The organism is Paracholeplasma vituli (assembly GCF_025446935.1).
GTDB classification, from domain to species: domain Bacteria; phylum Bacillota_I; class Bacilli_A; order Acholeplasmatales; family UBA5453; genus Paracholeplasma; species Paracholeplasma vituli.
In genome coordinates this window covers 1-57,671 of sequence record NZ_JAOEGN010000005.1, presented here as the reverse complement: position 1 = coordinate 57,671, position 57,671 = coordinate 1, and the positions used below count along the sequence as shown (strand labels likewise).

The 57,671-nt window shown below is 38.5% G+C and carries 60 protein-coding genes and 2 tRNA genes (1 of these 62 running past the window's edge); 50 read left to right on the top strand and 12 right to left on the bottom strand.

What is annotated here, in order from left to right; genetic code table 11:
• From N7603_RS03620 to N7603_RS03585, 8 genes are all read left to right on the top strand, one after another.
• A protein-coding gene (locus N7603_RS03620; RefSeq protein WP_262095984.1) for a DUF4956 domain-containing protein crosses the window boundary here: on the top strand, positions 1–596 show its 3' portion. It extends 85 nt beyond the left edge of the window; the window shows 596 of its 681 coding nt (coding positions 86–681); its start codon lies beyond the left edge, outside the window; it ends in the stop codon at positions 594–596.
• 2 nt (positions 597–598) lie between these two features.
• Positions 599–1,030 carry an SRPBCC family protein gene (locus N7603_RS03615; protein WP_262095983.1) on the top strand — a complete coding sequence of 144 codons (432 nt, stop codon included), beginning with the start codon at positions 599–601 and terminating at the stop codon, positions 1,028–1,030.
• Positions 1,027–1,518 (top strand): GNAT family N-acetyltransferase, encoded by a 492-nt coding sequence (locus tag N7603_RS03610; RefSeq protein WP_262095982.1) that lies wholly within the window; start codon positions 1,027–1,029, stop codon positions 1,516–1,518. The genes N7603_RS03615 and N7603_RS03610 overlap by 4 nt, the downstream gene beginning before the upstream one ends.
• Positions 1,519–1,566: 48 nt before the next feature.
• A tRNA-Val gene (locus tag N7603_RS03605) sits at positions 1,567–1,641 on the top strand.
• A gap of 130 nt (positions 1,642–1,771) precedes the next feature.
• Positions 1,772–2,020 carry a helix-turn-helix transcriptional regulator gene (locus N7603_RS03600; protein WP_262095981.1) on the top strand — a complete coding sequence of 83 codons (249 nt, stop codon included), beginning with the start codon at positions 1,772–1,774 and terminating at the stop codon, positions 2,018–2,020.
• Between the two features lie 24 nt (positions 2,021–2,044).
• Complete coding sequence (locus N7603_RS03595; RefSeq protein ID WP_262095980.1) at positions 2,045–2,182, top strand: hypothetical protein; 138 nt, start codon at positions 2,045–2,047, stop codon at positions 2,180–2,182.
• A complete protein-coding gene (locus N7603_RS03590) occupies positions 2,179–2,598 on the top strand; it encodes a hypothetical protein (protein WP_262095979.1) in 420 nt (139 codons plus the stop codon). Before N7603_RS03595 ends, N7603_RS03590 begins: the two co-directional genes overlap by 4 nt.
• Before the next feature lie 15 nt (positions 2,599–2,613).
• Complete coding sequence (locus N7603_RS03585) at positions 2,614–2,895, top strand: hypothetical protein (RefSeq protein WP_262095978.1); 282 nt, start codon at positions 2,614–2,616, stop codon at positions 2,893–2,895.
• A 25-nt stretch (positions 2,896–2,920) separates the two neighbouring features.
• Here the strand turns inward: N7603_RS03585 and N7603_RS03580 are convergent, their stop codons facing one another.
• From N7603_RS03580 to N7603_RS03525, 12 genes are all read right to left on the bottom strand, one after another.
• The gene (locus N7603_RS03580) at positions 2,921–3,790 is read right to left on the bottom strand and encodes a tyrosine-type recombinase/integrase (protein ID WP_262095977.1); all 870 of its coding nucleotides are present in this window, start codon (positions 3,788–3,790) and stop codon (positions 2,921–2,923) included.
• Between the two features lie 404 nt (positions 3,791–4,194).
• Complete coding sequence (locus N7603_RS03575; RefSeq protein ID WP_262095976.1) at positions 4,195–4,596, bottom strand: hypothetical protein; 402 nt, start codon at positions 4,594–4,596, stop codon at positions 4,195–4,197.
• An 87-nt stretch (positions 4,597–4,683) separates the two neighbouring features.
• Positions 4,684–5,094, bottom strand: a complete 411-nt coding sequence (locus N7603_RS03570) for a hypothetical protein (protein WP_262095975.1) — start codon at positions 5,092–5,094, stop codon at positions 4,684–4,686.
• Between the two features lies 1 nt (position 5,095).
• Positions 5,096–6,181 (bottom strand): hypothetical protein, encoded by a 1,086-nt coding sequence (locus tag N7603_RS03565; protein WP_262095974.1) that lies wholly within the window; start codon positions 6,179–6,181, stop codon positions 5,096–5,098.
• A 3-nt stretch (positions 6,182–6,184) separates the two neighbouring features.
• On the bottom strand, positions 6,185–6,427 hold the full coding sequence (locus N7603_RS03560) for a hypothetical protein (protein WP_262095972.1): 243 nt from the start codon (positions 6,425–6,427) through the stop codon (positions 6,185–6,187).
• Complete coding sequence (locus N7603_RS03555) at positions 6,424–8,538, bottom strand: hypothetical protein (RefSeq protein ID WP_262095971.1); 2,115 nt, start codon at positions 8,536–8,538, stop codon at positions 6,424–6,426. The genes N7603_RS03560 and N7603_RS03555 overlap by 4 nt, the downstream gene beginning before the upstream one ends.
• A gap of 21 nt (positions 8,539–8,559) precedes the next feature.
• Positions 8,560–10,182 (bottom strand): DUF5011/hyalin repeat domain-containing protein, encoded by a 1,623-nt coding sequence (locus N7603_RS03550; RefSeq protein WP_262095970.1) that lies wholly within the window; start codon positions 10,180–10,182, stop codon positions 8,560–8,562.
• Between the two features lie 21 nt (positions 10,183–10,203).
• Positions 10,204–10,503 carry a hypothetical protein gene (locus tag N7603_RS03545; RefSeq protein ID WP_262095969.1) on the bottom strand — a complete coding sequence of 100 codons (300 nt, stop codon included), beginning with the start codon at positions 10,501–10,503 and terminating at the stop codon, positions 10,204–10,206.
• Positions 10,504–11,269: 766 nt separating this feature from the next.
• Complete coding sequence (locus N7603_RS03540) at positions 11,270–12,079, bottom strand: hypothetical protein (RefSeq protein ID WP_262095968.1); 810 nt, start codon at positions 12,077–12,079, stop codon at positions 11,270–11,272.
• Between the two features lie 22 nt (positions 12,080–12,101).
• Positions 12,102–12,560 carry a hypothetical protein gene (locus N7603_RS03535; RefSeq protein ID WP_262095967.1) on the bottom strand — a complete coding sequence of 153 codons (459 nt, stop codon included), beginning with the start codon at positions 12,558–12,560 and terminating at the stop codon, positions 12,102–12,104.
• Between the two features lie 345 nt (positions 12,561–12,905).
• The gene (locus N7603_RS03530) at positions 12,906–13,190 is read right to left on the bottom strand and encodes a hypothetical protein (protein ID WP_262095966.1); all 285 of its coding nucleotides are present in this window, start codon (positions 13,188–13,190) and stop codon (positions 12,906–12,908) included.
• Between the two features lie 163 nt (positions 13,191–13,353).
• Complete coding sequence (locus tag N7603_RS03525; RefSeq protein WP_262095965.1) at positions 13,354–14,121, bottom strand: hypothetical protein; 768 nt, start codon at positions 14,119–14,121, stop codon at positions 13,354–13,356.
• A 650-nt stretch (positions 14,122–14,771) separates the two neighbouring features.
• Here N7603_RS03525 and pnuC point away from each other — a divergent pair.
• From pnuC to N7603_RS03315, 42 genes are all read left to right on the top strand, one after another.
• Positions 14,772–15,470 carry a nicotinamide riboside transporter PnuC gene (gene pnuC, locus N7603_RS03520; RefSeq protein ID WP_262095964.1) on the top strand — a complete coding sequence of 233 codons (699 nt, stop codon included), beginning with the start codon at positions 14,772–14,774 and terminating at the stop codon, positions 15,468–15,470.
• Between the two features lie 178 nt (positions 15,471–15,648).
• Entirely contained in the window at positions 15,649–15,882 is a 234-nt protein-coding gene (locus N7603_RS03515) for a cytochrome b5 domain-containing protein (RefSeq protein WP_373425357.1), read from the top strand.
• Between the two features lie 434 nt (positions 15,883–16,316).
• On the top strand, positions 16,317–16,766 hold the full coding sequence (gene accB, locus N7603_RS03510) for an acetyl-CoA carboxylase biotin carboxyl carrier protein (RefSeq protein ID WP_262095961.1): 450 nt from the start codon (positions 16,317–16,319) through the stop codon (positions 16,764–16,766).
• The gene (accC, locus tag N7603_RS03505) at positions 16,756–18,120 is read left to right on the top strand and encodes an acetyl-CoA carboxylase biotin carboxylase subunit (protein ID WP_262095960.1); all 1,365 of its coding nucleotides are present in this window, start codon (positions 16,756–16,758) and stop codon (positions 18,118–18,120) included. The genes accB and accC overlap by 11 nt, the downstream gene beginning before the upstream one ends.
• Positions 18,113–18,985: an acetyl-CoA carboxylase, carboxyltransferase subunit beta gene (gene accD, locus N7603_RS03500; protein WP_262095959.1), complete on the top strand. Its 873-nt coding sequence runs from the start codon at positions 18,113–18,115 to the stop codon at positions 18,983–18,985. The genes accC and accD overlap by 8 nt, the downstream gene beginning before the upstream one ends.
• A complete protein-coding gene (locus tag N7603_RS03495; protein WP_262095958.1) occupies positions 18,978–19,799 on the top strand; it encodes an acetyl-CoA carboxylase carboxyltransferase subunit alpha in 822 nt (273 codons plus the stop codon). The genes accD and N7603_RS03495 overlap by 8 nt, the downstream gene beginning before the upstream one ends.
• A complete protein-coding gene (locus N7603_RS03490; protein WP_262095957.1) occupies positions 19,777–20,700 on the top strand; it encodes a beta-ketoacyl-ACP synthase III in 924 nt (307 codons plus the stop codon). The genes N7603_RS03495 and N7603_RS03490 overlap by 23 nt, the downstream gene beginning before the upstream one ends.
• A gap of 1 nt (position 20,701) precedes the next feature.
• Positions 20,702–21,634, top strand: coding sequence for an enoyl-[acyl-carrier-protein] reductase FabK (fabK, locus tag N7603_RS03485; protein WP_262095956.1), 933 nt, complete (start codon positions 20,702–20,704; stop codon positions 21,632–21,634).
• Positions 21,634–22,560 (top strand): ACP S-malonyltransferase, encoded by a 927-nt coding sequence (locus N7603_RS03480; protein ID WP_262095955.1) that lies wholly within the window; start codon positions 21,634–21,636, stop codon positions 22,558–22,560. The genes fabK and N7603_RS03480 overlap by 1 nt, the downstream gene beginning before the upstream one ends.
• Positions 22,544–23,287: a 3-oxoacyl-[acyl-carrier-protein] reductase gene (gene fabG, locus N7603_RS03475; RefSeq protein WP_262095954.1), complete on the top strand. Its 744-nt coding sequence runs from the start codon at positions 22,544–22,546 to the stop codon at positions 23,285–23,287. The genes N7603_RS03480 and fabG overlap by 17 nt, the downstream gene beginning before the upstream one ends.
• Positions 23,288–24,532, top strand: coding sequence for a beta-ketoacyl-ACP synthase II (fabF, locus tag N7603_RS03470; protein WP_262095953.1), 1,245 nt, complete (start codon positions 23,288–23,290; stop codon positions 24,530–24,532). It begins immediately after the preceding gene.
• The gene (gene fabZ / locus N7603_RS03465; protein ID WP_262095952.1) at positions 24,525–24,950 is read left to right on the top strand and encodes a 3-hydroxyacyl-ACP dehydratase FabZ; all 426 of its coding nucleotides are present in this window, start codon (positions 24,525–24,527) and stop codon (positions 24,948–24,950) included. The genes fabF and fabZ overlap by 8 nt, the downstream gene beginning before the upstream one ends.
• Positions 24,950–25,468 (top strand): biotin--[acetyl-CoA-carboxylase] ligase, encoded by a 519-nt coding sequence (locus N7603_RS03460; RefSeq protein WP_262095951.1) that lies wholly within the window; start codon positions 24,950–24,952, stop codon positions 25,466–25,468. Before fabZ ends, N7603_RS03460 begins: the two co-directional genes overlap by 1 nt.
• Positions 25,468–26,004, top strand: a complete 537-nt coding sequence (locus tag N7603_RS03455; protein WP_262095950.1) for a biotin transporter BioY — start codon at positions 25,468–25,470, stop codon at positions 26,002–26,004. The genes N7603_RS03460 and N7603_RS03455 overlap by 1 nt, the downstream gene beginning before the upstream one ends.
• A gap of 24 nt (positions 26,005–26,028) precedes the next feature.
• On the top strand, positions 26,029–27,444 hold the full coding sequence (locus N7603_RS03450; RefSeq protein WP_262095949.1) for a nitronate monooxygenase: 1,416 nt from the start codon (positions 26,029–26,031) through the stop codon (positions 27,442–27,444).
• A gap of 204 nt (positions 27,445–27,648) precedes the next feature.
• Positions 27,649–29,103, top strand: coding sequence for a glycoside hydrolase family 30 protein (locus N7603_RS03445; RefSeq protein WP_262095948.1), 1,455 nt, complete (start codon positions 27,649–27,651; stop codon positions 29,101–29,103).
• A 183-nt stretch (positions 29,104–29,286) separates the two neighbouring features.
• Positions 29,287–30,939 carry a type 2 periplasmic-binding domain-containing protein gene (locus N7603_RS03440; protein ID WP_262095947.1) on the top strand — a complete coding sequence of 551 codons (1,653 nt, stop codon included), beginning with the start codon at positions 29,287–29,289 and terminating at the stop codon, positions 30,937–30,939.
• A gap of 84 nt (positions 30,940–31,023) precedes the next feature.
• Positions 31,024–34,011, top strand: a complete 2,988-nt coding sequence (locus N7603_RS03435) for an extracellular solute-binding protein (protein WP_262095946.1) — start codon at positions 31,024–31,026, stop codon at positions 34,009–34,011.
• A gap of 25 nt (positions 34,012–34,036) precedes the next feature.
• Positions 34,037–34,924: a carbohydrate ABC transporter permease gene (locus N7603_RS03430; protein ID WP_373425356.1), complete on the top strand. Its 888-nt coding sequence runs from the start codon at positions 34,037–34,039 to the stop codon at positions 34,922–34,924.
• Between the two features lie 13 nt (positions 34,925–34,937).
• On the top strand, positions 34,938–35,813 hold the full coding sequence (locus N7603_RS03425) for a carbohydrate ABC transporter permease (protein ID WP_262095944.1): 876 nt from the start codon (positions 34,938–34,940) through the stop codon (positions 35,811–35,813).
• 9 nt (positions 35,814–35,822) lie between these two features.
• A complete protein-coding gene (locus N7603_RS03420) occupies positions 35,823–37,895 on the top strand; it encodes a YIP1 family protein (RefSeq protein WP_262095943.1) in 2,073 nt (690 codons plus the stop codon).
• Positions 37,882–40,350: a DUF5696 domain-containing protein gene (locus N7603_RS03415; protein WP_262095942.1), complete on the top strand. Its 2,469-nt coding sequence runs from the start codon at positions 37,882–37,884 to the stop codon at positions 40,348–40,350. Before N7603_RS03420 ends, N7603_RS03415 begins: the two co-directional genes overlap by 14 nt.
• Before the next feature lie 12 nt (positions 40,351–40,362).
• Complete coding sequence (locus tag N7603_RS03410; protein WP_262095941.1) at positions 40,363–41,373, top strand: carbohydrate ABC transporter permease; 1,011 nt, start codon at positions 40,363–40,365, stop codon at positions 41,371–41,373.
• Positions 41,363–42,517: an ABC transporter permease subunit gene (locus tag N7603_RS03405; protein ID WP_262095940.1), complete on the top strand. Its 1,155-nt coding sequence runs from the start codon at positions 41,363–41,365 to the stop codon at positions 42,515–42,517. The genes N7603_RS03410 and N7603_RS03405 overlap by 11 nt, the downstream gene beginning before the upstream one ends.
• A 1-nt stretch (position 42,518) precedes the next feature.
• Positions 42,519–43,433 carry a glycoside hydrolase family 16 protein gene (locus tag N7603_RS03400; RefSeq protein WP_262095939.1) on the top strand — a complete coding sequence of 305 codons (915 nt, stop codon included), beginning with the start codon at positions 42,519–42,521 and terminating at the stop codon, positions 43,431–43,433.
• 13 nt (positions 43,434–43,446) lie between these two features.
• The gene (locus N7603_RS03395; RefSeq protein WP_262095938.1) at positions 43,447–45,279 is read left to right on the top strand and encodes a glycoside hydrolase family 3 protein; all 1,833 of its coding nucleotides are present in this window, start codon (positions 43,447–43,449) and stop codon (positions 45,277–45,279) included.
• A 65-nt stretch (positions 45,280–45,344) separates the two neighbouring features.
• Complete coding sequence (locus N7603_RS03390; protein ID WP_262095937.1) at positions 45,345–46,349, top strand: LacI family DNA-binding transcriptional regulator; 1,005 nt, start codon at positions 45,345–45,347, stop codon at positions 46,347–46,349.
• Positions 46,350–46,551: 202 nt separating this feature from the next.
• Positions 46,552–47,046: an NADH-quinone oxidoreductase subunit NuoE family protein gene (locus N7603_RS03385; RefSeq protein ID WP_262095936.1), complete on the top strand. Its 495-nt coding sequence runs from the start codon at positions 46,552–46,554 to the stop codon at positions 47,044–47,046.
• Positions 47,033–47,416, top strand: coding sequence for a hypothetical protein (locus N7603_RS03380; protein ID WP_262095935.1), 384 nt, complete (start codon positions 47,033–47,035; stop codon positions 47,414–47,416). The genes N7603_RS03385 and N7603_RS03380 overlap by 14 nt, the downstream gene beginning before the upstream one ends.
• A complete protein-coding gene (locus N7603_RS03375) occupies positions 47,410–47,856 on the top strand; it encodes an ATP-binding protein (RefSeq protein ID WP_262095934.1) in 447 nt (148 codons plus the stop codon). Before N7603_RS03380 ends, N7603_RS03375 begins: the two co-directional genes overlap by 7 nt.
• Positions 47,828–48,160, top strand: a complete 333-nt coding sequence (locus tag N7603_RS03370) for a DRTGG domain-containing protein (protein ID WP_262095933.1) — start codon at positions 47,828–47,830, stop codon at positions 48,158–48,160. Before N7603_RS03375 ends, N7603_RS03370 begins: the two co-directional genes overlap by 29 nt.
• Positions 48,157–48,834, top strand: a complete 678-nt coding sequence (locus N7603_RS03365) for a PHP domain-containing protein (RefSeq protein WP_262095932.1) — start codon at positions 48,157–48,159, stop codon at positions 48,832–48,834. Before N7603_RS03370 ends, N7603_RS03365 begins: the two co-directional genes overlap by 4 nt.
• Positions 48,827–49,351 carry an ATP-binding protein gene (locus N7603_RS03360; RefSeq protein ID WP_262095931.1) on the top strand — a complete coding sequence of 175 codons (525 nt, stop codon included), beginning with the start codon at positions 48,827–48,829 and terminating at the stop codon, positions 49,349–49,351. The genes N7603_RS03365 and N7603_RS03360 overlap by 8 nt, the downstream gene beginning before the upstream one ends.
• Complete coding sequence (locus tag N7603_RS03355) at positions 49,335–49,706, top strand: (2Fe-2S) ferredoxin domain-containing protein (RefSeq protein ID WP_262095930.1); 372 nt, start codon at positions 49,335–49,337, stop codon at positions 49,704–49,706. The genes N7603_RS03360 and N7603_RS03355 overlap by 17 nt, the downstream gene beginning before the upstream one ends.
• A 2-nt stretch (positions 49,707–49,708) precedes the next feature.
• Complete coding sequence (locus tag N7603_RS03350; RefSeq protein WP_262095929.1) at positions 49,709–51,520, top strand: NADH-quinone oxidoreductase subunit NuoF; 1,812 nt, start codon at positions 49,709–49,711, stop codon at positions 51,518–51,520.
• Positions 51,517–53,277: an NADH-dependent [FeFe] hydrogenase, group A6 gene (locus N7603_RS03345; protein ID WP_262095928.1), complete on the top strand. Its 1,761-nt coding sequence runs from the start codon at positions 51,517–51,519 to the stop codon at positions 53,275–53,277. Before N7603_RS03350 ends, N7603_RS03345 begins: the two co-directional genes overlap by 4 nt.
• Complete coding sequence (locus N7603_RS03340; RefSeq protein ID WP_262095927.1) at positions 53,261–54,157, top strand: hypothetical protein; 897 nt, start codon at positions 53,261–53,263, stop codon at positions 54,155–54,157. The genes N7603_RS03345 and N7603_RS03340 overlap by 17 nt, the downstream gene beginning before the upstream one ends.
• Positions 54,158–54,160: 3 nt before the next feature.
• Positions 54,161–54,892 carry an ABC transporter permease gene (locus N7603_RS03335; protein ID WP_262095926.1) on the top strand — a complete coding sequence of 244 codons (732 nt, stop codon included), beginning with the start codon at positions 54,161–54,163 and terminating at the stop codon, positions 54,890–54,892.
• 82 nt (positions 54,893–54,974) lie between these two features.
• Complete coding sequence (locus tag N7603_RS03330; protein WP_262095925.1) at positions 54,975–55,835, top strand: ABC transporter ATP-binding protein; 861 nt, start codon at positions 54,975–54,977, stop codon at positions 55,833–55,835.
• Positions 55,825–56,562, top strand: a complete 738-nt coding sequence (locus N7603_RS03325; RefSeq protein ID WP_262095924.1) for an ABC transporter permease — start codon at positions 55,825–55,827, stop codon at positions 56,560–56,562. Before N7603_RS03330 ends, N7603_RS03325 begins: the two co-directional genes overlap by 11 nt.
• Before the next feature lie 2 nt (positions 56,563–56,564).
• On the top strand, positions 56,565–57,275 hold the full coding sequence (locus N7603_RS03320; protein WP_262095923.1) for an Rv2686c family ABC transporter permease subunit: 711 nt from the start codon (positions 56,565–56,567) through the stop codon (positions 57,273–57,275).
• A 78-nt stretch (positions 57,276–57,353) separates the two neighbouring features.
• Positions 57,354–57,446: transfer RNA gene (locus N7603_RS03315), tRNA-Ser, on the top strand.
• Positions 57,447–57,671 lie beyond the last annotated feature (225 nt).

Sequence of the window (57,671 nt, the reverse complement as noted above, 5' to 3'; positions counted from 1 at the left end):
TGTTATTATCCTTAGCGCTCGCATTTATTAGACGAAAAGAAGGGTATGATCGCTCTTTTGTTGTTACGTTGATGTTATTACCTTTAATCATATCGATCATTATTATGCTCGTATCAGATAATGTCGCAAGAGCCTTTAGTTTGGCAGGCGTATTCACCCTAGTTCGCTTTAGAACCACGGTCAGTGACACCAAAGATATTACTTTTGTCTTTTCTACGGTTGCGATTGGTTTATCCACGGGGATGGGGTATATCGGATACGCAATGATTATTACAGCCTTTATCATTGCAGTATTATTAGTCATTCATGCATTGAAACTCGATGAGATTAAAGATAACCATGCGAAACTAAAAATCGTTGTTCCAGAAAGCCTCAATTATGTCGGTGCGTTTGAACCGGTATTAACATCGTATTGTACTTTTTCAAAGCTTAAGAAAGTTAAAACAACAGACTTTGGTACTACATTTGAATTAACCTATTTAGTCAATATGAAATCGGGTATCAGCCAAAAGGCATTCATTGATGATTTACGTGTAATCAATGGCAACCTAAATATCATTCTTACACAGGAATATATTGAAAGAAGTCTCGATTAAAGATGAAGGCATTTCAATATCGAATCTCAGTAGAAATTGAGGTCCCTCGTCAAAAAGTAATAGAAACATTGTTTGATTATGAACAGTTTAAGAATTATCAAGAACCACCTCTAAAACGCTATGAACTCAAGCAGGGAGAATGGCTGAAAAAAGGCGCGGTTGTCGATTTGGTATATGCTTATAAGAAAACAGAATTACACATGGCAGAAATAACAGTCGAAGTCGATTTGCCTGATTCGATTCACCAATTATATATTTTAGGTGAAGTAAAGAATAAGTGCATATCGACATTTACAGATACCAAAAAAGGCACACTTTGGAGTATGGATGTCACTTTTCAGTTTGAAACAGATAGTAATCAAAATAAACTAGAGTATATGAAAAAAACCGAAGAAGATATGGTCACTTTTAAACATTATGCGGAGCACTTATGATTCGATTAGCAACTAATAATGATATAAAATTCATTCAAGAAGTATATAAAGACGGTCGTGAACTGATTGCTTCCTATGGGTCACCTCAGTGGCAAAACAATTACCCATCGATTGAAGTTACACAGTCAGATATTGATAATAAGGCTTTGTACGTATATGAAGATTTAGAAATATTGGGTGTGATGACTGTATTTGATTATGAACCTACATATGAGTTTAGTGAAGGTGCTTGGATATCATCAAAACCCTACAAAGTGATTCACCGGATTGCGACTAGAAAAGGGCATTATGGAAAAGGTATATCTGCTAAAATGATTGATTTTGTTTTTAGAGACTTACATGCAAAAAGTATTCGAATTGATACCCATGAACTCAATCTACCTATGCAAAATCTATTAAAAAAACTAGGATTTACGTATTGTGGAAAGATATATTTGAATCAAGCAACTGATCGCATGCGCTTGGCTTATCAAAAAGATACTTTTTGAAAAAAGTCTTTGACAAATGAATGTTATTCATTATAATAGAATATGGCTGGAGGCTTAGCTCAGCGGGAGAGCACTTGCTTGACGTGCAAGGGGTCATGGGTTCAATCCCCTTAGCCTCCACCATTCATAATTTAAGCATCATTTTCTTGACTTTATAATATCTCTGCAAAGATATTTTTTACCACATAGAGTGGTTAATCCTTAATTACAATTTACTTCATATCGTGGTAAAAGTCAAGGAGGAAATTAAGAAATGAATAGATTAAAAGAAATTCGCATCGGAAAAGGTATTACTCAGGCTGAACTTGCTAGAGCATTAAAAGTAAGCCAACAGGCCATTTCATCCTATGAAAGTGGCACAAGGGCGATGGATTATAACTTCATTATTCGAGCATCTCTTTATCTCGAAGTTACTCCTAATGATCTTCTCGATTTCAAAGAAGAGTATAAAAATTATACAGAATATCTCATATCATTAAAGAATGAGAAGTCTATTTCTTGAATTTTATGAAAGGTTGATAGCAAAATGAACAATCAAAATCCTACTGATAAAAATACAGTTATATCTGAAACTAAAATTGATATTCGGGATAGCGCTAAAAATTTAATCGAGGCTATAAAAGAGGCTGAAAAAAACACTCCAAAAGCACCGGTGAAGAAATGAATACCCCAACAGAGTGGATTTCAGCTTTGGCTGCGTTATTATCTGTATTTACAGCTTTAGTATCTTTTTTTAGTTTCATTAGATTTTCTAAATCGCATAATGAAATTGAAATTATGAAAATTTTACTGGAACAAAGAAATAATTATTTTGATGTTGTTAAAGATAAAAGCATTGATAAAAAATCAAATATATATAATGCAGCAGTTGAAAATTTTCTTAATGCTTTTGAATATGCTGTAAGATTTTATGATTTAAAAAAAATCAATCAAAAATGGTTCATCTTAACATTTAAAGATGATATTAAATTGTATCTTACAGAAAATATAGATGTCAAGAAGATTTTCGAAGATAATAAGACTGATTTTAAAGCCCTAAATAAGTTCTTAAATACGGTCATATTAAATCCTAATAAGTAGAAAGTTGGTAGATAAATGGATAATTTTGGTTTTTTAACTCTTGGATTCATAATTCTTCTTTTAGTAATAGCACTTGTTTTTACAAAATATCCAATAGAAGAAATCAAGGATGGAAACGGCAAGATTATCATCCTAATTTATCAAACTAGAATAACCCAATTCTTAGTTATAGATAAGTTAATTAATAGAAAAATAAATTTTTCAACTTTTAGAGATGCTGAAGCTTATATTTATCGTAGATTAAATAGGTGGGAAATGCATCCTGTTTTAAGTGGTGAAGATAATAATTTAGATTAGAGAGAGCCTTTTTTGGCTCTCTTTTTTATGCTATTTTCCAATTATTGTAATTTTGATATTCTTCAAATGCTTTATCTTTATCATGTTCGATGTAAATCATGGTTGTCGTTACTCTTGAATGGTCTAACATCTTTTGAATATGTTGAATGGCCATACCGTTTTCAGCCAATAACGAGCCAAATGTTTTTCTGAATCTATGGGAATGTAAGCGATCCATTTGAGTCCATCTTTTCAATCTTCTATAAAAATTCTTCATATCTGATTTTGTCAAGGGTCTATTTTGTAAAAAGTTCCAAAAAAGAAATGGACTATGATTATTCATTCTAATTATTTCTATAATGGATTCACGACTAAATTCAGAGAACGGAGCATACCGAACCTTGCCATTTTTTGTTGTTTCAAGATAAATTCTCATCAAATCAAAATCAATGTTTCTTATCTTGATATCAAGAAGTTCACTGATTCTAACCCCAGAATCGAGTAAGAGCAGTATAGCTGTTCTGTATACGATACTATTTTTGCTATATTCCATTTGAAGTAAGTACTGGATGATTAGTTTTAAGTCTTCATGGAAAAGTCTTTTAAATGGTTTTGTATCGCTTGGTAACAGTTTGAACTTCTGAAAGGAAGTATTAACCTCATAATGTTTCATAACACTTTTAAGAAAACGAATATTCTTGTTAATGCTATTGTTGTGGTTCTTGGTGTTTTTCCTATACCAATCGACTATATGATATCCAGTGTTAATTGTAATTTGATTTAACTTCTTGATTTTTAAGTCTTTTAAACAGTGTGTTAAATGCTTAACGTAGTATTCTTGAATGAAAATACTACTAGGTTTTAATGTAGCTGAAGTAAGTAAATGGTACTCTAATAATGCCTTTGATACATTCATGTTAATCTCCCTTGTAATTGTCCCAAGTAGCGTATTCCTAACGAATAGAATAACATAATTACGAAAGAATTAAACTATAGGCATGAAGCATTAATGTGAGTAAAACTATACCATTAACAAAAGTTGAATGCACTTTAATAATTTTTTATTTGACAAATGTAACAATATGGAATAATATTAAGTTGCCTTAGGTAAGTGAGATATCACTAGGCCTAGTACCTAATTTATCAATGTTATGGCACCTAATCGGTGTTAAAAGTCACTATTCCATGGTGGCTTTTTATTTTGTTTGACATTCTAAATTGGTTATTATATAATCACGTTGTAAGCGGATTAACTGCTACAATCCAACTTAGTGTTAAGCAATTAGCACTATACTGAAAGCCACGGAACGTGGCTTTTGTTTATTTATAGCGTTTCTTTCGAGATAATTCATATTCGGCTATATCCCTATTATCAACTTTTATTTTACTTTTATTGACTAATGGGGGTTCACCGACTTTAAAGTGTTTTCTAGTCAACTCACTTTTTGATTTTGTTGAACTATCCACATAACTTTTTTGTTTTAATTTTGTGTTTTTCAACGGAACCATCATTTTTTTGTTAATTTCAGCTTTTGTTGCTTTTGTAGAAATGTCTGAGATTTGAACTTTCTTACTAGACTTTTCTATGCCAACCATTACTGGTCTTTTATTAGATGACTTTGATCCTTTAATCTCTGTATATTTTTGTAATCTATTCTTCTCGATCACATGTGATGGATCAATAAAATAGATATCCCCAACATAACCCTTTTTTTTCTTCAAATCAGATTACACTCCTTTTAAAAATATATCTACATAAATAGGATATATATTCTATATATCCTATTATGTCATATCAAATATGACATCCTATTTTTCCTTATCGGCTTTCTTAGCTTTCTTTTCAAGCTCTTTAGTTTGTTCAAGAAGCTCTTTTTCTTTCTTCTTCAATTGAAGTTCTTGATATAGTAACTTGTCTTCGGCCATAGACTGCTGAAGCTTTTTATTTTCCATTTCAAGTTTCTTATTCTCAAGCGATATTTCTTTAAACTTTTCCTCATAATCGGAATTGATTTCAATAAGACTAGCTTTCTTGATTTCAATAGCGTAGAGTTCTCTTTCAGCTTGAGCCTTTTCAATGTTGAATCTATATCGTTTGTAGACTGGAATAAAAATAATATTCCATATTTGCCACATGATATAAAGACCAATTGTAATCGTTAAAGCTAAGATTACAAAGCTTAACAATACCCATAGAAGAATCACGACAATATTGGGCATGTTATCCCACCTTTCTAATATTCATTTTGTCTTTTGGAAGATTTGCAAATATATGTGCTTGGTTAAGTGAGTTGAATCTATCGAACTCCATGGAGAACTTAGGCTTAAACCATTCTTTAACCAAGGTTTTTTCAATACCTTTTTTACCTCGTTTGAACGCATATGTGTAGACATTCCACCCGATAATATCTTTTTCAAATAACCCGTCTTTTATCCATTTTCTAACTGGGATATCCCGGACGATTTCCACTTCATGAATGAACTTAAAGAATGACATAACTTGTGTATCTGTAGTATCAATTTGTGAAGCGATATAAACGTATGGGATAGAAGCGTGTCGCATTCTAGCAAAGAATGTAATCATTGGGATTACTTTATTGTTGTAGTCATTGGTTTTATTTTGTCTGTGATTATTGTTGGCCAACCACTCATCCATGACAATCGTGTTAAAGTGTTCTGTGTCAAATGATTTTAACTGTGTGGCCAAGTACTTATCCTTTTGAGAATCGTATTCAATACCGAAAAACTCCTCGACTTCAAATAGCCTGCGATTCACTGTATAAGCTAAGCGTTGTTGATCCAAATAGGGTATTTCCATTTCTACGTTTACATAGGCAGATTTACCCGTTTTAAATCGTATTTCATCAGTGATATCATAGATGATTGAAGATTTACCACCACCCGGTAAAGCTACAATATAATGAATACCTGGTATTAAGAATAAGTTATCCTCAAAGGAGTTCATTCGTTTGTAATACCATAACCAAAGACGTGTGAATGGCGTTGATTTTCTAGCTAGTCCATATAATGGCATTGCTAAATCAACCGCTTTGTTTATGATGAATTGATTAATGTTTGCTAAAAAGTCTATGGAGTAAACTAACAATGAAGTCGATTTTAGAACACCTTGGTTGCTAATCGCTATCAGATGGTCATTAAATCTTTCAATCTTGGTGAAAAATGACTCGTATTTGATGATTACTGAAGATACCTTATTGTCATATGAATCGAAGTCAAATGTTAAACCAAGGTCAACGGAATTAATCGGATTACTATGAATATTTTCATTTTTATGGAGTTCAATCATATGTTAGAACCTTAATACAAAACGTAAGTAAAACCATGAACCAAGGAGTATCAATACTAACAACAACCAAAATAACACCCCACCAATTGTACCAGTTATCATTTTTGTATCTTCAATTACCCTTTTATACGTTTTGATTCCAAGAGCCGCACCGAATATTGAAATGATGATTAACGCACTGGGTACTATCCAGTCCAGTGCGTTTTTAAGTTCATCACCAAGTTTTAATAAATCTAGCATACTCATATGCTACTCACTCCCATAAGTATTAACACGATTAATATAATCGTTCCGGTTATCACAATCCCCATGGGCGTGAATACTGTTTTAGTTGCCGTAGTTACAAGCGCTACCGCTTTAATCACATACGATAAGACAACAAGAAGAACTGAAGCGATAATAATGATGACAACCCATGTAACCCAAGAGTTCCAGTCAATGTTTTTGAAATCGATAAGTTTAAAGAAATCAAATGGGTTATCAATCGGCGTATCAAACTCGATTCCACCCTCAAACTTTGGCATATCTGGTATAACAATTTTCGGATAAGGCTTACTGAACTCAACACCATTCTCAATGTACCGAATGTTAACGATAACCACATCTTTAGCTCTTACGTTTACCGCCGGGAATTCACTGTAACTTCCCATGAAAATTTCATAGACGTTATACCCACCAATGAAAATATCTGTAGACTTATAAAGCTTTAAATCAGAAGCCGGTTTATTTTGGTTGATGTAGTTCACGAATGTGGATTTGTAAGAATCCGTTGGATTACTTATTGGACTAATGACGTCTTCTAAAAATAGGTTTGGTTCACTGTTTTTGATTAAACCGTTATAAATACCAAATCCACTGCCCCACCATGGTAAGGTTTGAATCACTTCATCCCCCTTGGTAAAAGTTTTGTTTTTAACTTCACGCCACGAAGATGTACCAACTGGCCATTGGTATTGATACTTATAGCTCATGATGACAGATACTAAATCATCCACACCATAAGGTATAACCAAGTCAACGTACATGTTATAGTTCGATTTGACGTGTGGCATTCCAAAAATGGAAACATCAGAGGTTCTAATCCACTCACCAGTATTAACGTTATAGATTACCCACGCATTAGCTGCGATATGATAGCTAGTTGGTTTTAATGCTGAAGTAAGAATAAACCATATAAACTTATCTTCGCCCTGGGTGTAATAATAAGCCTTGGCTGGGTCTTCACCTAGGAATGAGAATGAAATATCTTGAGCGAGGTAGTTCACCCCTTGGTAGAGAATATTTGTGTTATAGTTACCGTTGCTGAGTTTGGTAAAAGTAACATGTCCAACTCGACTATTAAAATCACTCTTATCGATATCAGCTACAGTTCCAATGGTCTTAGGTAAATCGTTCCATCCCTCAATAATATTTCCATCAAAAATGTACTTGACTTTATAGACTGTATCGACATAAATTTTGTTGATCGATTTATCCCAAACATTCTGGTCTAAAGTATAACCGTTGGGTGGATTAGGGATTGTAGTTGGAGCGACCGGAGTACCCCCAATATTGACATAATGAACCTTTAGAACTTTATCATCAGAACCCACGAAGTAAGCTATGACGGTATTACTTGGTTTATAGAATCGATCGATTTCCATATCAGAAATAGCTCGAACTGTTGTATTTTCGGTATTGGTTGTTAAGAAACCATTGATTGCAGTCTTGGAATATGAATACGTTGAAGTATCGTACCCAGGGAACACAATTGGATCATTGTAGTTCATGGTCAAAGTAGATGAATCATTAATGGTGTTACTGTAATACAACCTCGTTGTTACATTAACCGAATTTTTGTAGAAATATAGTGATGTTGAGGAGTTATAAGTAAAGCGATAAATGGCCACATTTTGAGTTTGGCCAACTTTTTTTAACATGACATAAAAACCCTCACCGTAGTTCTCAAAATGAATATAATCGAACGCTGTAGTTTGGATTTCATGTTTTCTAGTGATCGTACCAGTCGGTGATTTAGAGTCAATTATGAAAGATGTATACTCCATGGATGGAATACCAATATCATAATTAAAATATGGGTCATTACCCACGTCTGGCATATTGAAGTAATAATTATTATCGGTATGTACGATTGTCTTGTAGTTACCATGACCCTCTTCAGATACCCAATCAAACATAGGTACTGACATTTTGATGAATACCTTGTTATCTTTCATCTCATGGTAAAGATTAGCTTGGTAGTTTGAAGCGTCCGGGTTGGATGTTTTAAACCCAACCCAAACACTCGCTTGTAATGAGATTGTGGATAGAAGAATACCGGTAAGTAGTAAAACGAATGTTGTGATTAACTTTTTCATTTGCTACCCCTTTCTTGAAGACTATCTGTAACGTCTTCTATTTCGCTTTGAAGCTTTTACTTGTGCTTTGTAAAAGGCTACTAATCCGAAGATTGAAATCATAAGGACTAATGCGCCACCAACGTAATAAATTTCAGTTTGGTACTTCTCGAAGAAACTACCATTTGGATCTTCAATAACGATTGTATCTTCGCCCTCATCTGCTTCTAAAACAACTAAAGCAAATGAATGAACGTCCTCATTACCGGCCGTATCACGAAGCATTAATGACATGGCGTAAACACCCGGTGTTTCTTCATTGCCCGTGTACTCGTCATGAACGAAGTTAAATGACGTTTGAGATGTAATATTGATTTGGCCAGTTGCGATTAACAAATCGATCATTTGTTGTCTTGTTAATGTTGCTGGTGGCACAAGCTTAATCGATACACCATCTTGGATATACCAGACTGCGCCAAGTTTATCGGATACATTAACGGTTACTGTGTGTGTCGCTGTGTTGCCTTTGGAATCGGCTACTTCAAAAATAATAGTATATGAACCGACCTTGTGACCATTACCAGTGAAGTTATCTTGCTTAACTACAATTTGTGGAGTTTTATTACCCTCTTTAGCGTCCGTAGCTGTTAGTTGAGCTTTAATCTCTGATACAGATAAATTGGCGTTATTATTCTTTATTAATGTTGCTGGACCACTAAAAACAGGTGCTATATCATCAATGACTTCAATTTGCTTGGTGAACGTTCCTTTATTGCTTGAACCATCTGTTACAGCAAAGACGATATTGTATGTTCCGAGATTTGTTTTATTTGATGTGTAAGCGTCTGATTCAATGACGATATTCGAGTTGTTTAAAGTATAGTAGTTGTCACTTACTGTTAAAGTCGATTTAAACGAAGAGATATTATAAGTTTGGGTATAACTGATTTGAACTTTCGACGAGTTCCCATTAATGACTGGTTGAGTAAAATCACCAACTGTAACCCAAACTTCAAGTGTGGATTCATTTTGAGCGGCGTCTTTTACGCCAAACACGATATTATAGCGACCTAAAACGGTTTTGTTAGTCGTATAGTTATCGGTTTTCACATAAATATTTGCGGTAATGTCACCATCTGTTTCGTCAATTGCTTTTAATGTCGATTTAAAATAATTAACATCTTTTGGAGCGTCTACTGAAGTAACGAATTCTTCTTGACCACTAATCGCAGGGCGGTAGTTATCGATATTTGGGGCTTCAACCTCTAATTTATAACTTGCGTTCTTAGAGTATTCATAGCTACTAGAAACGTTGTAGTCAAAATAGAGTAAGAAGTTTGACCCTACAAAATCGATTTGAACATAAGTGTCACCACCCGGAACAGCGACATAATCGGCTACTAAATCTTGTAACAATGTACCATTGGATTGATAAAGTTTCATTGAAGTCCAACCCTGAGGTAACTGAACAATCGTACCAGAATACTCTGGTGGCAGTAGATTAGGGTTAAAAGTACCATTAGCCGAGCTACTAATATCTAGATAGTATTTATTATTCATGAAATACCATCCCGGAACATTAGCCGCATTAATTCTTGGTGTGATAGCAAGAATTGATAAGACTGAAACAAAAATGGTTAAGACTAAAGTTAATAATTTTTTCATTGTGTCCTCGCTTTCTAAAGACTATTTTTTCTTTGGATACTTCGAACCATTTCGTGTATCTTTTTTATAACCAATTTTTTTCGGCACTAAGTTCGTAACTGCAATTCCAATGATTACGAATAATAGAACAAGAAGAACCAGTAAAAATTCGAAGTTTGAAGTGATGAACTCATATTGATCTAAAAAGAACTTATGACCATCCACTAAAAGCTTTGGTTCTACGGGTGCTGACAATTGGCCAACCACGAAAATGGTTAATACGTAAGCGAATAAAATGGTTGCTAGTGTTAGCAATACTGCGATGAGTGTTTTCTTTTTCATTTGATAATCCTTTCTGCCACCATGGCTATGAAATAAACACTTGTAGCACATACTTTTGATTGGTGGAGCGATAACCACTTGCTACAGTTCCTTTTTATCATTTGTCAATGATATTTGATTTTTAGACCGACAGTAAAAATGATTTTGAACCTCGATATTAGCCAGAATACCAAATTAAAAAAGTACCCTATCAAAAATCCGTTTTAAGCGGTTTTTAGTCTATGACGATAAAATACTCAATCCACATAAACGAATTGAATCTAGCCTATAAACCATATCGAATTAAATCGGACTGCAAGGGGCGTAAGCGACCTTGCTCCTTTTAACCTCCGACCCCGAAAGGGGGCGACCATATAACGCTAATTATCTAGTGATTGATTTAATCCATACCCAATCGACCCTTTAGCTTTTTTAAAGGGGCGTTTTTCTATTGGCTAGGATACATTTAATTGCCGTGGCACGTTGTTAGGCCTATCTCATAGTTGCAATGCGGCCATTTATTAGTCCGCTGTAGAAGTCAATCTTTATAAAATAAAGATTTCTTCATTCTAAAGAGGACTATAGTTTGTATGTCGACTTTTGTTTTTAGGTATGTCGACTTTCATGACTAGGATTAAAGGGGTATGTCTACTTATCTATTTTTAAAGCAAAAAAAATGACTACTGGAGTCGAGTAGTCATGTGGATGTGAGTTAAAACGTTGATTTTATTGTTTTGAGCTATATATATAAAAGCCAAAATAACGACAATGTCGTTTACTTTAGTATTTATGAAGCAAGAGTCATTAACTCTGGTGGAATCAAATCGCCTTGAACAAGCTTGTATAAAGCTCCCAAGAGGTTTCCAGAGTCATCATATGAACTAACAATTTCCTCAACATCTGAAACAACGAAATAGTTGTAAACGTCGAGTTGCTTCTCTAAATATTGGTTAAACATGTTTCTATTCTTTTTAGCGTTTATATCGTTGACTTGAGTAGAAGTAGCTTGATTGCTTAAGTGGTCAACCAAGGATAAAGGACGTCTATAAATGAGACGTCTTTCTCGGCTTCTATCATCTTGTTGGTTAAAAAACTCATCCCCTGGTATAGCTCTTAAGAACTCTTTAGAACGTTTAAGGTTTAGAATTATTCTTCTATTTGTTAAGCCTTGTACGCCATCTTTAAGAGAATAACGATCACCTTTAGCAAGGTAGATTCGATCTTCAATAACACCCATTTTTGTTAGGTATCTTAATGCTTTTTGAACTGTAGATGGTGATTTTTTATTGCCTTTTTTTGGATTAGATATAACGTTGCATAGTTCCATTAATTTAGTGTTTTGGATATTAATACGTTCTTCCGGTGAAATATCACGGTTGGATTCTAAAGTGAATAGATTTAATAAAACAAAGAAAACCTTTTGAGTAACGTCCACTTTTGGGTTACTGAACCAAGATTGAATAGCGATATCCCCATGAAAGAAAACCGATTGGCCATCGATTTGCATTTTCTTAAACTCTCTTAGCTTAACTCTAAGTTCATTTGACTTTCTAGCTGTTCTAGCTTTTTTCATAATTTCTTTTTTGTAGTCGCTCATGGGGATCTCCTTTCATGGATTATTATTGTTTGGATTGTCTTAATTGTTCCAACTTATTCCGGGTGTCTTGAACGATATCTTTAGTAACATCAAACACTTCAGATACATCGGGATTGATAACATTATCGTAGTACGATTTACGTTTTTCTTGTTTCTCATTTTTCTTCTTCAATAAGTACTCTTTGCGCTTGATTATGAAGTCTAGTATATCTTCAGCATTATCAAGCCTATGTTCTTCTTGAAACGATTTAAGCGTCATTTTCAAGTATCTATCATTCGGTAATTTACCCTTGTGTGTCATGAGTAGAAACACAATAATGCCGTTGATAACGACTTTACTTGTCTTCGGGTGCATTAATCGGAATCTCATCACCCTATCGACTTGTGAGTCAAGTTGATCGTCATTATAGGATGATATATTTGTAATTATTAATTCCGGTGTTAACTGTTCTAAAGCTTTGATATAATCGCTACGTTGCATTTCGTTACCGCCTTATTTTTGATTGATGGATGTTCATGGATTTGCACCATGATAAACTATTACATCCAAATGCCAGGGCATTCCCCATTGCCCTGGGAGGGAGATTAACTCTGATTCAATGGCATAGATTCAAAGGTTCATAGGCCTATCTCATCAGTACCAGGGGGCTAATCACTGGTATACCGGGAGTGGAGTTCCCGGTTTCGATTTTGACCTAAGGAGTAAAGGTCATTAGATGTATTTTTAAGTTTAAGGTAATTGTTCTAAGTTTTTTCTTTAGATAATTGTTCCAACTTTTATTCGAATATTTGTTCTAACATTTACCACGTTTGATTGTTCTAACTTTTAAAGCTTAAGTTGGCCGTTCTCATCCAACGGAATCTTAACAAACACATGTGTGAAGTTCGAGTAATTATTATGTGGATCATAATCATTGTTAGGTTTAAATCTTAATGCGGCTCTATGCTTATCTGTGTATCCACAATAAGCACTAGCTTTGTAATCCCACGCCTTGATTTTAAGTTCATGAGCGAGTGCAAATTCTAACCCTCTATCTAAAGAACTGAAGAAGCCGATATGTATTTTCTTTTGTAAGTCATAGACGCTATAGATATATTTTGTTCTAACCATTTTTTGATACCTCTTTATTATGGATTCTTTTCAGTATCAGCTTGACTTCATTATCATTTTTGTAGTTATGAAGTTCATGGATGACATCCAGCAAATAAATGATGAATAGCAATGAGATAAGCAAAGATATTATCAATCCAGAGATTATGAATATCATTAGCAATCACCAATCAAATCGTTCATTATTTACACGTTCACTGATATATTCGATAAACTCCGATATATCATATTCACCCAGTTCATTTGCCTTAATCACTATTTCTTTAGTATCGCCATTTGTACGGTCGTGTATCAACCAGTAATCAAAAGCTCTATCTTCGTTAGGTTCAATACTTACCAATCGTGGCATTTCATCACCTTGGTTTAAGTCATCTAGTCGCCATTGAATATGTAAATCCGGATAAGTACTTCCATTTACTTTGGGTTTATTACTGTCTTTAGTTTGTTCTTGATAAAATGCCACTATTGTTTTAATAAAATTGAAGTGAGTCAAATTTTCTCTGTTGTGAGCTATGGTAATTTCGAGTGTATCGTTTTGTAATCTCTCTTGGAAGATTCTAATAAAATCATCAAGTCTTTTTTGTAAGTAATTAAAATCAACTTTTTCATGTGTCCAAGGATTGATTCCAATCTGCATTATTTCTACATCAGTCATTTCGGTTACATCTTCATTCTCGATAGAATCAGCTTGTAACTCAATTTCTTTTAAATCGATTTCTAGTTCATCATCGTTATCTGTGGGTGTGAAAATGACTTCTTCATAATGTAGACCATTAATAATCGCGAAATTATGTTCTATAGTCCTTTCGCTAACACATGCTGATCCAGTATCTAAGAGTTCTTGATAAAACTCGAATTTGTCATCATCTGACATATGTGATGTAACCATTTGTAAAACTTTTTTAAATTCATCATAACTCATCTTGTTCATGTTCGCCGTTCCCTTTCACGCCTTAGTAGGCTAGGTGAGATACTAATGACAACGGCGATGGAATCATTAGTACCCCACCTAGAATACTAAAACTATTTAGATACAGTTTAGTTTTCTTTGGTATCTCTTTCTTTCATATTGAATAAAGGTTTTAATTCTGCGTATTTCTGAATCAGTGTATCCACCAGATGAACTTAGCATAAACATATCAGCTAATAACTCATCACCATTACAGTGCTTTAGAACCCGTTTGTATAACCTAACATCACCAACGGGTTTATCGTACATTTGTATTGAAGTTACTATCTTCTGGTATACTTGCATATTAATGTACCTCAATTAATAAAAAAATCGCCAATGCGATCAACTTGAATATTTCAATGGATGTGAAAGTTATCGCCGTTCTCTCATACCCAAGGACGCTTTAATTGACGTGCAAGGGGTCATGGGTTCAATCCCCTTAGCCTCCACCATTCATTAATTAATGGCTTTGTTAAGCCATCACAGAATAATAAAGACTAGTTTAGGACTAGATTTATCTTAAAGTAGTAAAAAATACTCAATTTAATTACACTGCCACCGGGTAGAACAAAACATCGTTAGGTCTTTGAAGATGATTTTGTACCGGTGGCTTTTATTTTGGAGGAATTATGACATTTTTATTCGCACACTTTAATAAAAAAGAGATCACTGCTTGGGTATCATCATTAAGCCTTATCGTGCTCAGTCAAATGCTTTTAGGTAGTAAAGAGTGGGTCTTTATGGTTGTTTCTATGATAGGCATATCGGCTTTGATTTACACAGCTAAAGGACACTTGATGGGGCCTGTGATTATGGTCGTATTCAGTATCACTTATAGCTTGATATCGCTATCTTTTGATTACTACGGTGAAGCGATTACCTATGGTGGAATGACTTTACCAATGTCCGTTTTGGCGATAATCGCTTGGATTAAGCATCCATCTAGTCAAAAGAACCAGGTTGAAACTGCCGAGTTATCTATTAAGGAATGGGTGATTGGTGCCACTTATGCGATTTTAGTGACAATAGCTCTAGGGGTCATTCTATATCTATTTGATACCCCTAACTTAGTCTTGAGTACAATTTCTGTAACGACGAGTTTTGTCGCTGTGTATTTGACTTACAAGCGTAGTCAGTATTACGCACTCGCCTATGCATTTAATGACATTATCTTGATTGGATTGTGGATTTATGCAAGTCTAGCACATCGTGAATACTTACCATTGGTGGTTTGTTTTAGTCTATTCCTGATTTATGATATTTACGGTTTTATCGCATGGAATAAGATGTCAAGAAAACAAAAAATGATTGTTATGATTGAAGAATAAATACAAATATGTGCATCTACCGCATGTTCATAGATGCAAACCTTTTGATATATAAGGTTATATCTACTAAACTTACCTGTATAGTGGTGGTATTGTGAAACGAATTATCGTTCTACTAGGTTTATTATTCACGATTATAGGTTTAGTTGGATGTAGTGAATCTACACCGGATAACGACATCGTATTTACGCTTGAACAACTAGCAAATTACGATGGTCAAGGTGGACGTCAAGCTTATGTGGCTGTTGATGGTATAGTATACGATGTTACGAACGCTGAAAACTGGAATAATGGCGAGCATAATGGTCAAAGACTTGCTGGAACCGATGCTTCAGCTGTTATCTTGAGTAGTCCACATGGGAAATCCGTATTATCTGGGCTTCCGATTGTAGGGCGTTTGGAAAAAGAGTAAACTAATTTAGGTTGTCCTGAGGCTAGGCTCATATTAGACTTATTTGAAATAAATCTATTTAATTACATATTCAACGGTTTTTCGCACCTGTATGCAATTATACGGTGCTTTTTTTTGTCTTTTTTTGTAATATACTTTGAAATTCAAGATATTTAAAACGCTTACAAAGTATAGGGGGTTTACAAGGGTATGTCTTGGTGCTAAAATAGGTGCATGCACGTATATTTTGAACATCAAAACAAATTATGCGTTAACGAGGGAGATGGTAACCATTCTACCGCGGATCATTTTAAACCTTCAAACACTAAACACCTATCCCGCTAGAATACCAGACTGAAATTGCTTCACCACAGCCTCGACCACTTATCTTGGGCAAGTCTCATTTTAATGTTGGATCGCGTCTGTGTAAATCACTACAGAAAGAGAAGAGAACGATGACAATAAAAGAATTACAAGCTATCATCAAAGATATTGAGAATTCACCTTTGATGACTTTAGAACTTGAAATGGATGATTTCAAACTCAAATTATCTAAAAACAAATTTGAACCAGCTCCGGTTCCACTTCAAAACACACCGGTTGCACAACCGAAAGTAGAAATTCCAGTTACCGAAGTAAAACCTGTTCATTCCGCACCTAAAAATCTAATAAAATCCCCGCTCGTTGGGACTTTTTACGCATCCGCAACCATTAATGGCAACCCTTATGTTGAAGTCGGACAACCTGTAAAAAAAGGCCAAGTTGTCTGCATCATCGAAGCGATGAAAATCATGAATGAAATCACCTCACCTTATGATGGTGTGATCAAAGAGATTTTTGTCAGAAACGGTGAGGTTGTGGGCTATGACCACGACTTGATGGTTGTTTCTGAACATGAAAAATAAAATTTTAATTGCGAACCGTGGCGAGATTGCTGTCAGAATCATCAGAGCAGCTAAAGAACTCGGCATCGAAACGGTCGCTGTATACTCTTTAGCAGACAAAGATGCTTTACATGTTAAACTTGCTGATGAAGCGGTTTGTATCGGTAAAGAAAAGTCTAAGGAGTCATACCTAAATATGAATGCGGTCTTATCCGCAGCTGTAGCCACTGGATGTAATGCCATTCATCCGGGTTATGGTTTTTTATCCGAAAATGCAAAGTTTGTGGAAATGGTGGAATCCATCCAAATTAAATTCATTGGTCCAAACTCGAAAACCATCGAAATGATTGGCGACAAAGCAAGCGCTCGTACGATTGCGAAAGCCAATGGTGTTCCGGTAGTAGAGGGGTCAGATGGGATTATTGAAGATGTTCATGAAGCTATAAAGATAGCGAAAAAAATTGGATACCCAGTGATGATCAAAGCGACCTCTGGTGGTGGTGGTAAAGGGATTAGTATTGCACGCTCAGACGACGAACTGATGAGTGCTTTTGAACGTACGCAATTGGAGGCTTTATCCTCTTTTGGTGATAAGTCACTGTATATTGAAAAGTTCATTGAATCTCCAAAACACATCGAAATCCAAGTTATGGGGGATGCGTTTGGTAATGTGGTACATCTATTTGAACGTGACTGTTCTACCCAAAGACGTAATCAAAAAATGATAGAAGAAGCGCCATCACCTGTATTAAATGACATATTAAGAAAGAAAATAGGACAATCGGCTGTTAAGTTAGCTAAAGCCATTAATTATGAAAATGCCGGAACGATGGAGTTCTTAGTGGATCCTAAAGGTAACTATTATTTCATTGAAATGAATACCAGAATTCAAGTTGAACACCCAGTAACTGAGTGGATTACGGGGATCGATTTAGTTAAAGAACAAATCAAAGTAGCCTATGGTAAAGAATTATCATTTAAACAAAAAGATATTCAAATCTTAGGTCACGCGATTGAATGTCGTATCAATGCCGAAGACCCAAGCAAGGGGTTTATTCCAACTCCGGGTAAAATTCAGAATGTCTTATTCCCTGGTGGCAACGGTGTAAGAGTGGATACACACATCTACCCTGGTTATTCTGTACCACCTTTCTACGATTCGATGCTAGCGAAACTCATTGTCTTCGCACCGAATCGCAAAGAGGCGATCAAGAAGATGCGTGTTGCCTTAGAACAGTTTGTTGTCGAAGGCATTCAAACGAATATCGAATACCAATACTTAATTATGCATGACCTTGAATTCATTAAAGGTCAATACGATACCGGCTTTATTGCGAAATTCAATGCGAGATACGAGGCGAAACGCAATGAGTGACTTCATCAACGAACGCAAAAAGCGTATACAAGAGTTTAAAGCTCGTTTTTTTAGTAAAGGTAAAAATAAACCCATCGATATTCCCGATGGGCTCTTCGTTAAATGTGACGAGTGTGGTACTGCTCTTTATGAGAAAGAACTGGAACAAAAACTTTCGGTTTGTCCAAATTGTGGTCACCACTTTCGCATTGGTGCTCGTAAACGCATCACAATCACCGTCGATCCAAACTCTTTTTGCGAGATGGATTCAGATTTATCGTCCTTAAACCCTCTTGAAATGCCGGATTATGAGGTCAAACTTGAAAGTGCCAAAAAACTCACCCATCAATCCGATGCGTTTGTCTGTGGTAAAGCAACCATCCAAGGGTATCCATGCTTTATTGGCGTTTTGGATAGTTACTTCATGATGGGTTCAATGGGTAGTGTCGTTGGTGAAAAAGTCACTCGCTTGATAGAGGCAGCAACCGAAGCACGTACCCCTTTAATTATCTTTTCAGCCTCTGGTGGAGCTCGTATGCAAGAAGGTATCTTATCCCTCATGCAAATGGCGAAAACCGCTGGCGCTTTATATTATCTTAATGAAGCAGGTGTTCTGTTCATCAGTATCTTAACCAATCCAACCACTGGAGGGGTCGCAGCGAGTTTTGCTTCTCTAGGTGACATCAACATTGCTGAAAAATCATCAACGATTGGATTCGCCGGAGCGCGTGTCATTAAGCAAACCATTAAACAAGACTTACCCCCTCATTTTCAAACCGCTCAATTTCAATTAGAACACGGTCAAGTTGATTTGGTATTATCTCGTCATGAGATAAAAGCGACTTTGGCTAAATTGTTGTTATTCCATGGAGGTGAACATGTCTAACACCGCCTGGCAACACGTCTTGCTAGCAAGACACCCAAAACGGCCTACAAGTCGAGTCTTAATCGAAACCCTATTTGATGATTTCATCGAATTACACGGAGACCGTGCATTCAGTGATGATAAATCCATCATTGGTGGATTAGCCACACTCAATGGGGTGACAGTCACGATTATTGCTGAAGAAAAAGGCACTTCAACACAGGATAAAATTGCTCATAATTTTGGGATGCCGCATCCAGAAGGCTATCGGAAAGCGCTCCGATTGATGAAACAAGCCGAAAAGTTCAAAAGACCAATTGTAACGATCATCGATACCCCCGGTGCATATCCAGGATTAGGCGCAGAAGAACGGGGACAAGCACAAGCCATTGCTTTTAACCTACAAGAGATGATGGGACTCAAAGTACCCGTATTGGTCATCGTATTATCCGAAGGTGGTTCGGGTGGTGCGCTTGCAATAGGTGTAGGTGATCATGTCATGATGTTCGAACATGCCATCTACTCGATTTTATCACCTGAAGGGTTCGCATCGATTTTATTCAAAGATGCTAAGCAAGCTGAGCATGCCGCCTCCTTAATGAAACTAACCGCTACCGATTTATATAACTTTAAGATTATTGATGAAATCATACCTGAAGGGCCTGGTCTTCATGAATCTAAAGAAGGTTTATTTAACTTAAAGAGTGCTTTAAGTCGTAACCTTACCCAATTATTAACCGAAAAAATTGGTATTATTACCCAAAAAAGATATCAAAAGTACCGTCAAATGGGGGTATTTTTAGAAGGAGCAAATGTTGAACACACACAAGATTAAAGTGGCGACTTCCGGTAAATATACCCCAAGCACCATTGTTACCAATTCAGATTTAGAAAAAATAGTAGAGACTACAGACGATTGGATTACCAGTCGAACAGGGATCAAAGAACGCCGTAAAGCAGATACAGAAACTGCAACCGATATGGCTTATTATGCAGCCCTAGACGCGATTGAAAAAGCCAATTACGATCGATCCAAAATCGATTTAGTCATTGTCGCTACAATTACTTCTGAGCGTCAAACACCCTCGGTTGCAAACCTCGTTATGGGCAGATTAGGCCTTAAAGAAGGCATTATGAGCTTTGATGTTAATGCAGCTTGTACAGGCTTTGTGTATGCTTTAGAGATTGCTTCTGCACTGATATCAAGTAATCACTATCAAAGTGCACTGGTGATTGGGTCTGAACGGTTATCAAATGTCATTGACTACACCGATAGAAATACCTGTATTCTCTTTGGAGATGGTGCAGGGGCTGTAGTGATTGAATCAGATCCAAATGCAAAAGCATCGTTCTATAATGCTTCAAAGGCAGATTTAGCCGATGTGCTTACAGTTGAAAAAACCATTCGTATGGATGGAAAAAGAGTGTATCAGTTCGCAACCGATGTTGTAGAAAAAAGTATTCGTCACATTTTAGAGGTCAATCAATTAACAATAGACGACATTGATGCGATATTACCGCATCAAGCAAATGAACGTATTATTTTATCGGTTTCCAAATCCATGGGCATTCCGATGTCTAAATTTGAACTGAATATATCAACCTATGGGAATACCTCCGCAGCGAGCATTCCAATCCTCATTTCAGAATATCAAGCAAACAACAAAAATAAACGTGTCCTATTGGTAGGATTTGGTGGAGGATTCACTTGGGGATCCGCCATCGTGGAGGTCTAATATGAAAAACATTACAGAAATTTTAGGAACTAAATACCCCATCATTCAAGGGGGGATGGCGAATATCGCAACCGCAGTACTCGCAAGTGCTGTATCCAATGCGGGTGGCTTAGGTTTAATCGGAGCTGGTGGCTACGATGCAGAATGGGTTCGAAATGAAATTAGAAAATGCAAAACCTTAACGGATAAACCGTTTGGTGTGAATATCATGTTGATGAGTCCACATGCGAAAGACATTGCTCAAGTGGTTATCGAAGAAGGTGTTAAAGTCGTTACAACTGGGGCTGGTTCTCCAGGTGTGTATATTCCAGCTTGGAAAGCAGCAGGCATTAAGATTATTCCAGTTGTCCCATCGGTGGCCTTAGCCGTTCGTATGGAACGTGCGGGGGTAGATGCAGTGGTAGCAGAAGGTACGGAATCTGGTGGTCATATTGGTGAACTGACTACAATGGCACTCATTCCACAAGTTGCTGATGCAGTTAGCATTCCGGTAATCGCTGCAGGGGGCATCGCCGATCAACGCGGTGTATTAGCAGCCTTCGCCTTGGGTGCAAAAGGGGTTCAAGTAGGAACTGTCCTTTTGGCAACCAAAGAATGCCCAGTGCATGATAACTATAAACAAATCATTTTAGATGCGAAAGATACCGATACGGTTGTTACCGGTCGTGGAACAGGTGCACCTGTACGTGTTTTAAAGAACAAAATGGCTGTCGAATACTTACGCATCGCCGACCAAGGTGTGCCTCTCGCTGAACTTGAAAAACTTACACTGGGGTCCTTACGTCGTGCGGTCTTTGATGGCGATATTGACCGTGGGTCATTCATGGCTGGACAAATTTCAGGGTTGATCAAAGAAGTTCGCACCGTTCAACAAGTTTTAAGCGATCTGTTCGATGGTGTGGATCAATATCGTAGTCAGTTGGTTGTTTTATAATGAGCAAATTGGCCATATTGTTTCCTGGTCAAGGAGCTCAATATGTCGGTATGGGTTTGGATTTTCCTAATCATAAAGATGTATTGAATCACGTTAAAGTATTAACCAATCTAGACATTGAAGCGGTTATCACAACTGGTGAAAATCTCAATGAAACACGCTTTACTCAACTATCCGTTTTGACTGCTTCACGTTTGGCATTCGATGCGTTATTGTCTCTTAAACCTAAGTTTGAAGGGATGACCGGATTCAGTTTAGGTGAATACTCGGGACTCTATGCTTCAAACGTACTTTCGTTTGACAAAGCAATCAAACTCGTCTATCAACGTGCACTTGCAATGCATGAAGCGACACTCGAAACCAAAGGGTTTATGGCAGCTGTATTGGGTCTCGATGCGCAAACCATCGAAAATGGTTTGAAGCAAGTTCAATCGGGAGTGGTCGTTTGTGCAAATTACAATAGCCCAGTTCAAACGGTTATTAGTGGTGAACTAACTGCATTCAGTGAAACCGAAATGACCCTTAAGAATTTAGGGGCAAAAAGAGTGATTCAACTAGCAGTGTCAGGGGCTTTTCACTCGCCGCTTATGAAACAAGCAGCATTAAAGTTTGAACAAGCATTGAGTGAGGTCGACTTAGCTTCACCTAGTTACCCACTATATTTAAATACTACCGCTCAAGTAGCAAACATAAATACCTTAAAATCCGAAATGGTCAAACAAATCTATCAATCGGTTCGATTTCAACAAACAATTGAACAGATGATCAAAGATGGATTTACACATTTTCTCGAAATAGGACCCGGACAAGTTTTAGGGCCACTGGTTAAGAAAATCAATCCCAACGTAGAATCGTTCAGTTTTGGGAAATACGTAGAATTAGACAATTTGAAAGGATGGTTAACAATCCATGGATTTATCCAATAAAGTAGCAATCATCACCGGTGGCGCAGCCGGCATCGGTCGTGCCATTACCAAAACATTGGCAACCTATGGCGCGAAAGTCGTCATTAATTACAACAGATCGAGTGAAGCAGCTCAAAGCTTAAAAGCGGAAATCGAAGCGAATGGTGGCGAAGCACACATCGTTCAAGCGGATATCTCAAAATACGAAGAAGCCGAAAAACTCGTGAACGAAACCATCAATCGTTTCGGTGGATTAAATATCTTAGTTAATAACGCTGGGATTACCGATGATGCTTTGATTCTACGAATGAGTGAAACCCAATTTGACCGTGTCCTAGATACGAACTTAAAAGGGGTATGGAATATGTGCAAACACGCATCCAAAACACTTTTAAAATCCGGTTATGGTCGTGTGATCAATATCTCCTCGGTATCGGGTGTACTTGGTAATGCTGGGCAAACCAATTACAGCGCAGCGAAAGCAGGTGTGATTGGGTTAACGAAATCCTTAGCACGTGAATTCGCAAGTCGTGGCGTGACTGTAAATGCAGTCGCACCTGGGTTTATTGAAACCGATATGACGCGTAAACTCTCCGATGACATTCGTAATCAATGGCAAGCTCAAATCCCTTTGAAACGCTTTGGACAAGATGTTGAGGTTGCAGAAGTTGTTGCTTTCTTAGCTAGCCCAAATGGCGCCTATATTACCGGTCATACCTTAGAAGTTGACGGCGGGTTGGTGATGTAGATGAAAAGACGCGTTGTTGTTACCGGTATGGGACTCGTAAGTCCCATAGGCAATACCGTAGAATCCAGCTTTCAAGCAATGATTGAAGGCAAAAACGGTATCGATTTGATTACATTAGAAGACACTACAAACTGGAAAGTTAAACTGGCTGGTGAAGTGAAAAACTTAGATTTTGAAGCCTTCATTGACCGCAAGGAAGTCAAGCGTTCAGACCGTTCGGTCTTACTCGCTTTGATTGCAGCAGATGAAGCGTATAAACAAGCGAAACTAGAAAATGCTGAAATTGACCGTACCCGATTTGGATTGTTTATCGGAAGTGGCATCGGTGGACTAAACACCATTCAAGAAGAGGTATCCACTTATGCAAATCGTGGTCAAGACCGTATGTCGCCATTTTTTATCCCAAACTCCATCATCAATTTAATCGGGGCCAAGATAGGTATTAAATATCAAATCTATGGTCCTAACTTACCTCAGGTTACAGCATGCTCAGCCGCAACCAACTCGATTGGTGAAGCCTTCCGCTACATTCGAGATGGCTACTTAGAAATCGCGATGGCAGGGGGTGCTGAAGCACCCGTAAACGCAATCGGTGTAGGTGGGTTTGCTGCGATGAAAGCACTAAACACCTCCAATAATAAAGACCGTGCCTCGATTCCATTTGACCACGACAGAAGTGGTTTTGTAATTGCAGAAGGGGCTGGGATTCTTATTTTGGAAGAATACGAACATGCTAAAAAACGTGGAGCTCACATTCTAGCAGAACTGGTAGGCTATGGCACCACAACCGATGCGTTCCATATGACCTCTCCCGATGAAGAAGCGAAAGGGATTACTAACTGTTTAACACAAGCCCTAAAAGACGCAAATATTGAACCGAGCGATATTGGCTACATCAATGCGCATGGAACCTCAACCGTGCTCAACGATAAATACGAAACTATGGGCATTAAAAAAGCCTTTAAAGAAGCCGCTTATGGCATCAATATCTCCTCAACAAAATCCATGACCGGCCACGCTTTAGGCGCTGCAGGTGCCATTGAAACCATTGCTGTGATCAAAGCTTTACAAACAGGGATGATTCCACCAACCATTAACTATCAAAATCCGGATCCAGACTGTGATTTAAACTACACACCGAATGTGGCTGTGAAAAGAGATCACATATACGGTATGAATATCAACATTGGGTTTGGTGGACAAAATGCAGCCATCATTTTCAAAAAGGTGACTGAGAATGCTTAATCAAGAACAAATCAAAGCGATACTACCCCATCGTGATCCTTTCTTAATGATTGATGAGATAAAGTCTTTAGAACCACTAAAAAAAGCTCTGGGAGTGAAGTATGTTAAGCTAACAGAGGATTACTTCAAAGGACATTTCCCTTCTAAACCGGTCATGCCAGGTGTGTTAATCATTGAATCTCTTGCACAAGTAGGGGCAGTAGCACTCTTATCTGGAGAAGCTTATCAAGGCAAGATTGCGTTTTTTACAGGTATTGAATCGGCGAAATTTCGTAAGAGTGTTTTACCTGGAGATACACTCATCTTAGAATGTGAAATCACCAAGATTCGTGGACCTTTTGGATTTGGATATGGTAGAGCCTATGTGAATGATGAACTGGTTTGCGAAGCGAATATTTCGTTTGCAGTAGGTAATTGATGAGTTACACCATTTTAGAATTCAAAACCTTAGACTCCACCAACACCTTTCTAAAAACCTACCAAGAAGCTTTAAACCACCTTACGTTCGTAAGAACAAGACACCAGACCCAAGGCCGTGGTCAATTTGACCGTACTTGGGTGTCTAATCCGAATGAAAACATCCTGTGTTCTGTGTTATTAAAGGATATTCATGTTCAAAAAGTTAATGCTTATAAGGCTTGGATCGAACAAGGCTTAATGCAATTTCTAACTGAAAGAGGGTTAAAAGTGGTCTTTAAAGCACCCAATGATTTATACGTTGGAGAGCGTAAAATCTGCGGAATCTTGACGGAAACCCAAAGTGAAACCAACCAATTAACGTATGTCGTTATCGGATTTGGATTGAATGTAAATCAAACCCAATTTGAAGGCTTGAATGCGACATCTATGGCAATAGAAGCAAATCAAACCTGGGATGTGGATGCGCTATTTGAAGCCTTAATCCATCATTTGTTAAGTACTTACGGAGACATCTAATGAGTTCATTAAACCGTTTGATAAAAATAGCCGCCATGACGGCTGTTTTATGCATATCTGTCTACTTAATCCCACCGATTTTGCTTTTTGGTGGGGTCCCATTTACAATTCAAACCATGGTGATTTTTCTCATTGCGTACCTTTTCAATAAAACCGATGCGCTACTGATTGTGCTTTTATATTTAGTCATCGGTCTCTTTGGATTACCGGTCTTCTCAAATGGTCAAAGTGGGTTGTCAGCGATCCTCGGTCCATCCGGTGGGTTCTTAGTCGGGTTTCCTTTAATTACCTATGCGATAGCATCCTTAAAATCCAAAGATAAAAATGTCGTTCAAGACTGGATAGTAACCATTCTATTTGGTGTTATTATCCTATACGGTGGAGCGGCTTTATGGCTTGCTTACGTATTAGAAATGAATTATGTACAAGCGTTACTTTTATTACTTCCATTTGTGCCATTTGACCTCATCAAAATGGTCATTGCACACACTGTGTACAGAAAAATGCCATCTTTATACGAACTATCTACACATTAGGGCAACCCCCAATAAGGAACTGTAATGACATCTTCTTTACCTCGAATTATCCAAGGTGGTATGGGCGTAGGTGTGAGTTCAACTACTCTTGCCAATACGGTCTCTAAATCTGGCCAACTCGGTGTGGTCTCCGGTACCGCACTCGCAATAACCTTCGCTCGTAGACTCATGCAAAAAGGCAATGAAATCTACGAGGAAGCGATGAAACACTTCCCCTTTAAAAAAACGATCGAACGCATCCAAGCCCGTTTTCATCCAAAAGAAGCACACGAGCCGTTTAGGATGGTTGAGATGCCAAGCATTCACCCTTCAGAAGATTTGAATGAACTCATTGTTGTGGCCAATTTCGTAGAAGTACATTTAGCGAAGAAAGGGCATAAAGGTGTCGTTGGCATCAACTTCTTAGAGAAAATTCAGTTTCCCACTTTAGCCTCTATCTATGGGGCTATTTTGGCTGGGGTAGACTATATTTTGATGGGTGCAGGGATTCCTCACCGAATGCCCGAAATTATCCGAAAATTAACGAAACATGAGGATGTCATGCTCCCTATAAAGATTGCTCAAGAAACAGAACATACTATTGAGATGTCTTCATTTTCGCCGTTAAGTTTTTCTAAAGGAGAATCACTTCCAGAACTGAAAAGACCTCAATTTTTAGCCATTGTTGGCTCTCATACACTCGCAACCTACTTGACTAAAAGTGAGTTTGGCTCACCTGATGGCTTTGTGGTTGAGTTACCGATAGCCGGTGGACACAACGCACCGCCACGGGGAAAATACCCACTTACAGAAACCGGTGAACCGATTTACGGTGAACGTGACTTGGTCGATTTTGAAGCCTTAAGAGCTTTAAATCTCCCATTTTGGTTAGCCGGTGGATTTGGTGATCACACAGGGTTAAAGAAAGCTTTAGAACTCGGCGCTGTTGGAATCCAAGTCGGAACCGCGTTTGCTTTCTCCAATGAATCTGGATTCGAACCCGAACTGAAGAAACAAGTATTAGAACAAGTCTTAAACGGAAAAGTCCGTGTAAAGACAGACATCAAAGCCTCTCCAACAGGATTCCCATTCAAAGTAGCTGAAATTGAGGGGACTTTATCCGATGAAACCACATATCAAGCACGGAAGCGGATATGTGATCTTGGTTATTTAAGAGAAGCTTATCGAAAAGAAAATGGATCAATTGGTTACCGTTGTCCTTCAGAGCCTGTAGAGGATTACGTCAGAAAAGGTGGCAAGGTCGAAGATACGGTCGGTAGAAAGTGTCTTTGCAATGGTTTGGTAGCAGGTATTGGTTTAGGTCAGATTCGAAAAGATGGATCAACTGAAAAACACTTAGTTACTTCAGGTGATTACTTAAATGGCTTAAAACCTTTGATCGATCCGAAAACATACAGTTACTCAGCAACACAAGTACTCCACTATTTACTTAACTCATAAATCCATAAAAAGGGCTACTCATTTCGAAAGATTTGGATCCCTTTTTTTTAAAAAGGAAATATAGTGATTAAATAGTAACGCTTTCATGCTTATTCATATTTTTTAAGAAACTTGTCATGTAAGGCTTTACATAATGAAAATTCTCGGTTATAATGTGTTTGAAGTTTTTACGAAATCGGTTTCCTAAACTCGAAGGAGGCATCCATGTACAAGAAAATTTGGTCATTATTGATCCTATCCTTATGCTCTATAGTACTCATTGCCTGCAAGGATACTGAAGAAGGAGAAATACCTGTGAAGAAAATCTACAACGTTGAGTCCTATGTGACAACAGGGAATCAAACGAAGCTCTTAGAAAAAAATACAGATGCTGTTACAGAGTTTTACGAAACTTTAACTGGCATTGCGCTCACAATTGATCCTTCTAAACGATATCAAACCATGGATGGGTTTGGAGCTGCGATGACAGAATCCTCAGCAGTACTTATTCAAAACCTTTCTGCGGAAGCTAAAGAAGCCTTGATGAATGATTTGTTTTCTAACACAGGTATTGAAATGTCCTTTGTGAGAATTCCAATGGGGGCATCTGATTTCGCATTATCCAATTATTCTTATAATGACATTCCGGTTACTGAAACCGATTTGAATATGGAGCAATTCTCATTATCTAGAGATTTAGACTCTGTCGTACCCGTTTTACAACTAGCAAAATCTAAAAATCCTGATATTCAATTCATGGGTTCACCGTGGAGTGCCCCAGCTTGGATGAAAGATAATAAGTCCATGAATGGTGGCAAACTCTTGATGGGTTACAAAGAGGCGTATGCACTCTATTTCGCTAAGTTTATTGAAGCTTATGGTAACTTAGGCTTGCCAATTTACGCGATCACCCCACAAAATGAACCGTTACATCAAACCGGTGGGTATCCTTCGATGTACATGACAGCGAGTGAACAAGTTGAACTCGTCATTGCCTTAGGTAGACTCTTTGAAAACAGAAGTATTGACACTAAAATAATTGCTTATGATCACAACTGGGACAACACCCAATATCCGATGACCGTGTTAAATGACCGTGTCGCCCGTAATTATGTCGATGGCGCTGGTTTCCACTGTTATGCAGGTAGCGTTGAAGATACAGAGAAGATGCAACGCCTATTCCCTAATATGGAATTCTGGTTCACAGAATGTTCAGGTGGTGCTTGGGCTACTAGCTTCGCCGATAATATGACTTGGAATATGGAAAACGTCTTCATGGGTTCCATGCGTTATGGTGCGAAGGGTGTCTTACTTTGGAACATTGCATTAAATCCAAACCATGGGCCACAAAACGGAGGTTGTACAAACTGCCGCGGTGTCGTTACCATTGATCCTGTAACAGAAACCTACACTAAAAATGTAGAATACTATTTAATTGGACATTTTTCGAAATTTGTTTCGAAAGGGGCTACCCGTGTGGATGCTCTATCCAGTAACCCAAATGTGATTACAGTTGCGTTTGAAAACCCAGATGGCTCTATTGTTGTGGTTGCACATAACAAAGCGAATGTAAATGCAATCTTTGACCTGAATATTCATGGGTCTAAATTGTCTCAAACACTCGCAGGGAAAAGCACAGTAACATACGTTTTAACTGAAATGAAGCAGCTACTAGTATGAAACTTTTGATACAAAATCTCCATCAAATCTACTAAAAGATGTAAAAATCGTATCATCTTTTAGTAAGCGTTAACATTTTTACGAAAACGTTTGAAATTTTTTGGAAAATGAGTTGAAATCGTTTACATACAATGATATAATGTGGCATGGGAAACAAACAGTACCCAAAAATAGGAGGAAAATATGAAGAAGTATCTTGCTTTAGTAGTTCTACTTGTAGCAGTATTCGTCTTAGCTGGTTGTAAAGAAAAATACAAAGGCCTAGACAAAGACGTTGCAGGTGAAGTAACGATCTTACTATGGAGTGGCGATGGCGTATTCCACGAAGACATCGGTAATAAGAATCTTACCCGTGACGACCTAGTAAGCCAAAATACAGCAACGATTTATGCTGTAGCAAAAGAATTCAACAAAGTTTATCCAAACGTTAAAGTTAACGTATTGGCTAAAGTTGGTGGCCCAGCAGATGGTGGCACTACTTGGGATCAATATAAAGAAAACTTTACACTTGAAACTGGTAAAACAGTCGATATTTGGGCATCTACTAACTTAGTTGATGACGTAACTAGAGGTCTAGTAGCTGACCTTTCCGTATTCAAAGATGACCCTATGTACAAGTCATTTAACCCTGGTGTCATGCAAATGATGAACTATTATGGTATCCAAGCTGGATTACCACAATACCTATTACCATGGGGCGTATACGTTAACAAATCCTTAGCTGACCAAAAGAATATTGACGTACCAGAACCAAACTGGACAATCGAAGAATATACAGATTTCGTATCCAATAGCCAAGCTAACGTGTTCTACGGATCGATGGATACTCCTAAGAGTTTCATCTTCACAGGAACAAACACAATGGCTAAGCAATTATTACAACACAAAGCTGGCGAAGATTTCATCAACATGAACTCTTCTGAAGTTAGAGCATTAATTCCTTACATCGCAGAATGGTCTGAACACTCCGTTTGGCCACAATGGGATAAGGCTGGGGCTGTAGAAGTAGAAAACAACTCACCGATGAGACCATTTATGGACGCTAACGGTTGGTGGTCATTCAACTTCTTTAAGAATGGCGCATTATTAACTCTTGATGGCGACCCTTGGATGATGGGCGATGCTGCAAACCAAACTCCTGGACACTGGGGTTCTGTACAAGCTGAAGAATGGGATATCTATCCACGTCCTTCTACACCATACATGGGTAACAGTGTTGGTATCGTTCTTGACCCTCTAGCAGTTCATAACTATGCTCTAGAAGATAGCAACCCTGAACTTTCTGACGCAGAATATGCTAAACTTCAACTTTCTTACACATTCGCATCCTTCTGGATCGGCGATGACGCTTCATGGGAAGCTCGTAAGAACCAAGAATTTAATGACCAAGGTACTTATAAGACTGCAATCAATGACTCATTCCCAGCAGTAACTGGTAAAGCATTCGATAGACAAATGGAAATTTGGTTCGAAGCACCTACTCATACTTATTTTGCTGACAAATCTAAGACTCCTGGTTTCCATAAGTTAATGGAAGTCTTCGAAAAAGGTGAATTCTTCGACGTATCTGACAAGGCATACCCTTGGACATACGACAACAATGGTACAAAGAGTGAAATTCTACGCGAATGGAACAACTTTAACTTACCAGATGTCTTAACAGGTACTCCAGGCGCAACTTCTCCAAGAAGAACTGACGCTGGCTTCACTGACATGGTATTATCTAAGCTTGCTGGTTGGAACACAACTACAAACGAAAGATTCTTACTTGCTACAACTGCATTACAACAAGGCTTGATTACACACTATGGTATGAAAGCTGCAGATTTTGAATAACAATAATTAGTAACTATGTTCATATGGGGGGCACCAAATATAATGTTTGGTGCCTTTACCATAATATAGAAGGGAGTTTTACATATGGGCAAACTAAAAAGGACAGTCACGTCCATCCTTTTTGTCGTTGTTTTGATTTTTATCATTACCCTTTTCACTGACGCGCGCGCATCATACGTACCCAAGGGCGAATTAACGAACACCGAAATTAAGGATGCTTTTGAGATTTTAAATGACACAATTGATAACCCAAGATACACCTATGTTGATTATTTAAGCGATCGATCATCTCAGATTATCTATGGCTTAAATACTGTAGTTGCAGATGTTGAAAATAATGAAGCGGTACTCGACCCTGAACGAGGTGTACCGTCTTTAATCATGGATAAGGATGTTGTTGCGACATACGATGTTACCGTAGCGACCCCTGGGTATTACCACATCGGTGTTGACTATCTCATCTCCGAAATGACACTCAATGAAATCACAGTTTCTGTACAAGTCAATGGCGAAACTTTTTATAAGGAAATGGAAACGATTGATCTACCCATCATTTGGATGGATGAATCAAAAGACTACCAAACCGACCGTTATGGCGATCAGGTACTACCAAACTCCGTTTTAAAATCCGGTTGGAAACATTTCAGACTTTACAACAATACCTATATCAGTGTAGACCCACTGTTATTTTACTTTGAAGCTGGTCAAAACTTGGTTGAAATTAAAAATACAACATCTTCACGCTTTACCATCTCAACCCTTACGCTGACTGCACCAACCCTATACATGGATTATACTCAGTATGATCAACTCCATGGTGGGGATCCAGTGAAGCATTTTGATTCGGTAGATGCCATCAACTATATCGAGAAGAACTCCTCTTATGTTCAACCGTTTGCATTAGGGAATAATAGTGTTCGCCCATTCGATCCTGTATACAAAAAGTTAAACATCATCGATGGTCTTTCCTGGCGCCGTTCAGGGCAAGCCCTAATTTATGAGATTGATGTCCCTGAAACCGGTCGTTATAAAATTGCTTTACACTATGCAAACTATAAGAACGATTTCCAAGTTCTCCGTTCAATCGCGATCGATGGTAAGATTCCATTTGCAGAATTGAAGGCATATCGTTTTGATCCAACCATCAATTCCGCTTGGAAGAATGAAGTCTTACAAAGTGAAGATGGAGATCCATTCTATTTTTACTTAACAAAAGGGACCCATACTTTAACCGTAAGAGCAGAGAATGAACCGCTTCAAAATAGCCTTCGTAAAATTCAATTGGTCGTTGACCATATCAATACTTTTGCACTAGAAATTCGTAAGATTACCGGTAAAGAGATTGATAAAAACCGTACATGGAAGTTTACAGACTATATTCCTGAAACTCCACAATTCTTAGAATCTTATATCGTAATGATGAAAGCAGCAATTACTGATTTATCTCAATACGCACCAAATGGGGCACAATCTGCTACACTTTCCGAATTACAAAAAGCGCTTGCCCGTGCTGAAAACATCTACAAAGATTACGAACGTATTCCGTTATATTTAGATGACCTAACAGGTGGGACAAGTTCAATCGCTTTATTCTTAGGAAACGCACTCACAGTAATTGGCGAACAACCAATGTACTTTGATGAGATCTACCTTTATCATGGCGAGAAGCTCCCTAAAGCGAATGCGAATTTCTTCATTCGTACACTTTCAAGTATTGAATCCTTTATTTCCTCATTTACATCGAATAAGTACTCCTTAACCAAAGAGAAGAATGTAGTCGACATTTGGGTCAATAGACCAATTACCTACGTCGATATGATGCAAAAAATGGCAGACCAAACCTTTACACCAGATACGGGCATTAAGGTTAAAATTTCGGTTATGCCGGATGCGAACAAACTCATCATGGCATCTGCAGCCAATCAACAACCAGACGTCGCACTCGGTTTAGCCTCATACATGCCTTATGACTTAGCCATTCGTGGCGCTGCTTACGATTTATCATCATTCCCAGACTATTGGGAGTTCGCTTCACAGTTTGCACCAGGCGCATTTGTACCTTACATCTTAAATGACAAAGCATATGCAATGCCAGAAACACTCGACTTTAACGTTATTATTTATCGTACGGATATCTTCAACGCGCTCAATTTACCGGTTCCAGATACCTGGGATGAAGTCATTGAACTTTTACCTGAACTTCAACAATATGGTATGAATTTCTACCATCCAATTGCCGGGGGTACTGCAATTAAATGGTTCTATCAAACCAGTGGTTTCGTGTATCAATTTGGTGGTAATCTTTATCAACCAGATGGTTTAAGAGCAAACATCAATACCCCTGAAGCCGTTCAAGGGTTAACCTATTTAACTCAATTATTCACAAACTATTCGTTACCAGAACAAGTTCAATCGTTCTATAACTCCTTTAGATATGCCACATTGCCAATCGGAATTACCGATTTCGCTACTTATCAATTGATTAAGAATGCTGCACCTGAACTCGTTGGACAATGGGCGATTGCACCATACCCTAGCATTACTGTAGATGGTAAAGCAAACCGCTATTACATCGCCAATGGTACTGCAAGCATGATTATGCAAGAAACCGATCAACCAGACGAATCTTGGGCATTCTTAAAATGGTGGTTATCTACAGATACACAAAGTCAATTCGCATTTAAGTTACAGTCTACTTACGGTCCTACCTATGCGTGGATTTCCGGTAACATCAATGCCTTCATCAATTCACCGTTCCCTGAAAAGGATAAAGAAGTTATCCTAGAACAAATCAAGTGGTTGATTGACGTACCTAGAACACCAGGCCAATACATGCTTGAACGTTCCATTTCGGATATTTGGAATACCTCCGTATTTGACGCAACCCCAACAGGTGTTGCAATCGACTCGAAGACGATTCTAATCAACCGTGAAATTCGTAAAAAGATGATTGAATTCGGATTCTTAGACCGTGACGGTAATGTCATCAAACCGTATAGTATCCGCGATATTTCATGGGTACAACAGCAAATGTTAGCAGCATCCGGAGGTTATCATGGATCAAATGATTAATTCTGAAAAGAAAAAATTTAATCAGATGAAGTTTAAAGAAAACCTATCGTTGATGTTGATGTTAATGCCTTATGTGTTGTTATTCTCCATTTTTATCGCATTACCAGTAGCGGTTGCGATTACGCTATCGTTAACCTCATTTAACGTCATTCAAACACCAAATCCGATTGGATTACTCAACTTCATCAACATTTTTACTCAAGATGAAGTGTTCTTAAAGTATGTCTTACCCAATACCTTGATGTATGCCATCATTATTGGGCCGGGTGGTTATATTTTGGCATTCATCCTTGCTTGGATGATAGCACAAATCCAAAAAGGACCACGTACCATCATCGCCTTAGCCATTTATTCACCTTCGATGGTTGGGGGTGTATTCATCTCTGTTGTATGGAGAACGCTCTTCTCAGGAGATGAATCCGGGTATATCAATGCACTCTTGATGAGTTGGGACATGATTGATAGACCGATTCAGTTCTTACAATCACCAGAGTACTTGATGAATATCGTCATCATTGTTGCTTTATGGAGCAGCATGGGCGTTGGTTTCCTTGCGATGCTTGCTGGGATTTTAAATGGTAATGAAGAACTCTATGAAGCAGCCTATATTGAAGGCATCCGCAATAAGTTCCAAGAAGTTATGTACGTTACGGTTCCAATGATGAAACCTCAAATGTTGTTCGGGGCCGTTATGTCAATTGTTGGAACATTCACCAATGGGTATATTGGTGTCGCGCTATCCGGGTCAAACCCAACCCCTCAAAACGCGGCACAGTTAATTACAAACCACATCGATGATTTCGGTTTTATCCGATACGAAATGGGTTACGCAGCTGCGTTATCCGTCGTACTATTAATCATGATTTGGGTATTCTCGAAAGTAGCCTACAGGCTATTTGCGGAAAGAGATTAGGGGGCGATTTTTAATGAGTTTTCAAGGCACAAAAATCAATCCAACCAGCTTTAATCGACAACAAGTTTGGTACTATGTGGTTTTAATTCCACTCGCAGTATTCATGATGTTGCCGGTGGTGTTTATCATCAACCAAGCGTTTAAACCGCTCGATGAATTATTTTTATTCCCACCACGATTCTTTGTCCAAAATCCAACCTTTGATAACTTTACAACGCTTTTAAGAACAGCGACCTCTACGGGGGTACCACTTTCTCGTTATTTCTTTAATACCGTCATCATTACCGTGCTGATGTTATTCTTGACGATTTGGTTATCCGTAACCACGGGGTATGTATTCTCGAAAAAACGTTTTAAAGGTAAATCGGCTTTATTTGGAATTAACCAAACAGCATTAATGTTCGTAAGAACCGCTGTCGTTATTCCTACTTATTTCATCATTGTTCGAGTTGGTTTAAACAATAACCCACTCGTCCATATCTTGCCTTATCTAGCCGTGCCAGTTTCTGTATTCTTAATGAAACAGTTTATCGACCAAGTTCCAGATGTCATCATCGAAGCGGCACGTGTCGATGGCGCGAATGATTTCTATATCATTTGGAAAATCATTATGCCACTCACTAAGAACGCGATTGCAACCGTAGCAATCTTAACCTTCCAAGCAACTTGGGGCGCAGTAGAAGCCTCAAGCCTTTATATTCAAGACGAAACGATGAAATCCTTTGCGTTCTACTTAAATACCTTAGCGCTTGCGAATACCGGTTCAGCCCTTGCAGGGGTCGGTATGGCCGCTGCTGCCGGGTTAATCATGTTCTTACCAAATCTGATCATCTTTATCGTTATGCAGTCCCGTGTTATGAATACGATGGCGCATGCTGGTATTAAGTAGGAGGATCTGATGAGAAAACTAAAAGGTTTAATTTTGATCCTCATCGTCTCTATGACGTTGATGTTATTTAATCAAAAAACATTTGCATCCCCAGCGACATTTTATACAATGACACTGAATGCGAAAGGCCGTTACGTCCGCACTCAAGATGCGTATTTACCGGACAAGACCAACATGAGTTTAGGTTTAAAAGCACCTGAAGATATGATTTTCGATGAAGACAATCACCTTTGGATTGCGGACACAGGTAATGCGAGAATCGTGAAGTATGATACCTATACCAATTCGGTATTAGGTACTCTTACCTATCCAGAATTTGTGACACCAAAAGGTGTATTCGTTTCAAGTCGTGGTATTTATGTAGCAGACTCGACAGCCAAAGCGGTATTCCGTTTTGACTCAGGTATGAACTTTGTTGAAAAATATACACAACCTACCGCGATTTCATTTGGCGATACGCCATTCGCACCAAGTAAGATCGTGGTCGATAACCGCGGGAATATGTATATCTATGGCGAAGGCGTTAACAGTGGGATTATTCAACTATCTAATCGAGGTGAATTCCTAGGTTACTTTACCACCAATAAAATCCGTTTAAATCCGATTCAAAGATTCTATCAATTAATCTTCTCACAAGAACAATTCGACGATATCGCAAAACGTGATCCAGCGACATTCTCCAGTTTATTCATCGACAAAAACTCGATGATTTATACAACTACGATGTCGACACGTTTTAACGCAATCAAAAAGCACAATACCCAAGGTGGTAATATTTTCGATGAAAGTATATCCGGGGATGACGCGAGAGATATTTATGTTGATGCGCAAGGCATCATCTATGCCGGGATGCAATCTGGAACGATTTTCGTTTATGACCAACAAGGCCGATTCATTTTCAGCTTCGGGGCTGGATCAAGTTCAACGAATGAAGACGTTGCTGGGATCTTCTCGAAACTCGCTGCCATCGCGATTCGAAACGATGGTCGAATCTTCGCGCTAGACGATCAAAAGGCATTCTTACAATCATTCGAACCAACCGATTATGCCAACAAGATATATCAGGCTATCAATCTATACGAAACCCGTCAATACGAAGCAGCCATCGACGCTTGGAATGAAGTTCTAGAACTGAACCAAATGTCTGTCATCGCACACAATAAGATTGGTGAGTCTTACTTACAAATCGAAATGTACGATGAAGCGATGAAACACTTTAAACTAGCAGGTAATCGTGATGGGTACTCAGTCGCTTCGTGGGAAGTCAGAAACGTAAACATTCAAAATTCATTAGGCTTAGTCATCATTTTAGGTGTCAGCTTATTTGCAATCTACACAGTATTGAAATACGTCGATAAGAAAACAGGCACCTATGTGTTACCAAATGGTGAAACAGCACATGGACCAGGTAAGATATCTACTTATATGACGCCCATGAAGAATGTATTCAAGATGAAGTTCATCGCAGACTTATTGATGATCTTTAAGGTTATGAGACATCCAGTCGATTCTTATTACGATATCAAAGTCGGTAAGAAAGGCTCAATGATTGCAGCACTTACCATATATCTTGTCTTGTTCTTAGTATTTATCAATTACAGTGCGAATAAGGGTTTTATTTACCAATATGTTGCACCAGAAGACTTAGATATTACTGCACTCGTTTTAGGGTATTTCTCGTTAACCATTCTATTTGTGATTACAAACTACTTAGATACCTCCATTAACGATGGTATTGGTACACTTAAGAATATCTTCTTAATGTTTATTTATTCATTAGGACCTCTATTAATAGCATTCGCAGCAACTACTGCGTTATCGTTCGTGCTTACCCAAGATGAGGTATTCTTCTTGGATATCACAATGAATGTGGGTTGGGTGTGGACAGGTATTCTGATTTTTATAGGTATCAGTGAAACGCACCAATATACAGGTAAACAAACTTTAAGAAGTATCATTATGAGCATTTTATTCTTACTCATTCTAGCGATTGTATTGATCATCATCATTTCGATGTGGCAACAACTTTATCTATTCATTGAAGCCATTGTGAAGGAGGCGATTAGAAATGTTACAAACTAAAAAAATACTGATTCTCTTACTAACACTTTTAATCACCCACGTTTATGTCGTCAATGCAGCTTACATTGAAACCAATAAAGATACGAAGATGCCACCGGATGTCGCCGTGATTGTACCGCTTAACACAGAGGGGTATACTGAGCTTCACCGAAACGAAAATTTCATATTCAACTATAAACAACACAACGGTGTATTTGCGATTACAGACCGTCGAAACGGCTATACTTGGAAGACGGGGATTGACCATGACTACGATCAGTTCATTGAACGTACCGTAGAACTCTACATCGATCAAAATCCAGAAGCAACACCCGAACAAATTGAAGCCATTGCGAAACCGATTGAAGATCAAATGAACAATACCCGTGAAGGGATTGCGAACTCTTTAATCACCATTGAATACTTTAATCGTGAAAATGTCGCTAACCCAACCACCACAATTGGTAGTTCAGCGAAGACATTTATCATCGCAGAAGACCCAAATAATCCAGGAACCGAATCCGTTCAAGAACGTAAATCCGATTCCATGGATACCTCTAAAGTGAACAAAATCAACAACGATGATACCCACTATCGTGTCGATTTTAATTTCAAACGTATCGATATTGAAATCAAAGTCCACGTTTATTTCTCATTGGATGGGATTCGGTTTGAAATCCGTGATGAGGAACTTGGTGGCGAAGACATCGATATGCTGGGTGCAATCACCGTAGCCCCATTTATGGGTGCTTATGGTGGTAAGCAATTCGAATACAACAAAGTTACCGAAGATTGGGATATTCCAACGCTTAAACTCAGAAATCCTGGTTATATGCTGGTTCCAGATGGTAGTGGTGCCTTAATCCGTTTTGAAGATTATGCTTCTAAGCTTTCTGGGTATACTGGAAATGTGTACAGTGAAGATTTAGCACAGTTGAGACAACACTTCAATTCTGTGCCAAATTATGTACCATTTGAAAATCCAACCATGCCACTATTTGGTGTAGCAGTTGGAAATCAACAAGCTGCATTTCTAGCTTATGCAACCTCTGGTGAAGAATTCATGCAAGTCATTGCACGTCCAAACGACTCATCGGATTCGTATAACTTAACGAACTATAACATCATTCATAGCCGTTTTGTGTTCAATAAAGTCTATACACAGTACTATAACGAATTTGGTGGGAATTACCCATCTCTATTCGAAACACGTAACCGTTTCAACATTGATTTGAATTATGCATTCCTAAGTGGTGACGGATCAACAACAGGCTATTCGGCAGATTATGTCGGTATGGCGCTTAAATACCGTGATATTCTTCATGATCGTGGCATTCTCAATTACAAAGACCCTGTTACAGGCGATATTCCAACCCGTATTGACTTTGTCATGGCGGATGCGAAAAATGCCTTAGTCGGTACCCAAGACGTGGTTGTGACCACCATTAAACAAGTCGATAAGATTTTAAATCAACTTCAAGATGAGGGCATTACAAACATCAACAGTGGCCTTTATGGTTATCAAAAAGGTGGCATTACCCTTGGTCATAAATCGAAACCGAATTGGAGTAATTCAATTGGTAGTAAAGGTGAGTTCGATAAAGTCATCACGAATCTTGCTAAAGAAGGTATTGATGTTTCACTAGCACTCAACTATACACAAGTCACTGAAAAGCAAATGAGTCTAACTCGAAATGTATCAAAACACGTGAATGGCTGGTACATGGAAGAAATGGACCGCAGAAAAGTTGGTGTCACACAAGAATTCTACTTTGCTAGACCATCCAAAATTGTTTCTTGGATCAAATCCAATGAAAAAGCAACCCGCAGTCTTGGTATCCAAAGTATGACATTTGAAGGGTTTACCAATAAGCTTTATAGTGATTATTCGGGTACAGATACTTCTGTAAGCAAAGCGATTGAACTTTATCAAGGCGCATTAGAACAAATCGAAGCGAAACATAAAGTTAACGCAGTCAAACCGAATCAGTATCTATGGGCCTACACGGACCGCTACTTACAAACCCCAATGTTCTCAAGTCAATACTTAGTACAAACCGATACTGTACCATTCCTTCAACTGGTTTTAAACCAATCGATGGAACTCTACAGCACGTATGTTAACTTCTCATTCTATAACCAAAGAGATATCTTAAGAATGATTGACTACAATACGTATCCTGCCTTTGTATTAACCCATAATCCATCCTATGAACTCGCATCTACAAATGCGGCGGATTATTATTCCACACAGTATATTTATTACATGGATATGATTCGTGACGTTCAATCGCAAATGAATGCAGCGTTATCCAGTGTTCAAAATGCGAAATGGATCAACCGTACCGTTTTAGCGCCAGGCGTCATTTTAAATACTTACGACAATGGCATTAAGATTGTAATTAACTACACTGATACAGCCTATACGCATGCTGGCGTGACCGTTAACGCCGAAGCGTTCGGCCTCGTATTATAGGAGGACGACACCATGGCTAAATCACGTAAAAGAAAACCGATTAATCAAAACCTATCCGCCTATTTGTTCCTCCTACCTTGGATTATTGGATTTTTAGTATTCGTACTGTATCCATTATTCTATACCATCATCCTTTCCTTCAATAACGTCGTTAAGGATATCAATGGTTGGAACAATACGTTCACGGGGTTAGAAAACTACATTACCGCTTTTGTTAGAAATACCAATTTCACCCCGTTATTAATTGAATTCATCATTGTGGAACTATCTTATGTTCCAGCTATTCTCGTGTTGTCCCTCATCTTAGCGATTTTGTTAAATACCAAAATCAAGTTTAGATCGGGATTCCGATTGATCTTTTTCTTCCCAGTCGTTGTGATGTCTGGGCCAGTACTCAGTCAATTAGGGTCTTCACGAGCCACAGAACTCATTGATGTGTCGAGTATCTTAGTCTTTAGAATGATTGCGAACTACTCAGATACATTAGCGGGAGTGCTTGTTGGGATTTTCAACAACTTCTCAACCATCTTATGGTTCACTGGGATTCCAATTGTTCTATTCTTAAACGGGCTCCAAAAAATCAATTCACAGCTGTTTGAAGCGGCTCAAATTGACGGTGCGAACTCCTGGCAAATGCTTTGGAAGATAAGCTTACCGAATTTGAAGAGCACGGCTTTGGTTGTAGGGATCTTCACGGTTGTCCAGATTGCGATATTCGAAATCAATCCGATGTACGCATTCATTATTCGTACAATCAATGACAATTACACCAATGGTTTAGGCTTCGCTGCTGCAGTCGTATTGATCTACTCGTTCGTAGTCTTATTATTCATCGTCCTCATTTTCTTCTTATTAAGAGAACGTGATAAAGATGTCTATAAAGAAACCTTACAAGAAAAACAACAAAAATTTGTTAAACGTCTCCAAAGACAACAACACAGACACCGTTATCAAAATGAAACGGTTAAGGAATTTGTGAATCGTATGATTAAACGCAGAAAGGAGAAGAACCATGTCGAATGATACTTTTTTGACCAAAGCAAAACACGTTTTTAAACAAAGCGTCGCTTGGATTAAGAAAACCTACCAAACCATGGTCGATTTCCTGAAGAGTGACAAGCTCAAAAAAATGGTGTTTGGTCACTCCGCTGCGAACGGTCTCATTGGTAAATTGGCAGTTTATGCCTTATTGATTGGGATTAGCTATGTTTTCTTATTTCCGATTTTAAGAATGATTTCGATGTCATTCATGACACGTGCAGACCTATTAGACCCTGAAGTTAGTTGGATACCATCACGCTTATCATTCTCTAACTTCATCGTTTCGAACCGTGTTTTAGGGTTGTTACCACCATCCTTAATCGCTGAAGGCTTGTCCTTTGGTGAACGCATTGGTGGCATTTTCACCAACCCAGGGAACCTGTTCAAGAGTATTCGTAACGTCTTTATCCTCGCATCCATTCAAACGGTCATTACCGCATTTGCAGGATTCGCGTTCGCACGTTTTAACTTTAAGTTTAAAAACTTCTGGTTCACCATGGTATTACTTTCCTTTATTATCCCATTACCAATGGTGACGATTCCAAGAATCATGCTCTTTAGTAACTTACAGGATAAAGTTTGGATTCCAATTTTTGAAACGCTCTTTATGGATACCTTCTTAGATGGCATCATCAAACGTACACTTTTCCAAACCCTATACCCTCAAGTCATTTTAGCCCTCTTTGGACAAGGCATTAATTCAGCGATCTTAATTCTCATCTTCTATAACTTCTTTAAGATGATTCCGGTATCGCTTGATGAAGCTGCACGTGTGGACGGTGCGAAATCACTTCAAGTATTTTGGTACATCTATGTCAAACTGGTCGTACCAATCATCATCATCGTGTTCCTCTTCGCATTCATTTGGAACTGGAATGACATTTATACGGCTACTATTTTCTTTAATAGTGGAAATCCGCTCATCGTATCACGTCTCGCCTTGTTTGACTCGCAATTCGCTGGTCAAGCTGGTTCGAACCCTGATGATGCCGGAATTGCACTTATTAACGAAGGGTATAAGACCGCAGCAACGTTCTTATCGATTTTGCCTTTGTTGATTTTGTATCTATTGGCACAACGTAAGTTTATTGAAGGTATTGAACGTACCGGTATGACAGGTGAATAATATGAAAAAATGGCTTATTTTGGGGTTGCTGATTATCTCAGCACCCCTCCTTGCTTCATGTAAACAAGAAGAACCGAAACCAGAACCAACACCAACCCCTTATTGCAAAATTTGTGGGTATGAATACAATGCAGACGCCATTAACGATTACAATTTAGTGTGGTCGGATGAGTTTGATTATGAAGGTCTTCCAGAGTCCTCAAAATGGGATTACGATACCGGTGGAAGTGGTTTTGGTAATAATGAATTACAGTATTATACTAATAATGGTAACAACGCTTGGGTCGATGGTGAGAAACTCATCATTGAAGCCAAAAAAGAAGCGTATACTTCTGGCGATAGAACATGGAATTATACCTCAGCCCGTCTAGTGACCCGTAATAAAGCACAGTGGAAATATGGTAAGATTCAAGTCAATGCTAAAGTCCCTACAGGACGTGGTTCATGGCCAGCAATTTGGATGTTACCAACCAATTACATCTATGGTGCTTGGCCAAATAGTGGTGAAATCGACATCATGGAACATGTGGGTTACGACCCAAATCGTATCCATGGTAGTATCCATACACAAGCGTATAACCAGAAGATTAATACCCAAAAAGGTGGATCCAAAGTGGTTTCGGATGCAACCGCTGCATTCCACGTTTATGAAATCGAATGGTTCCCTGACCAAATCCTATTTAAGATTGATGGCGTAACTTATTACCGCTATCGTCCTTTGGCATTATTGGCTCAACCAAAAAATGCGCATTGGCCATTTGATAACCCATTCCATTTATTGCTTAATATCGCAGTAGGTGGGGATTGGGGTGCCGTACAAGGTATCGATAATGATAGTTTCCCTTGGCGCATGGAAGTTGATTACGTTCGCGTGTATCAATCACCGACCGTTCAATCATTAAGACGTAACCAATAACTGAAGGAGACTTATGAAAAAACTATTTTATATATTACTGATGTTAAGTATTGGTGTCTTTTTGGTTGCTTGTAAAGAGAAACCACCAGTGGTCATCGAAGAAGGACCAGACCAATACGATACGATAGAAGAAAAAGTGGCTTGGTGGATTGACAACCTCACATTAGATGAAAAAGTCGGCCAAATGATCCAAGCAGAACGCTCAAATAATGGCAATGGCATTACCCCTGCGAAAGCTAAAGCACTGAATATCGGATCGATTTTAAATGGTGGCGGTAACGCCCCAGCTATGAATGTTGTTAATAACTGGTATTCAATGTATGAAACGTTTTATAATGCATCGGTGGATAGCAGTTCTGGCATTCCCATCATTTATGGTGTGGATGCGGTACATGGCCACAATAACGTAAAAGACGCAACCATTTTCCCGCATAACATTGGATTGGCTGCTGCTAATAACCCAGAGCTCATGAGAGCGATTGGTGAAGCGACAGCCTATGAAATATCACAAACGGGGATCACGTATAATTTTTCCCCATCTTTAGGTTTAATTAAGGATAAACGTTGGGGTCGTACTTACGAGACACTCGGTGAAAATCCAGCCGTGGCAATGAATTTGATTAAACCCTATATTGAAGGTATTCAAACTCACGGTATTGCGGGATCCGCTAAACACTTTGTTGGCGATGGCTATACCACTTACGGTACCGGTCTATCTGGAAAACTCGACCGTGGTAATTCCATTATTTCACAAACTGAACTGGAAACCATCCACTTACCTTTATATGCAGAAGCGATAGAAGCAGGTGTGAAGACCATCATGGTCAGCTATAGCCTCTTAAATGGCGTACCCATGCATCAAAATAAACCTTTAATCACCGATACCCTCAAGGGTGAAATGGGCTTTAAAGGGATTGTTATCTCTGATTACAACGGGATTGATAACATTGAGAAAACTACCTTTCAAGGTAAAGTCATTGAAGCTGTGAATGCGGGTATCGATATGCTGATGCAACCACATAATTTTGAAGATGTGATTGCAGCCATCAAGTATGGTGTAAATAATAATCTGATTCAAATGTCACGAATTAATGATGCGGTTTCACGTATCTTAACAGTGAAGTATGAAATGGGTTTATTTGTTAAAAAAGCTCAAGTAAAGTCTGATCTTCGCAATGAAGCTTCTCTAGCTATTGCTAGACAAGCAGTACGTGAATCCCTTGTACTACTAAAAAATGAAAACCAAGCATTGCCACTTAAAAAGGATCAAGACATCTTAGTCGTCGGACCTGGTGCGAATAACATCGGGATCCAATCAGGCGGATGGACCATTTCGTGGCAAGGTGGAGACAATATTCAAACAGCAGGAACTACCATTCAACAAGCCTTTGAATCAGTTACAACAGGCACTATCTATACCTCGATTGAAGATATTAATAAAGTCGATGCAGTAGTCCTTGTGTTAGCGGAAAAACCACATGCTGAAATGATGGGGGATTCCGTTGCGCTGTCATTATCCAGTGATACTGGCTATGCTAGTAACCTGGAGTGGATTAATCAATTAGCGAACAGTCCAGTACCTGTTATTACAATCATGCTGAGTTCTAAACCACTACTCATTACCGATTACATCGATGGCTTTGATGCCTTTGTGATGGCATTCTTACCGGGGACTGAAGGTTTAGGCATAACAGATGTTCTTTATGGGGATTATGACTTTAAGGGTATCTTACCATACACATACCCACGCACCGTTGAACAAGCAATGCACACCATGTTAGACCCAGAGTATGACCCAAGTGAGTATCTCTTCGGGTATGGTTCGGGTTTAAAGTATAATTCTTAATATAAATTTACAAGTCAAAAATCGTTTTATCCGAGTATAATGGAAAGCAGTCTGAGGTGATTTGGATGGTAACCATAGCAAAAATAGCACAAGAATTAGGGGTTTCAACGTCTACTGTATCAAAAGCACTGAATGGATACAGTGAAATAAGTGAAAAAACGCGATCAAAAATAATGAATTTAGCGACTGAAATGGGCTATACACCCAATGCCACCGCACAAAGTTTGGTTCGTAAACGTGCCGATACAGTTGGTGTCGTATACGAAGTCGAATACGGTCTTAAAAACCTATTCTTTTCATCCGTTTTAGAAGCCTTTCGTCGTAATGTTCAAGGTAGAGGCTACGATATCCTATTCCTATCGGATAATGGTACTAGCCAGAACTATTTAAAACACTGTATCTCGAAGAATGTGGACGCAGTATTAGTGATTTCGACAGGTACGTCTGTTGAATCTGTACGAAAGCTGATCAATAGCGACCTCGCATTGATGATGTTTGACCCTTGGTATCAATCCAAAAACACCATTTACACCGATTCGTATAACGCGATCAAGAAGTCTTGTAAGTATTTATACGATTTGGGTCATCGAAAGATTGCATTTTTAAATGGTTCCTATTCGAATTTTATTGGACGGGAACGTCTTAAAGGCTATCTAGATTTCATCAAAGAGAAGAATTTAGAACCGTATTACATCAAGAACCATTCGAATGAATCCTATTCCTATGATGAAGGATACAAGACGATGAAAAATCTATTTGAAACTTATGGGTTGCCTGACGCAGTGTGTACAGTATCTGACCTAATGGCGATTGGAGCGTTGCACTACCTTCAAAACCATGGATACCATGTCCCAGATGACGTATCGATCATCGGATTCGATGACCTTTCCATCTGTGATATTAGTACGCCTAAATTGACAACGATGAAACAAGATATCGAAGCGATTGGGAAACAGGCGTGTGACGCGTTAATCGACATGTTAGTTCAAGGTCATAGAACCGTTAAACCCATCATTGTAGATGCGACCATAGTCGTTAGAGACTCGTGTAAAAAGAAAAGTAATCACTAATATGTGAACTAAATGGATACCCAGCTAAAAGGCTGGGTATTTTTTTTACAGATTAATTTCATTGAAAATTTACACCAATCCAATCGTTGTAACCGTTATCATTTAATTATATATAATTTATATAAAAAATCGTCTAGTAATTAAGATAGATTATGCTAAAATGAGGGTGTAAGAACCGATACATAACAGGAGAAAAATGAATATGAATGACCATCTTTGTCAAGAAAAGATTAACCTTTTTTATGCTAGAATGGCGGAAAACAAACAGAAACCAGGTCCACTCATGCCTACATTGCATGATGCTCAGACCATTTTTGGCTATATTCCTTTATCCATTCAAAAGATCATCTCAGAAGAACTTGGCGAAAGTATCGCTAAAATCAATGGCGTTGTCACTTTTTATGGCAACTTTTCAGTCACACCTAAAGGAGAACATACGGTTGCGGTTTGCTTAGGTACAGCATGCTATGTTCGTGGTTCTAAGAACCTGATGGAAACCTTGGAAAACGAACTTAAAATTAAAGAAAAAGAAACGACACCTGATGGCGAAATCACGTTGGTTTCCACCCGCTGTATTGGAGCTTGTGGCCTCGCTCCTGTTTTTTCTGTTGATGGTGCGATTCATGGAAATGCGAATGTTAGTAAGGTAAAAGAAACAATCAAAGAACTAAAGGAACTTCCACATGAAACTAATTGAGATCATGGATTTGATGGAAGCGAAAACATACACACCCTCACTGATGAAGGATAAAGACATAAACTTTGCTTTCTGTTCGGATTTAATGAGTGATGCTTTAGTCATTATGAATTCAGTCAAAGATCCAAAAATTCTTGAACACACCATCCTCATCACGGGTTTAGCCACACAACAATCCATCCGAACAGCGGAAATGCTCGATGTGGATGTCGTACTATTGGTCAGAGGTAAAATCCCTTCTGAGAAAGTCATTATGTTGGCACACGAAGCCAACGTCATGTTGTTAACCACAGAAACGACCATGTTCAATGCGAGTGGTGTTCTTTATGGTTTAGGCATACGTGGCGTAAAATACAACATTCAATGGTAAAAGAACATCAAATCATTGCGGGAAACTTTGATTTAGCTGGAAGAGCTTCCTCGGATTTAAAACGGTATCTTAAGGGGAATCTTTTATACCCTCGAACGTTTATCAGTCGCGTCTGTTCTGCCTCTTATGAAGCAGAAATCAATGTAGTTATCCATTCAGTGGGTGGGTACATGACCTACGAAATTTTGGATGATACTATCGAACTTAATTTTTACGATGATGGCCCTGGAATTTTGGATATCGAACTAGCTATGAAAAAGGGCTACTCTACGGCATCTGAAATTGCTCATATCAATGGGTTTGGAGCCGGTATGGGGCTAAATAATATGAAAGAACTCTCGGACAGACTCACCATTCATTCTAGTCCTAGAGGGACACATTTAAAGATGTTTTTTAAAGTGGGGGATCGAGATGGCTTACCTGTCCACATTACTACATAACGAACAGTACCAAAGATTAACTGGTACTGAAGATAGTTCATTCAAGGGCGTTTTCGCGACTGACTTACTTTCTACAGCCATTAAGCACATGCGTCCAGATCATATCCTCATCACACTTATTTGTAGTCAATCGACATTGAATGTGATGTCGATGTTAGACCTCCAAATCGTGATATTAACGCAGGATGCCTTGTTGACGGATGCCTTTATAGAAAAAGCGAAAGAAGCTCAAATAACCGTCATTAAGACAACCTATTTAACCCATGAAGTCATTCAGGATTTAGTTTTAAGAGGGTTACTATGAAATATGCCTATGACCTCCATATCCACAGTGTTTTATCCCCCTGCGGGGATGTGCTGATGACGCCAAATAATATTTTTAATATGGCGTCATTAAAACAGCTAAATATCATCAGTGTTACCGATCACAACAGTTTAAAACAAATTCCAGTCTGTTACGAATTATCGAAGAGTTATGACTTTTTATTCATACCTGGGGTTGAAATCACTGTTAAAGAGGGTTTCGATGTGTTATGTTACTTCAAACATATCGAGGAAGCTATGCAGTTTGATCACATCCTTGAAACCTACTTACCCAAACAAACCTACGATACGGACTATTATGGTGAACAGTGGATGTGTAACATCGACGATGAAGTCGTAGAAATGTATCCTTACTTGCTAGCGACCCCATTAGAACTTGGTATAGAGAATTTGATCGATGTTCTAAAACCATTTGATTACATTCTCATCTATGCCCATATGGATAAAAAAAGTAGAAGTGGGTTAGCCTATACTCAGTCCTATCCATTAGATGGCTTTGAATATCGTAACCCTGACCTTAAAAAGCATAATAACGATTTATATAATTCCGATGCACACCAGATCATCGATATTCTAGAAGTCGGACAACCTAATCAAATCGAGCTCGACACGTTGTCGATAGAAGCCTTCTTTAGGTATTTTGGACATGATTAGATTAACCGATTATATCTATGACCTCATTCAAAATTCAATACAAGCCAAATCAAAGCATATTGAACTCACGATTAGTGAAGGACCCCTATTAGAGGTCTTGATTAAAGATGATGGTATCGGTATGGATGAAGCTACCTTAAAACGAGTAGAATCTTTCACCTACACCTCTAGAACCACTCGAAAAGTGGGATTAGGCCTTTCCCTAATCCACGATTTAACGAAACAAACCGATGGCTATTTTAAAATCGAATCTAAACAAAATATCGGGACAACCCTCTTTTTAGGTTTTAACTCGAAACACATTGATTTCCCTGAAATGGGTGATTTAGCTGAATTGGTTTCAGATATCTACATGCATCAAGATATAAAGCATTTTACGTTTATCTTTAATACAATTTGTGTTGATTTGGATGAACTTGGTTTGGATTCACTACCCAAGACATTCAAGCGTCGCAACCAATTATACGAAATCGTTAAGAACAAATTAATAGAGGTGGCTAATGAAAACACTAGATGAATTAAAGAAACTCCGTGATGAATCCTTAAAAAAGATGACGATGCGTTATCAAAAAGATGGTTTTCGCGTGCAAGTAGGGATGGGGACCTGTGGGATTGCTTCAGGTGCTAGACCCATTCTCAACGCATTTTTGGAACAATGTGAGTTTCACGATTTAAAGAATGTCACTGTGACCCAAGTTGGGTGCATGGGTGAATGTGCGTATGAACCGATGGCAGAAATCATTGATGAATCCGGACAGTCCTATATTTACTGTGCTTTGACGATTCCGATGGTTAGACAAATTGTGGAACGTCATATCGTTAACCATCAACCCATAACGAAGTATTTACTCTCAGAGAGAAAGGACAAATAACCATGTTAGAACGTATTCAAGTCCTCATCTGTGGGGGTACAGGGTGCATGAGTTCACACTCAAAAGAGATTAAGAAAGCCTTTGAAAATGAACTCACATTGTTGGGCATTAAATCCGAAGTCGGGCTTGTTTTGACCGGTTGTTTTGGTCTATGCGAAAAAGGACCGGTCATTGTAGTCTATCCCGATGAAACATTCTATTCACACGTTACGGTATCCGATGTCAGAGCCATTTGTGAAGAACACCTCTTAAAAGGTCGTCCAATACAACGCCTCATGGTTAACGACCCGATTGCTAAAACCAAGATTAAACAAATGAGCCAACTCAAATTTTACGCGAAACAACGCCGCATCGCTCTTAGAAATTGTGGTCAAATCAATCCGCTGGATATCAATGAGTATATTGCGAAAGATGGCTATTTAGGTTTAGGTAAAGTGCTAACTGAAATGACTCCTGAAGGTGTCATTGATGAAGTCATCGCCTCAGGCTTAAAAGGTCGTGGCGGCGGTGGATTCCCAACGGGGATGAAATGGCAGTTTGCGAGAAGTTCTCAAAGCGACATCAAATACGTTATTTGTAACGCCGATGAGGGCGACCCCGGTGCCTTTATGGACCGTGCGATTCTCGAAGGTGACCCTCATTCCGTTTTGGAAGCGATGGCCATTTGTGGTTACGCGATTGGTTCAAAACAAGGTTATATCTATGTCAGAGCAGAATACCCAGTCGCGGTAGAAAGACTTCAAAACGCGATTGAACAAGCCCGTGAATATGGCTTGTTAGGTGAATATATATTAGGTACTGACTTCTGTTTTAATATTGACATTAGACTCGGGGCTGGTGCGTTTGTGTGCGGTGAAGAAACCGCACTCATTAAATCCATCGAAGGCTACCGCGGGATGCCGGTATTAAAACCGCCATTTCCTGCCGTTAAAGGTCTTTGGGGTAAACCAACCAACGTCAATAACGTCGAAACCTTAGCGAATATCCCGATTATTTTCTTACGGGGTTCGAATTACTTTAGATCGATTGGTACCGCGAAATCACCAGGGACGAAAGTATTCGCATTAGGTGGCAAAATCAATAATACCGGTTTAGTAGAAGTTCCAATGGGAACTACGCTACGTGAAGTTGTCTACGATATTGGTGGCGGTATTCCCGGTAAACGCAAATTTAAAGCGATTCAAACCGGAGGACCTTCCGGTGGTTGCATAACCGAAAAAGATTTAGATACCCCGATTGATTTTGATAACTTAACGGCCTTAGGTTCAATGATGGGGTCAGGTGGAATGATTATCATGGATGAAGACAACTGTATGGTCGACGTAGCCAGATTCTATTTAGACTTTACTGTGGATGAATCCTGTGGAAAATGTACGCCATGTCGTGAAGGTACTAAGCAAATGCTTGATATCCTCAATAAGATTTGTGAAGGAGAAGGTACACTCGAAGACATCGATGAACTCGAACGTCTGGGAGAAATGATTAAGAAAACCTCACTTTGTGGTCTTGGACAAACGGCTCCGAATCCAGTGTTATCTACGATCAAGCACTTTAGAGAAGAATACATTGCCCACGTGACCGATAAAACGTGTCCAGCTGGGGTGTGTCGAAACCTTACACACTTCGTCATCCACGATAACTGTATCGGATGTACAAAATGTGCGAAGAACTGTCCAGTGAACGCCATCTCAGGATGGCCAAAACAAGTTCACATTTTGGACCAAGAAATTTGTATTAAGTGTGGTGCTTGTAAGAAAGCTTGTCCTGTCGGTGCCATCACCTCTGAACCATTACACCAAGGAGTATCCCTATGAAACCTGTACATATCACCATCAATGGGCTACCATATACGGTCGATAGCGACCAAACCATCTTAGAAGCTGCAACCAAAAACAATGTCTTCATTCCACGTCTTTGCTTCTTAAAAGACGTTCACGAAGAAGCGAATTGTCGAGTATGTAGTGTTAAAATCGAAGGTCAAAAGAATTTAAAACCAGCGTGTAAGACTTTAGTCACAGAAGGAATGAACATCCTTACCGATGACCAAGACGTTTACGATACGGTGAGCATGAATCTAGAACTTTTGACCCACCGTCACCATTTTGAATGTTTCAAATGTTCACGAGAAGATAACTGTGAATTTCTAGACTTACTTCGAAAATACTCCATCGATAATGAGTTCTCACAACTTTACGGTATGTTTGATGAAGATAATTACTATTATCAAGATGACAACGGTGTCATGATTATCGATAGCAGTAAATGTATTCTATGTGGCCGTTGTGTCTCAGTTTGTGAAAAACAATCGGGATTATCGGTTTTAAACTTTAATAATCGTGGAAATAAAACCTATGTAGGTCCCGCATTATTTCATAGTTTAGACGATGCTGGTTGTATTTACTGTGGGAAATGTATTGGGGCCTGCCCAACAGGGGCTTTACGTGAAAAAGACGATATCAAAGCGGTTGAACGCGTTTTAAGAGACCCTAAGAAAAAAGTTGTTGTTCAAGTTGCACCTGCAGTCAGAGCGGCCTTAGGAGAAGCCTTTGGTTATCCGATTGGTACGGATGTTGAAGGTAAAATGTTCCATGCGCTTAAAGAACTGGGTGTCGATGAAATCATGGACACCAATTTCACAGCCGATTTAACGATATTAGAAGAAGGTACTGAATTTATTCATCGTTTAGAACACGATGGTCCATTTCCAATGTTTACATCCTGTTCACCCGGTTGGATTAACCTAGTTGAACTGTACTACCCAGAATTTATACCCAATTTATCGAGTTGTAAGAGCCCTCAACAAATGGCTGGTGCACTCATCAAAACGTATTATGCAGATAAAATGGGGTTTGACCCCAAAGATATCGTTTCAATATCGATTATGCCTTGTATCGCTAAAAAAGCAGAAGCACGTAGAGAGGGTATGGGTCGAGATGGAAATCTAGATGTCGATTACGTCTTAACGACTCGAGAATTCGCAAGACTCATTAAACGACGTGGGATTGATTTTAGGAATCTTGAAGATTCGAAACCATTTGGGATGTTGGCAACCTACACCGGAGCCGGTGCTATCTTTGGTGCGACTGGTGGGGTTATGGAAGCGGCGCTTCGAACAGTCTCAGAAATATTAGAGAATAAAGAAACTCCAATCGATTTCTTAGAAATGCGTGGGACCCAGGATGTTAAAGAGGCGACCTATACCCTTCAAGGTAAAGAAATTAATGTTGCTGTCGTCCATGGTGGAGCCGCATCGAAAGCATTCCTTGAACACTTAAAAACTACCGATAAACAATACCATTTCGTGGAATTTATGGGTTGTACAGGGGGTTGTATCAATGGTGGCGGACAACCTGTAGTGACCGCGAAAGACCAAGAAAAATACGATGTAAGATCGTTAAGAGCGAGTGTACTATATAAGATCGATGAAAAACAACACTTACGCAAGAGTCATCAAAATCCGTTCGTATTAGAACTCTATCAAAACTTCTTAGGTGAACCCCATTCGAAGAAGTCTCATGAGCTCTTACATACCACTTATAAAAAGAGAAGCCCATATGCTCAAATTGAGTAAAAAAGGCTTATTAGGCCTCTTAATTACCCTATTATTTAGCCTCAGTGGATGTCGTAAAGACACCCTTGAAATACTCATTCCAACGGGTGGACCTGCCTACGCAACCAGTTATCTTCAAACCAACTCAGAGTATAAAACGACAGTCGTGAGTGGATCAGAGGCATTAACTGCAGCGTTTAATGACATTGGATACGATGTCATCATCGCACCAGTCAATTTAGGTGCCAAACTCTATAATGCGAAACCTAATTATCCGTTAGTCGGGGTCATCACCTGGGGTAACTATTATTTAATCAGTGAGACATCTATCGATTTATCGACCATAAATCGTTTAGAAGTCACTGCGTTTGGGGAAAACCAAATTCCGGATTTCTTGATTCAATTTATCTTCAATCAGTATCAAATCGAGTACGATATTACGTATTTGGATTCTGTCGCCGCGATCACAAGCGCTTATTTATTAGATTCCTCCAAGGTTTATTTAATAGCAGAACCCAGTCTAAGTATCCTCGAGACGAAACAGGTTGTTCATAAAGTGGATTTACAAGTCCACTATCAAGAAATCACACAAATGGATGGTTTTCCTCAAGCCGGTGTATTTGTCCTCAAAAACGTATCGAGTGAAAAGAGATTAAAACTCATTCGTGATTTAACGTCCTCGATTCAACAAATTAAGACGAGTACTGATGCGTATACACAACTGAAAACGGTCGGTATCGAGTTACCGGAATCCATTTATCAACAAGCAATCACAAACTCACACATCGAATTTAAGGATGCGTACGCATCCAAAGCAGCACTTATTGACCTTTTTGAACGCATTTACGCTTTTAATCAAGCGTTTATAGGAAAACTTCCAGACGATTCATTTTATAGGTAATTTATGCGAAAATGGATGACTTACTCTTCAATTTTATCGATCCTCATGGTTTGGTATGTGGTCTATCTTGTGGTCGACCACCCACTTTTAATGCCAAGCATTGAAGATACTTTCCTAGCCCTAATGAGGCTTTTCGGCAGCAGGGATGCCCTACTCGCAATCGCGCACACTTTTGTGCGCCTTGGCATCAGTATCGGCATCTCGCTCCTATTAGCGTTTATTATGACCTATTTAAGTTATCAATATAAACACATTGAAGCGTTTATAGAGCCCTATATTGTTTTATTAAAAACCATTCCACTTGTATCTGTTATTCTAGTCATCTATGTATTGATTCATTTTAGTTTAGCAACCTACGCAATCACATTTTTAATGGTATTTCCGTTATTATATCAAGCGATTTTCAGTGGTTTACAAGCGATAGATTCTAGCTATATCGATGTCTATCGACTCGAAAAGGGGAGCTTTTATCAAGGGGTTAAATACCTATACTGGCCGATGATTCAACCTTATTTAATTCTTGGGTTATTACAATCACTTGGTTTAGGTCTAAAAGTCATTGTGATGGCAGAATTCATCACACAGTATCGTAACGGTATTGGACGGTTGCTCTATCAAGCAAGAACCAATCTGGCCTATGATCAAATCTTCGCGATTACCATTTTATTGGTTGTTTCAACTTTTTTGATAGAATCACAAATTAAGCGGTGGAACCACTCTATTCAAAATAAATAGCACAATTCGTTTGTGTTTTTTTCTTTTTTTGTCGTTCTTAATGTAAAATATAAGTGAGTATCAACCGAAAGGACTGATCTGTATGTTTCAAGTAAAAGACCTTGTATTCACGTATCCTAAAAACTCAGAACCCACCCTAAAGGGAATATCTTTTGAGATAAAAAAAGGGGAGATTTTTGGGTTTCTTGGTCCATCTGGTGCGGGTAAAAGTACGACACAGAAGATCCTGATTAAACTTTTAGACCGCTATCAAGGCCAAATCCTATATGATGGCAAATCGCTTTTAGATTGGGATCAACGCTTTTTTGAAGACATTGGGGTGTCTTTTGAAATGCCGATTCATTTTTCAAAATTAACAGCGATGGAAAACATCGAGTTCTTCAAGAAGTTATATAAGCGTAACACCGATATCGATACTTTACTCAAAAAGGTAGGTCTTTGGGAAGACCGAAACAAACGGGTTTCAGAATTCTCTAAGGGCATGAAAATCAGGTTAAATTTTGTCAGAGCGATGTTGAATGACCCAAAGATGCTCTTTCTAGATGAACCGACCAATGGGTTAGACCCACTGAACGCGAAGATTTTAAAGGATTTAATCAAAGTATTTAAAGATCAAGGTGGGACAGTCTTTATTACTTCACACATCATGGCCGATATTGATCAACTGTGCGACCGAGTTGCGTTCATCGTCGAAGGCGAAATCAAAGAGATCGATTCGCCAAGAAACTTGAAGATTAAGTATGGTAAACGCACCATTAAAGTAGAATACTTAGAAGACCACCAAACTAAGAACAAAGTGTTCCCTATGGATGAGATTGGTCAAAATAAAGATTTCTTAGAATTGATTCAAACTAAAACTGTTGAAACGATCCATAGTGGCGAAACAACCCTTGAAGATATCTTCATTCAAGTGACAGGGGTGGGGTTGAATCATGGGTCCTAAAATCCTTTATCTGATTCAAGGTGAATTGTTAAGACTGAATAAATACCGTGTGACATTGGTTTCTTTCTTAGTCGCACTGATTTGGGGATTAGCCTTATATTTCATTGATGATATGGATATATTAAGTCGGCTATTACCGCTCATTATTCAAATGGAAGTCACCATGATGAGTATCATTTTTATCGGTTCAATTTTGTTTTTTGAAAAATCGGAACAAACCATCTCAACATTATTAGTCACACCGATTTCTACCGGTGAACAAATCTGGTCCAAAGTGATTGCGAACACAATCCATCTGTTATTCTCTAGTGTACTGATTCTTTTGGTATTTTATTTTATTAAAGAAGTAGAAGTTCATTTTATTTGGATGCTTATTGGGATAATACTATCCCTTGTATTCCACAGTTTATTGGGTTATGTATTTTCATATCATTCTAAAGACTTTACCTCCATGTTACTTGGGGTAATGATGTTCATCATATTGTTATCTATACCTTCTTTATTGCATCAATTTGATTTGGCTTTTAAAGGCGAAGTGTGGCGTTATATCTTATTAATTACACCAGCACAAGCCTCTATTGAACTCATCACATTCGGTTTTACAGGTAAGTTCGTCCTAGCGACTCTAGTTAGTTATGTGGTACTTATTTCCCTTACGGTTGCGTTATACTTTGGTTATGTAAAAAGAGCTTATAAAACCTACGCAATCAAGCAAGGAGGAATTTAGTCATGTTTAAACGTGTATTGATGCATGAACTAAAGAATATATTTAGAGATAAGATGTATGCGTTCTTTATGGTTTATCCAATCATCATCGGGATTGTCGCCTATTTCTTAATCCCATACTTAAGAACTGAAGTGGGGGATTTAGTCGCAAATATCGTCGCTTTGATGTTCGTCATCATGACTTCATTCATGTTTGGAGCAATCACAGGCTTTACACTCCTTGATGATCAGGATGACCAAGTTTTGTATTCACTCCGGATTACACCAATTAAAGTATCTGACTATATTTGGATTATACTCATGATGAGTTATATACTCGGTGTGATTTCAACCTTTTTATTGGTTTTCATTACAAAGTTATTTGAATCCTCAGTTATGAACATGGTCGGTATTTCACTACTCGCTTCTCTACAAGCACCGATGCTTGCGTTATTCATCAATGCTTTCGTATCTAATAAAGTGGAAGGGTTTGTCTTTATGAAATCCACTGGAATCATCGTTATGATTCCGATGGCGGCGCTATTTTTGACTAATTGGACTGAGGTTTTCTTAGGGATGGTTCCAGGATTTTGGGTTGCGAGAATTGTATCGATGTCGATGATACCCGGAGATTATTTTTTGAATGAGATTTTGTATTATATACTAGGGTTTGTTGTTAATTTTGGATTCATCGGACTGTTATTTTGGAAGTATCGAAAACGTGTTCAAATCTAAAAAAAGAATCCACAATTTGGTGGATTCTTTTGATTATGAATTGAAATATAATGATTATATGCTATAATTAAAAATGCTGGAGAAATACCCAAGTCCGGCTGAAGGGTCTGGCCTCGAAAACCAGTAGGGCGAGAAGTCGCCGCGGGGGTTCAAATCCCCCTTTCTCCGCCATATTAGCACGACAGTGTTGATACAATAGTATCGACTTTAAAGAATATGAAAATAGGGAGATAATCCCTTTTTTCTTTAAATAAAACAAGTCTATAAGTGTAAACGTCAAATAACTACACCCTAAGATTAAAAGAACGCCCAGCAGTTTGCACTGTTGGGCGTTTTCGTCACTGTTAGTCCATTCCCGCCATGTCGGCGATTGGAGCGTTCTTAGTCATTTTGTAG

Bases quoted from the DNA above. Each gene is read 5' to 3' on its own strand.
- N7603_RS03615 (WP_262095983.1), top strand. From the start codon at position 599: ATGAAGGCATTTCAATATCGAATCTCAGTAGAAATTGAGGTCCCTCGT.
- N7603_RS03610 (WP_262095982.1), top strand. From the start codon at position 1,027: ATGATTCGATTAGCAACTAATAATGATATAAAATTCATTCAAGAAGTA.
- N7603_RS03600 (WP_262095981.1), top strand. From the start codon at position 1,772: ATGAATAGATTAAAAGAAATTCGCATCGGAAAAGGTATTACTCAGGCT.
- N7603_RS03595 (WP_262095980.1), top strand. From the start codon at position 2,045: ATGAACAATCAAAATCCTACTGATAAAAATACAGTTATATCTGAAACT.
- N7603_RS03590 (WP_262095979.1), top strand. From the start codon at position 2,179: ATGAATACCCCAACAGAGTGGATTTCAGCTTTGGCTGCGTTATTATCT.
- N7603_RS03585 (WP_262095978.1), top strand. From the start codon at position 2,614: ATGGATAATTTTGGTTTTTTAACTCTTGGATTCATAATTCTTCTTTTA.
- N7603_RS03580 (WP_262095977.1), bottom strand. From the start codon at position 3,790: ATGAATGTATCAAAGGCATTATTAGAGTACCATTTACTTACTTCAGCT.
- N7603_RS03570 (WP_262095975.1), bottom strand. From the start codon at position 5,094: ATGCCCAATATTGTCGTGATTCTTCTATGGGTATTGTTAAGCTTTGTA.
- N7603_RS03565 (WP_262095974.1), bottom strand. From the start codon at position 6,181: ATGATTGAACTCCATAAAAATGAAAATATTCATAGTAATCCGATTAAT.
- N7603_RS03560 (WP_262095972.1), bottom strand. From the start codon at position 6,427: ATGAGTATGCTAGATTTATTAAAACTTGGTGATGAACTTAAAAACGCA.
- N7603_RS03555 (WP_262095971.1), bottom strand. From the start codon at position 8,538: ATGAAAAAGTTAATCACAACATTCGTTTTACTACTTACCGGTATTCTT.
- N7603_RS03550 (WP_262095970.1), bottom strand. From the start codon at position 10,182: ATGAAAAAATTATTAACTTTAGTCTTAACCATTTTTGTTTCAGTCTTA.
- N7603_RS03545 (WP_262095969.1), bottom strand. From the start codon at position 10,503: ATGAAAAAGAAAACACTCATCGCAGTATTGCTAACACTAGCAACCATT.
- N7603_RS03540 (WP_262095968.1), bottom strand. From the start codon at position 12,079: ATGAGCGACTACAAAAAAGAAATTATGAAAAAAGCTAGAACAGCTAGA.
- N7603_RS03535 (WP_262095967.1), bottom strand. From the start codon at position 12,560: ATGCAACGTAGCGATTATATCAAAGCTTTAGAACAGTTAACACCGGAA.
- N7603_RS03530 (WP_262095966.1), bottom strand. From the start codon at position 13,190: ATGGTTAGAACAAAATATATCTATAGCGTCTATGACTTACAAAAGAAA.
- N7603_RS03525 (WP_262095965.1), bottom strand. From the start codon at position 14,121: ATGAACAAGATGAGTTATGATGAATTTAAAAAAGTTTTACAAATGGTT.
- pnuC (WP_262095964.1), top strand. From the start codon at position 14,772: ATGACATTTTTATTCGCACACTTTAATAAAAAAGAGATCACTGCTTGG.
- accB (WP_262095961.1), top strand. From the start codon at position 16,317: ATGACAATAAAAGAATTACAAGCTATCATCAAAGATATTGAGAATTCA.
- accC (WP_262095960.1), top strand. From the start codon at position 16,756: ATGAAAAATAAAATTTTAATTGCGAACCGTGGCGAGATTGCTGTCAGA.
- accD (WP_262095959.1), top strand. From the start codon at position 18,113: ATGAGTGACTTCATCAACGAACGCAAAAAGCGTATACAAGAGTTTAAA.
- N7603_RS03495 (WP_262095958.1), top strand. From the start codon at position 18,978: ATGTCTAACACCGCCTGGCAACACGTCTTGCTAGCAAGACACCCAAAA.
- N7603_RS03490 (WP_262095957.1), top strand. From the start codon at position 19,777: ATGTTGAACACACACAAGATTAAAGTGGCGACTTCCGGTAAATATACC.
- fabK (WP_262095956.1), top strand. From the start codon at position 20,702: ATGAAAAACATTACAGAAATTTTAGGAACTAAATACCCCATCATTCAA.
- N7603_RS03480 (WP_262095955.1), top strand. From the start codon at position 21,634: ATGAGCAAATTGGCCATATTGTTTCCTGGTCAAGGAGCTCAATATGTC.
- fabG (WP_262095954.1), top strand. From the start codon at position 22,544: ATGGATTTATCCAATAAAGTAGCAATCATCACCGGTGGCGCAGCCGGC.
- fabF (WP_262095953.1), top strand. From the start codon at position 23,288: ATGAAAAGACGCGTTGTTGTTACCGGTATGGGACTCGTAAGTCCCATA.
- fabZ (WP_262095952.1), top strand. From the start codon at position 24,525: ATGCTTAATCAAGAACAAATCAAAGCGATACTACCCCATCGTGATCCT.
- N7603_RS03460 (WP_262095951.1), top strand. From the start codon at position 24,950: ATGAGTTACACCATTTTAGAATTCAAAACCTTAGACTCCACCAACACC.
- N7603_RS03455 (WP_262095950.1), top strand. From the start codon at position 25,468: ATGAGTTCATTAAACCGTTTGATAAAAATAGCCGCCATGACGGCTGTT.
- N7603_RS03450 (WP_262095949.1), top strand. From the start codon at position 26,029: ATGACATCTTCTTTACCTCGAATTATCCAAGGTGGTATGGGCGTAGGT.
- N7603_RS03445 (WP_262095948.1), top strand. From the start codon at position 27,649: ATGTACAAGAAAATTTGGTCATTATTGATCCTATCCTTATGCTCTATA.
- N7603_RS03440 (WP_262095947.1), top strand. From the start codon at position 29,287: ATGAAGAAGTATCTTGCTTTAGTAGTTCTACTTGTAGCAGTATTCGTC.
- N7603_RS03435 (WP_262095946.1), top strand. From the start codon at position 31,024: ATGGGCAAACTAAAAAGGACAGTCACGTCCATCCTTTTTGTCGTTGTT.
- N7603_RS03430 (WP_373425356.1), top strand. From the start codon at position 34,037: ATGAAGTTTAAAGAAAACCTATCGTTGATGTTGATGTTAATGCCTTAT.
- N7603_RS03425 (WP_262095944.1), top strand. From the start codon at position 34,938: ATGAGTTTTCAAGGCACAAAAATCAATCCAACCAGCTTTAATCGACAA.
- N7603_RS03420 (WP_262095943.1), top strand. From the start codon at position 35,823: ATGAGAAAACTAAAAGGTTTAATTTTGATCCTCATCGTCTCTATGACG.
- N7603_RS03415 (WP_262095942.1), top strand. From the start codon at position 37,882: ATGTTACAAACTAAAAAAATACTGATTCTCTTACTAACACTTTTAATC.
- N7603_RS03410 (WP_262095941.1), top strand. From the start codon at position 40,363: ATGGCTAAATCACGTAAAAGAAAACCGATTAATCAAAACCTATCCGCC.
- N7603_RS03405 (WP_262095940.1), top strand. From the start codon at position 41,363: ATGTCGAATGATACTTTTTTGACCAAAGCAAAACACGTTTTTAAACAA.
- N7603_RS03400 (WP_262095939.1), top strand. From the start codon at position 42,519: ATGAAAAAATGGCTTATTTTGGGGTTGCTGATTATCTCAGCACCCCTC.
- N7603_RS03395 (WP_262095938.1), top strand. From the start codon at position 43,447: ATGAAAAAACTATTTTATATATTACTGATGTTAAGTATTGGTGTCTTT.
- N7603_RS03390 (WP_262095937.1), top strand. From the start codon at position 45,345: ATGGTAACCATAGCAAAAATAGCACAAGAATTAGGGGTTTCAACGTCT.
- N7603_RS03385 (WP_262095936.1), top strand. From the start codon at position 46,552: ATGAATGACCATCTTTGTCAAGAAAAGATTAACCTTTTTTATGCTAGA.
- N7603_RS03380 (WP_262095935.1), top strand. From the start codon at position 47,033: ATGAAACTAATTGAGATCATGGATTTGATGGAAGCGAAAACATACACA.
- N7603_RS03375 (WP_262095934.1), top strand. From the start codon at position 47,410: ATGGTAAAAGAACATCAAATCATTGCGGGAAACTTTGATTTAGCTGGA.
- N7603_RS03370 (WP_262095933.1), top strand. From the start codon at position 47,828: ATGGCTTACCTGTCCACATTACTACATAACGAACAGTACCAAAGATTA.
- N7603_RS03365 (WP_262095932.1), top strand. From the start codon at position 48,157: ATGAAATATGCCTATGACCTCCATATCCACAGTGTTTTATCCCCCTGC.
- N7603_RS03360 (WP_262095931.1), top strand. From the start codon at position 48,827: ATGATTAGATTAACCGATTATATCTATGACCTCATTCAAAATTCAATA.
- N7603_RS03355 (WP_262095930.1), top strand. From the start codon at position 49,335: ATGAAAACACTAGATGAATTAAAGAAACTCCGTGATGAATCCTTAAAA.
- N7603_RS03350 (WP_262095929.1), top strand. From the start codon at position 49,709: ATGTTAGAACGTATTCAAGTCCTCATCTGTGGGGGTACAGGGTGCATG.
- N7603_RS03345 (WP_262095928.1), top strand. From the start codon at position 51,517: ATGAAACCTGTACATATCACCATCAATGGGCTACCATATACGGTCGAT.
- N7603_RS03340 (WP_262095927.1), top strand. From the start codon at position 53,261: ATGCTCAAATTGAGTAAAAAAGGCTTATTAGGCCTCTTAATTACCCTA.
- N7603_RS03335 (WP_262095926.1), top strand. From the start codon at position 54,161: ATGCGAAAATGGATGACTTACTCTTCAATTTTATCGATCCTCATGGTT.
- N7603_RS03330 (WP_262095925.1), top strand. From the start codon at position 54,975: ATGTTTCAAGTAAAAGACCTTGTATTCACGTATCCTAAAAACTCAGAA.
- N7603_RS03325 (WP_262095924.1), top strand. From the start codon at position 55,825: ATGGGTCCTAAAATCCTTTATCTGATTCAAGGTGAATTGTTAAGACTG.
- N7603_RS03320 (WP_262095923.1), top strand. From the start codon at position 56,565: ATGTTTAAACGTGTATTGATGCATGAACTAAAGAATATATTTAGAGAT.